The organism is Bradyrhizobium sp. HKCCYLRH2015 (assembly GCF_051168215.1).
In the GTDB taxonomy this organism is placed as follows: Bacteria; Pseudomonadota; Alphaproteobacteria; order Rhizobiales; family Xanthobacteraceae; genus Bradyrhizobium.
Window position 1 is genome coordinate 1 of the sequence record NZ_JBNPUO010000011.1, and the last position, 53,667, is coordinate 53,667.

Genomic DNA, 53,667 nt, shown 5'->3' on the forward strand with positions numbered 1-53,667 from the left:
CTCGAGATCGAGGAGGTCATGAAGGTCGGCTATCGCGACATCCGCTGCGTCGAGTCCGGCGGTCCGGAGCCGGGCGTCGGCTGCGCCGGCCGCGGCGTCATCACCTCGATCAACTTCCTCGAGGAGAACGGCGCCTATGAGGACATCGACTACGTGTCCTACGACGTGCTGGGCGACGTGGTGTGCGGCGGCTTCGCGATGCCGATCCGCGAGAACAAGGCGCAGGAGATCTACATCGTGATGTCCGGCGAGATGATGGCGATGTATGCCGCCAACAACATCTCGAAGGGCATTCTGAAGTATGCGAACTCCGGCGGCGTGCGCCTAGGCGGCCTGGTCTGCAACGAGCGCCAGACCGACAAGGAGCTGGAGCTTGCCGAGGCGCTGGCCAAGAAGCTCGGCACGCAGCTGATCTACTTCGTGCCGCGCGACAACATCGTGCAGCACGCCGAGCTGCGTCGCATGACCGTGCTGGAATACGCGCCGGACTCGGTCCAGGCCGGCCACTACCGCTCGCTGGCTCAGAAGATCCACAACAACGGCGGCAAGGGCATCATCCCGACGCCGATCACGATGGACGAGCTCGAGGACATGCTGATGGAGCACGGCATCATGAAGGCCGTGGACGAGAGCCAAATCGGAAAGACTGCCGCCGATCTCGCCGCAACGGCTTAAGCAGTCTTGGTACCGGCCTTCCTCCCGTCGGAAGGCCGGTACCTCATCGCATGTCCCGTCGACATGGCGGCAGGGGATCGCGCTATGACCATCGCAATCGTGGGCGTCTCGGAATCCGTTGCTGTCGGCCTGCAAAAGTCGCCGCGCAACGGCTCGTTCGAAGAGGACAAGCGGCATCACGGCCGCGAGATTTACCGCCTGCTGACCGGCGTCGATCCCGAGGACGCGCTGATCGACAGCGACATCGGCTTCGACCGTCACGTCATCGCATCGATCCTCTCTGTCGCGGCGATGGAGCACGGCGTATTGGCGGAGCGCGCCGGGCTTTCGACCGTCGAGCTGATCGCGCTGCTGGCGCAGTTGTTTCCGGCAGCCTCGATCGACTCCTCATGGCTGCCGTTCACCGGGGCCGTGGCCGCGCCAGACGACGACGAGATCACGATGGTCCGCGATCTGCTCGCCGCGCAGCGCTCCACGGACGGCGAGGTCGGCCGCTGGCTCGCGGCCATGGTGGCGCGTCGCGCGATGGAGCCCAACCATCTCTGGGAAGACCTGGGCCTGCGCGAGCGGTCCGAGCTGTCGCGGCTGCTGATGCGCCACTTCGCGCCGCTGGCGAGCCGCAACGCCAGAAACATGCGCTGGAAGCGCTTCTTCTACCGCATGCTGTGCGAGGACGATGGCTTCGTGATGTGCACGACGCCGGTCTGTACCCAGTGCAACGACTTCGAAGTTTGTTTTGGCGAGGAGAGCGGCGAGAGCCGGATGGCCGAGCGGCGACGCGAGGTGGCGCTGCAGGAGGCGGCGGGCGCCGCGATGTGAGTTCGAGGACCGTGACGATGTTGTTGGACAGCCAGCTTGGATTCCCGTGCAACTCCGACAGCGGACGTTGTCCCCAGGCGGAGACTTGCGAAGCTGGCGAGATCCTGATGCGTCGATGCGAGGACGCGCTGCGTCGGGCCGGGTTGCGTCCTACCCAGCAGCGTCAGCAACTGAGCCGGATTCTGTTCGGCGGCGGCGACCGCCACATCACCGCCGACGCGCTCTATGCCGCTGCCGTTGCTTCGGGCATGAAGATCTCGCAGGCCACCATCTACAACACCCTCAACCAGTTCGTGGAGCTCGGACTGCTGCGGCAGATCGGCGTGGACGGCTCGAAATCATTCTTCGACACCAATACGACCGTGCATCCGCACTTCTTCTATGAGGACGAAGGCGAGCTCGTCGACGTGCCCGAACAGGTCGCGTTCGAGCAGTTGCCCGAGCCGCTGCCGGGCTACGGCATGGAGCGGATCGACATCGTCATCCACCTGCGCCGCAGGCGCCACGCCTGACGGCAGCCTTGGTCGCCGCGCGGTCCAGGCGCGGCGCTGGCATGTCTCTCCGCGTCGACGTTCGATGTCCGACGCTGTCACGAATCCGACAATCCGGGACGTTGGAAAAACAATCGGATATTCAATTGGTTGGCGTGGTGTCCGGCGGTGGCATGGCCGTTGCTGAGTGAATGGCAGGCCGCAACGGAGCGTCGTGCTTCTGGCGGCCACACACAGGTTGCGACGGAGCGAGTGAATGCCAGACGTCTCCGGACAGCGCGGGTCCAGGAATGCCCGAGATGCCGGCTCTGCCAACGGGAGCGCGGTCTCGGGGAGCCCGATGCCCCGGGTCATCCTCAACGATACCACGCTCCGCGACGGCGAGCAGGCGCCGGGCGTCGCCTTCGCTCTCGGAGAGAAGGTCGCGATCGCCCGTGCGCTGGCGCGAGCCGGCGTTCCCGAGATCGAGGCCGGCACGCCGGCAATGGGGGCCGACGAGATCGCTGCCATCAGGGCGATCGTCGAGGCCAGTCTGCCCGCGACCATCATCGGCTGGTGCCGGATGCGCGAGGCGGATGTCGATGCGGCGATCGCGGCCGGCGTCTCGATGGTGAATGTCTCCATCCCGACATCCGACGTGCAGATCGCCGCCAAGCTCGGCGGCAGCCGCAGTGCCGCGCTGGAACTGCTCAAGCGCGTGGTCGGCTATGCGCGGAGCCGCGGACTGGCCGTTGCCGTCGGCGGTGAGGATTCCTCGCGCGCCGATGTCGGCTTTCTCGCCGAGGTGATCGCGACCGCAAAGTCGGTCGGCGCCCGGCGCTTCCGCGTCGCCGATACGCTGAGCGTGCTCGATCCGGACGCGACGTCAGCTCTGGTCGGCGCCTTGCGCGCGACCACGGACCTGGAGATCGAGTTTCACGGCCATGACGATCTCGGTCTTGCCACCGCCAACACGCTGGCGGCGGTCAAGGCGGGCGCGACCCATGCATCGGTCACCGTGATCGGCCTCGGCGAGCGCGCCGGCAATGCTCCGCTGGAGGAGGTCGCGGTCGCGCTGCGGCAGCTCTACCGGCGCGAGACCGGCATCGTGCTGGCCGAACTCGATCACGTCGCCAATGTCGTGGCGGCCGCTGCGGCGCGCGCCATTCCACTCAACAAGGCCATCGTCGGCGAGCACGTCTTCACCCATGAATCCGGCATTCACGTCGATGGCCTGCTGAAGGATCAGCGCACCTACCAGGCGCTCGATCCGGTGCTGTTCGGCCGCTCCAACCGGATCGTGATCGGGAAGCATTCCGGGCTGTCGGCGATCACCTCGCTGCTGTCGGATCTGCGCCTGCCGGCGAGCGCCGACCAGGCTCGGCACATCCTGGCGCGCGTGCGCAGGCATGCCGTCGTTCACAAGGGGCCGGTGCCGAAAGAGGCCGTTGCGGCCATCTGGCGCGAAGTCTGCGATCACCCGCTGGCGAGCTTTGCCTGATCATGAGCGACATCGTCGATACCCCCATTGCCAAGCCGATCGTCGTCGAGGCGAGCCCGCCCTCGCTGCTCCGCCTGATCCGCGAAGACATTGGCTGTGTCCGCTCGCGCGATCCGGCGGCGCGCAGCGAAATCGAGACCCTGCTGACCTATCCCGGCATTCACGCGCTGATCTGGCACCGCCTGGCGCATCGGCTGTGGATTCGCGGCTGGCGTTTTCCGGCACGCTTGTTGTCGTGGCTCGGACGCTTCCTGTCGAATGTCGACATTCATCCGGGCGCCGAGATCGGCCGCCGCTTCTTCATCGATCATGGGGCCTGCGTCGTGATCGGTGAAACTGCCGAGATCGGCGATGATGTCACGCTCTATCACGGCGTCACCCTGGGCGGCACGTCGTGGTCGCCAGGCAAGCGGCATCCGACGCTGGACAGCGGTGTCGTCGTCGGCGCCGGCGCCAAGATTCTCGGCCCGATCACGATCGGTCCGCGGACCCGCGTCGGTGCCAACTCCGTCGTCATCCAGAGCACGCCGCCCGACGTCACCGTGGTCGGCATCCCTGCCAAGGTGGTGCGGCCTGAATTCACCCATCGGCGGACCGTCGGACGCATCGATCTGGATCATCATCTGATGCCTGATCCGGTCGGTGAGGCCCTTTCCGTGATGCTGGACCGGATCGAGTTTCTCGAAGCGCAGCTCGCTCACATCAGACAGAAGGTGCGCCAGGGACCGCCGCCTCCGGCGCCGACCTCGTTGTGCGAGGTTGATCCGATTTCGAGTCAAGGAGCAAAGCAATGACTGTGGCAACGCCGAACGTTCTGGACGAACTGAAGCAGACCTCTGCTGCCGAGGAATTCTTCAAGCTGCTCGGTGTCGACTACGATCCCAAGATCCTCAATGTCTGCCGGCTGCATATTCTCCGCCGGATGGGGCAGTACCTCGTCAGCGAGGACTTCTCCGGCGTATCCAGCGAGGATGTCGCAGCCCGCTGCAAGTCGTACCTCGAGCAGGCCTATCAGGACTTCCTCGTCTCGACGCCGCTCGATCAGCGGGTGTTCAAGGTGCTCAAGGAGGCGGTGGCGCCGCCGAAGCCGGCTCCCAAGCCATTCGTGTCGCTGACGACGCTCAAGTAACGCATGAACTAACGATCGCTCCCAGAAGCGCCGCCAGCACCACTGGCGGCGCTTCTGCTTTCAGGCGAGCGGTGCGCTCTCAAAGTCCTGTCGCATTCCCGACGCGTGTTGCTTGCGACGTGTCGGACCTCGGCGGCGAGTTCTCAGAAGCAGTTCAGGTTCATGCGCCAAGGTGTTGAATCCGTGCCGATAATCATCGCGGCCGAAACTGGTACGACAATTGCTGTCCTGATCGCAGGCCTACACACCCGGAGTGATCGCATGCATATCGTCGTCTGCATCAAGCAGGTTCCGGACTCCGCGCAGATCCGCGTTCATCCGGTGACCAACACCATCATGCGCCAGGGTGTGCCGACCATCATCAACCCCTACGATCTGTTCGCGCTCGAGGCGGCGCTGCAACTGCGCGACAAGTTCGGCGGCGAGGTGACGGTGCTGACGATGGGGCCGCCGTCCGCCGAAGACTCGCTGCGCCGGGCACTGACCTACGGCGCCGACCGCGCCGTGCTGCTGACCGATCGCTTCTTTGCCGGCGCCGATACGCTGGCGACCACCTATGCGCTGGCGACAGCCATTCGCAAGATCAGCGAGACCTTCGGAGCGCCGGACATCGTGTTCACCGGCAAGCAGACGATCGACGGCGACACCGCGCAGGTCGGCCCGGGCATCGCCAAGCGTCTGGGCCTGCTGCAACTGACCTATGTGGCGAAGATCAACGAGGTCGATCCCGTCGCGCGCACCATCGAAGCCGAGCGTCGCTCCGAGGGCGGCGTTCAGGTGCTGAAGACCAGGCTGCCGTGCCTGGTGACGATGCTGGAGGCGACCAACGAGATCCGCCGCGGCGCCATGGCCGATGCGCTCCGTGCGGCGCGCGCTCAGATCGTGACCTGGAGCGCCAAGGACGCCGGCGTCGAGGACATCTCGAAGTGCGGCCTGAAGGGCTCGCCGACCATCGTGAAGCGGGTCTTCGCGCCGTCGGCCCGGGCGGAGAAGGCGACCATGGTCGACTTCTCGAACCGCGCGCCGGCCGACGCGCTGATCGAGGAATTGTTCAAGCGGCAGCCGAAGCTCGAAGCCGAGCTGACGACGTCAGCACACGGCTTCTGATCCAGACGGCTTTTGACGGACCAAGGGACGACGATCATGAGCGAACCCACCAAAGCACCGCCCGCCGCAGCCGGTCGCGCCGCGACCAAGAAGGAGCTGCCGGAGCATTTCAAGGCCTACAAGCACGTCTGGGTGTTCATCGAGCAGGAGCGGGGCCAGGTTCACCCGGTGTCCTGGGAGCTGATGGGCGCCGGCCGCAAGCTCGCCGACAAGCTGAAGGTCGATCTGGCGGCCGTGGTGATCGGTCCTCCCGGAGAAGCCGTGCGGCACGCTGCCGCGGAGTCGTTCTGCTATGGCGCCGATCTCGCCTACATCGTCGCGGACGGCGTTCTTACCGACTATCGCAACGAAGCCTATACCAAGGCACTGACCGACGTCGTCAACACCTTCAAGCCGGAGATCCTGCTGCTCGGCGCCACCACGCTCGGCCGCGACCTCGCGGGCTCCGTCGCGACGACCCTGCTCACCGGTCTGACCGCCGACTGCACCGAGCTCGACGTCGATGCCGACGGCTCCCTGGCCGCGACGCGGCCGACCTTCGGCGGCTCGCTGCTCTGCACGATCTACACGCTGAACTACCGGCCGCAGATGGCGACCGTCCGCCCACGGGTGATGCCGATGCCGGACCGCGTCGAGAGGCCCGCGAGCCGCGTCATCGAGCACAAGCTCGGTCTCGTCGAGGAGGACATCGTCACCAAGGTGCTGTCCTTCATTCCGGATCGCGATTCCGCCAAGTCCAATCTCGCCTATGCCGACATCGTCGTGGCCGGCGGGCTCGGGCTCGGCTCGCCGGAGAATTTCCAGCTCGTCAAGGGACTCGCGTCGGTGCTCGGCGCCGAATTCGGCTGCTCCCGGCCGCTGGTGCAGAAGGGCTGGGTGTCCTCGGATCGGCAGATCGGCCAGACCGGCAAGACCATCCGGCCCAAGCTGTATATTGCCGCAGGCATTTCCGGCGCGATTCAGCATCGGGTCGGTGTCGAGGGCGCCGATCTGATCGTCGCCATCAACACCGACAAGAACGCGCCGATCTTCGACTTCGCGCATGTCGGCATCGTCACCGACGCGATCCGGCTGCTGCCTGCGCTGACGGAGGCATTCCGTGCGCGTCTGTCGCCGCATTCGCGCGATCGCATCGCAAGCTAGGCACCAGAGAGGGAGCAGGGCAATGATCGAGGAACGTTTCGACGCGATCGTCGTGGGTGCCGGCATGGCCGGCAATGCGGCTGCGCTGACCATGGCTCAGCGCGGCATGAAAGTGCTGCAGCTCGAGCGCGGCGAGTATTCCGGCTCGAAGAACGTGCAGGGCGCGATCCTCTACGCCGACATGCTGGAGAAGCTGATTCCGGACTTCCGCGAGGAAGCGCCGCTCGAACGCCATCTGGTCGAGCAGCGCTTCTGGATGCTCGACGACAAGTCGCATGTCGGCCTGCACTACAAGTCGGACGACTTCAACGAGGAGAAGCCGAACCGCTACACCATCATCCGTGCCCAGTTCGACAAGTGGTTCTCGTCCAAGGTCAAGGAAGCCGGCGCCACCGTGCTGTGCGAGACCACCGTCACCGAGCTGGCGCAGGACGCCTATGGCAAGGTGATCGGCGTCAGGACCGATCGACGCGATGGTGAGATCCATGCCGACGTCGTCGTGCTGGCGGAGGGCGTCAACGGCCTGCTCGGGAGCCGCGCCGGCCTGCGCGAGCGGCCGAAGCCGGAGAACGTCGCGCTCGCGGTCAAGGAGATGCACTTCCTGCCGCGCGAAACGATCGAGGCGCGCTTCAACCTGAAGGGCGACGAGGGCGCCGTCATCGAGGCCGTCGGTACGATCTCACGCGGCATGACCGGCATGGGCTTCATCTACTCCAACAAGGAGTGCATTTCGCTCGGCATCGGCTGCCTCGTCTCCGACTTCCAGAAGACCGGCGAGACGCCCTACGGCCTGCTCGAGCGGTTCAAGCAGCATCCGTCGGTGGCGCCGCTGATCGAGGGCTCGGAAGTCAAGGAGTACTCGGCGCATCTCATTCCCGAAGGCGGCTACAACGCGATCCCGCAGCTCTGCGGCGATGGCTGGGTCGTGGTCGGCGATGCCGCCCAGCTCAACAACGCCGTTCACCGCGAGGGCTCCAATCTCGCGATGACCTCAGGGCGCATCGCGGCCGAGGCGATCTTCCAGGTGAAGTCGCGCCGTGATCCGATGACCAAGGAGAACCTCGCGCTCTACAAGAAGATGCTGGAGGACTCCTTCGTCATCAAGGATCTGAAGAAATACAAGGACATGCCGGCGCTGCTGCACAACCAGTCGCAGAACTTCTTCCTGACCTATCCGCAGCTCGTCTCCAAGGCGATGCAGAACTTCGTGCGCGTCGACGGGACGCCGAAGAAGGAGAAAGAGAGCAGCACCGTGCGCTCCTTCGTGAATGCAAGGTCATGGACCGGCCTGTTCGGCGACGCCTTCAGGTTTGCCCGGGCGTGGCGATGATTGGTGAATAAACGAGACAGCTTAAGCGAGGGAGATCAGACATGAGCACGGACGTCGCAGTCAGGGTCGAAGACAAGCTGTTCTACAATCGCTATCAGGTCGATCCCGGCCGGGCTCATATCAAGGTCCGTCCGCATACGACGCCGACGCCGCAGTTGAAGGCGCTTCTCAAGGCCTGCCCGGCACGCTGCTACGAGCTCAACGACAAGGGCCAGGTCGAGATCACGGTCGACGGCTGCATCGAATGCGGCACCTGCCGGGTCATCGGCGAGGCCAGCGGCGACATCGAGTGGAGCTATCCGCGCGGCGGCTACGGCGTGCTGTTCAAGTTCGGCTGATGCCCGTCGGATCGCGCAGGTCGACGAGGCGCCGCAAACCGGTGCCGGATCATCAATCCTATATCGTTCTTGATATAGGTCATTGAGTTCGGGCCCACGTTCTGCTTACATGCTGGGGCAGCAACGAAGCTGCAATCGATGAGGAACAGCACGTGAAGCTGAGCGCACGAAACGTCTTGCCGGGACGGATCATCTCGGTTGAAAAGGGAGCGACCACCGCCCACGTCAAGGTGGAGCTCGCCCCGGGACTCACGGTCTTCTCGGCAATCACCAACGAGGCGGTGGAGGAGCTCGCGCTTGCCGTCGGCGACAGCGTCTCCGCCGTCATCAAGTCGTCGGATGTGATGATCGGCAAATAGGAACATGGCGCCGAATTGTTGCGCCGATCAGCCGGTCGATGCGTGGCGGGCGCGCAGGCCGAGCCACCAGGTTTCCATCGCCGAACGTGACGGCTGCAGCAGCGTGCCGAAGTCGCCCGCAAAGCTCCGCCAGTCGTCGATGCATTTCTGCGGCACGGCCGTCAGTACCGGAATGCCCGAGGTGATCGCGTCGGCCAGCTCGCCGCGCAACCCGCTTCCCGCAGCCTCCTGCTTGGAGAACTTGTTGATCACGATGAGGTCGGCATGGGCTGCGATCGCGCGGTGAACGGCCATGCCGGCTTCGGCAAGGCCCGCGGTGTCGAGCTTGCAGGCCGTCGATCCGGCGCCGAGGTCCTGGCAGATCGAGATCGTGTCGCCATTGCCGAGATCGATCACGTCCATTCCGCTTTTCTTGCCGACCTCGTCTCTCGTATTGCGCTGAACGATGCCGCCGACCCGGACGCCCCGTCGCAGCAGCTCCTGGGCAAAGGCGTCCAGCAAGGCATCGGCATCGTCGCCCGGTCCATAGAGAATCGCGGCGAGACGGGGCTGATTGAGCTCAACGGGGGCAGGAAGATCGTGCGGGATCATGCGGGGCCTGGCGATCGGAGACGGGCAGCGACCAGGGTTTATATAGAGGATGCAGCCTGTGGAGAAAGAGCAGATGTCGCGCGCGCCGACCATCGCTAAGCACAATGATCTCGAAGCGCTGCTCCGCGACGATGTCCCCTATGGCGACCTGACGACGGAGACGCTCGGGATCGGCGCCGAGCCGGGCCTGATGCACTTCGCTGCGCGCGGCCGCATGGTGCTGGCATTGGCCGAGGATGCGGCGGCGTTGATCGAGCTCACGGGCTGCCATGTCGAACTGTTCGCCGGCAGCGGAACGGTGCTGGAGGAGGGGGCTCCGATCCTCCGTGCAGACGGCGCGGCGGCAGGCCTGTTGCGGAGCTGGAAGGTGGCGCAGACGCTCATCGAGATCTGGTCCGGCGTCGCGACCGGGGCGGCTGCGATCGTCGGCGCGGCGCGGGCGATCAGGCCGGGCATTGCGGTCGCCTGCACGCGTAAGAACGTCCCCGGCACCAAGCCGTTCGCCGTCGCCGCGGTGAAGGCTGGCGGCGCGGTGATGCATCGGCTCGGCCTGTCGGAGACCGTGCTGGTCTTTCCGGAGCACCGGGCGTTTCTCGGCGATGCGTCGCTTGCCGACGTCGCGGAGCGGTTGCGGCGGAGCGCGCCGGAGAAGCGGATCGTGATCGAGGTCACCACGGTCGAGCAGGCGGTCGCCGCCGCCGTGGCCGGCTTCGACGTGATCCAGGCCGAGAAATTTCTGCCTGCCCAGATCGCTACGCTGGCGGAGCGGATCGCCATCAGCGCGGCGCTACAGCGTCGGCCGATCATTGCGGCCGCGGGGGGCGTGAATGCGCAGAACGCCGCCGCCTATGCTGCGGCGGGCGCGGACGTGCTGGTCACCTCGGCGCCCTACCTCGCACGTCCCTGCGACGTGCAGGTGCGGATCAGCCCTACCTCAGCCGCGGCTTGACCGCACGACCTGGCTACTGTGGGTGCCGCGGCGCAGCGCGCTTCTGGCGGTTGGCTCGCCATTCCATGAATTCACGGAACAACCGGGGATCGGCTGAAACGCCGCTCGCCTGCATATCGTTGACCTGTGCATTCGCCCCCAGCATCTGGGGAGGCGGCGTATTGCGATCGAGCCAGTCCTGTGCCGTCTTGAATCTTGTCCAGCCCGCGATCGGCGCCAGCGGCGCCACCTCCTGCCATTTCGGGTGGTATGGCGGCCGTTGCAGCGCCTGCATGTTGCTGAAGAAGGCTTCGACCAGCAGAGACAGCCGGCGGTGACGGTCGCTGCCGGCCGGCCAGTTGAACGACGCCAGCACGGCCTCGGCCGCGATCGTGTTCACCGGCGCCGAGGCGCCGACGAGGTTCGGATAGTCCTCGGCGGACAATTGCGCCGGCAGGTAGTCGTCGTGCAGAGCCTTGTCGTAGTCGACGGGCACCAGGTGCAGATTGGGATCGTTGACCTGGCTCAGCCATTGCACCGGCTTGCCCTCGACCGTGATGATCGCGTCGATGTCGCCCTTGCGCAGCATATCCAGCGCCAGCCGCGGTTCGATATAGAGCAGATGCGGCCTGATCCCGAGGCGCTCGAACACGTTGATCGAGGTGACGAAGGTGCCGCCGTCGGGCAGGTCGACGGCGATGGTCTTGCCGTCAAGCTCGCTCAGGCTGGTGATAGATCTCGGCGCCAGCACGTGCATCTCCTCGTTGAACAGCTTGGTGACATAGACCAGTTGCTCGCGGATGTTGTTGGCGAAGTCCTTGCGCTCGAGAAAGGCCAGGGTGTCCTTGCGGATGATGCCGGCGTCGACGCCGCGCAGCAGCAGGATGTCGGCGACCGATTGCACCGAGCCGCGGCCGATCACGGGAAGGATGCGCAGCTCCGTCCCCTTGTCGAGCGCCGATGCGAGGTCCGCACCCATGTTGGCATAGGTGCTGCCGAACGAGCCGGTCATCAGCGTGACGGTATTGGCATTCAGCTGGTTGGCCAGATCGCGCTTCGCCGTACCGTAACGGAAAATGGTCTTGAAGGAATCGCTGACACTGCCGGGATCGATACCGCTCCGCACCGGACCGAAGCGCTGCCACTTCCCGCCGGTGAACTGCATCATCTGCATCTGCTCCAGCGGCGCGTGATCATGGGGGCTGGTGTTGACGGTGATGCCGGGCGTCAGCATCGGCAATTTGAGGCTCTTCAGGGATGCCGCCTGCTTCATGATGTTGTCGCGCGACAGGTCGTCGCCGCAACTCCGCAACACCGCGACCATCGCGTTTGCCGCGAGGTAGCCGAAGGTCGCAAGACCATTGCTTCTCGGTACGTCCGGCAGATAGCGGTCCATGAAGGCGGACCATTCGCGGTAGGATGGATCGCCCGCCGCCGCGGCCTCCTCGCCCTCGTAGTAGTAGCCCGCGGACAGGATGCCTTCGGCATTCTGCAGGCCGGCCGGCTGCATCACGGCGGAGACCGATTCCGAGACTGTCGAGATGATGTGGTCCGGATGCCAGCCGAGCTCGGCCGCGCGGCGGATCGCCATCACGGCAAATTTGGGTGTGGTCACGTCGAAGAAGATGTCGGCGCCGGAGGCCTTCAGCGTGGCGATCTGCTGATTGACGTTGGCGTCCGTCACCTTGTAGCCGGCTTCCGCGACGATCGGAAGCTTGCCGCCCAGGCCGTCCTTCAATCCCTTGACGTAGTCCCTTCCGAAATCGTCGTCCTGATAGAGAATCGCGATCTTGCCGCGGCTGTGGGTCTCCAGCAGGTACTGGGCATAGACGTGCGCCTCGGCCTGGTAGCTTGGCTGAAAGCCCATGGTCCACGGAAAGTCGTGCGGCTGGTCCCATTGCGAGGAGCCGGATGCCACGAACAATTGCGGGACTTTGTTGGCGTTGAGATAAGGGCGCACCGCCAGGTTGGGGGCCGTGCCCAGGCTCGCAAACATCAGCAGGACGTTGTCCTCCTCGACGAGCTTGCGCGTCATCTCCACCGTCCTCTGCGGCGCATAGCCGTCGTCGTAGGAAATGAAGTTGATGCGCCGGCCGTTGATGCCGCCCTCGGAATTGATCTTGTTGAAGTAGGCCGCGATCGTCTTGCCGATGACACCATAGGCGAGAGCCGGGCCGCTATAGGGCATGGTGTTGCCGATGCGAATCTCGTTGTCGGCGGCGACCGCTCGATGCCCGGCCAGCGCCAATGTTGCGGACAGAGCCAGGACGAGGCATGCAGCTGTTCGAGAGCGGCTGTTCGTTGCATCCCGTGGTTTGCGACGTCGGCTCCATCTAGCGGCCAAGCAGGCGCGAGCTGCAGCATGGATGCCCTGCATCACCAGTCCTCCCATCGATATGTGGTTCTCGAGCGCAGCAGATCGCGGCCGCCCGTCTCGCCGGGAGCGGTCCGGGTCGCGTCTCGAGCGCTCCGAGATTGATGCGTTAGCGTGCAGCCGAGATGCGTCGGCTGGCTTCCGGCGATCCTTGCTCCGCAGCCCTGAGATACCAGGCCCGCGCCTTGGCTGCGTCGGGAACGGCACCGAGCAACCGTGATTTCGTCAGTTCGGCCGGGTCGTAGGTGCGCGCGAGCAGGAGGGAAGCGTCCGCAATGCCGGCGTCGGAAAGCCGCGTCAGAATCAGCCGCGCGCTGGCGACGTCGCCCGCGGCGAGCAGGTCGCGTCCGCGCTTCATCAGCCCGTCGACCTCGTCTCGCGGCAGCGGAACGGTCGGGCGGGGCGAGGCCATCGGCAGCGCAGGGGAGGGAGGGGAGACCGCCGGCGCTGCGGCGGCCGGCGCTGGCGACGTCGGCGTCGAGGGCCATGGCCGCATCGCCAGTTCTGTACTGCTGGGAGCCGCGAGCGCGGCGACCGTCTGCGGGGGATCTTCCTGGGCAACCTTGGCTTCCGCGGGATCGATCTGGGCCAGGCTTTCCAGCACGGCGGTCGGCATGATCGGGCTCTTGCTGCCCGGTGTCGGCCCGCCATTCTCGAAGGAGACCATGTTGACCACCATCATGGCGATGGAGGCCGCGATGCCGACGGCGGCACCGATCTTGATGATGCTGCCCAGCCGGAACGATTTGTCCGGATCCTCCGGCGGCAGCGGCATCACGACGGGATCGAGCTTCGCGCTCCAGGCGCGATGCACCTCCTCATCGTCGAGGTCAAGGGCCGCCGGCCGCGCCGGCAGGGAGCTTGGCCGGGACACCAGATGATGCGGCAGGGGCACGCCGTCGGCAGGCGGATCGAACGTCGTCGGGCCGGCCTCCGTCTGGCGGCGGCGCGGCGCATATCTGCGGAGCTCTTCGCTCGCCCAGGGCGGCGCTGGCTTCGCCGGATCGTTCTGATCTGGAGCACTCATCACTAGCCTCCTGTCTCCGACGAACGGGTCGTGGGAGATAGCTTCAGGACGTCGGGCGCGCGCGGTCCAACCGAAGCGCACATGATGCGACATCGGGGACATTGCATCAACGCTTCCGTCGAGACCGACAGGTCCGGTTTCCTTCCGACATGCACGCCATTGTTTTCGCGCGCCCTGGTCACAATCGATGTTGCTTGGTCCCTAAGCTGATCAATGTTCTTGTCGGGAAGGGTGAGCAGGTAAGGCTATTTGATGGAAATTTCCCGGCGCGCCGCATCGGTGATTGCTCGCGATGCGCGAGACCGGGGGCGAGTTCTGCGCTTTGCAGAAAGATCGGGTGGAGTATCTGGATGCCGCAATCCTCTCGACTTTGCCGCGAGGTCAGGGGCTTAGCGGGCCGAGGAGTTGCAGGCGCGCCAGGAAATTCTGCAACTTAGGCGAGAGGTGGGGAAAAACAAATGCGGCCGGACAATGCCGGCCGCATTCACATATCCGATCGATTTTTACTCCGCCGCCAGCGCGACGGACACACAAGCGGCTTCGATCGCAACGGCAACCGACTGGATGATGGCGGCAAAGCGGACGGCGGTCTGGATCGTGGCCGCGGGCACGCCCGCATCCTGCAGGACCTTCTCATGCGAATCGATGCAGGTGCCGCAGCCGTTGATGGCGGACACCGCGAGCGACCACAGCTCGAAATCGGCCTTGTCGATGCCTGGGTTGGCGATGACGTTCATCCGCAGCCGGGCCGGCATCGTCGCGTACTCCTTGTTCGAGGCAAGGTGCACGAAGCGGTAGTAGACGTTGTTCATGGCCATGATCGCGGCGGCCGATTTCGCCGCCGCCAAAGCGGCGGGCGACAGCTGTGTGGCCGCAACCGATTCGAAGGCCGCAACGACGCTCGGATTGCGAGTCGCAATCGCGCAGGCGACGAACAGGCCATATTTGGCCTGCGGCGACAGCGTCTCGTCGGACGCCATGGATGACAGATTGAGCCTGACATCCTTGGCGAAGTCCGGGATCTGGTCCTTCAACTGCTCGATCGACATGATCAGGCGACCTTCAGGGTCTCGCCGCCGACTTCGCGATTGCACGGGCAGAGCTCGTCGGTCTGCAGCGCGTCGAGCACGCGCAGCGTATCCTTCGGAGCGCGGCCGACATTGAGGTTGGTCGCATAGACGTGCTGGATGGTGTTGTCGGGATCGACGATGAAGGTGTAGCGGTAGGCGACGCCATCCGGCGAACGAACGCCGAGGCCGTCGACCAATGCGCCCTTGGTGTCGGCGAACTGCCAGATCGGCAGTTTGTGCAGATCCTTGTGGTCGCGGCGCCAGGCGAGCTTGCAGAACTCGTTGTCGGTCGAGCCGCCGAGCACCACGGCATCGCGGTCCGCGAAGTCCTTCGCCAGGCGCGCGAACTCGGCAATCTCGGTCGGACAGACGAAAGTGAAATCCTTCGGATAGAAGAAGATGATCTTCCACTTTCCAGGGAAGCTGGTCTCGGTCAGGGTCTCGAAGGCGCTCTCGCCCTTCTCCTCCTGCAGATGAAAGCCGGGTTTCACGCCGACGATTTCAAACGATGGCAGCTTGCTTCCAATTCCGAGCATTTTGCACTCCAAGAAAATTATTGCGCTGCAATAGCGAGGCGCATTGTGCATTGCAAGCGATATGCCATTCGTTTTTAGTATCAGGGGATTGTCGAAAAACCGACACTCGGCGGCGCCATGCTGCAAATGCGAGGACATGGCGGCGGGGAGCTTGCAGATGCCGCCCGCTTGGGCGGTTTCGAACGTCGGCTTCGCGACATGGTGGTCCGACATTGAGCGGCGGCAGCCGGAGGGCACGCATCGTTGTCTCGGCAACAGGAGGTTGACGTCCCGCCTGGTCTGGGCGCCGCGCGACCTCGTATTGACGGTCGAGCCGGCGGCCGACGTGCAATTTCTTTGTGCGGCCCAAGTGGCAAAATTGACATTATCGCCTTTGTTGCGATGCACGTTTGACCACGGCGACTCCTGAAGCGGCAGCAAGGCGACAAGCCGTCGGCAGATCACGGCGCGGCACGGCGCAAGGTGTCGCACAGCGCACAGTGTTGTCAGCTTTTCAGCAAATCGCGTCTGTTATTTCGCCTTGCTGCACGACGACCCGACCATAGTCTCCTCGCAGATTTTCATTGGCCTGGGAGGAGTTCATCACCATGAGCGAAACTGTCTCGGCATCAAATGCAAGCGCGAGCCTGTCGATCGACCGACGACGATTTCTGGCGACCTCAGCCGCGCTCGCGGCAGGATGGGGAGCATCCTCGCTGCTCGGAGCCAGGAGCGCGACGGCGGCGGGCCTGAAGACGGTGCGCTTCAGCGAGGCCGTGCACAATCTCGGCTACATCAATCTCTACGTCGGCATGCACGCCGGGATCTTCAAGAAGAACGGTCTGGACATGCAGGTGAGCGCCGCCGGCGGCGACACCCAGACCTTCGCCGCAGTGCTCGGCGGCTCGGCTGATTTTGCCATCGGCGACGCGACCATGGCACAGATCTCGCGTGAGAACGGCGGTCCTGGCGTGGTGGTCGGGACGGTGGTGCAGAGGGCGCACTATTTCGGCGTCTCCAAGACACTCGAGCCGATCACCGATCCCAAAGCGTTCAAGGGCCTCAAGATCGTGACCTCGCCCGAGCCGAACACCAACTACAGCGTGGCGAAGCGCCTTCTGGAGAAAGCGGGACTGAAGGTCGGCGTCGATGCGACCATCGTCCCCGTCAACCCCGGCACCGAAATCGCCGCGATGCTGGCGGGCCAGGCCGACATCGCGATCGCCTATCAGCCCAGCGTCGCCGCGGCGGAGGCGCAGGGCGCCAAGGTGGTGTTCGACTTCTCGAACTACATCGGTCCGTTCTGCAATACGGGGATCATGGTGCTGCCGACCACGATCCAGAAGGATCCCGAGATGGTGCAGGCGCTGGTGACCTCGTTCGAGGAAGCCTCGCGCAAGACCTACGCCGACCCCGCTTTCTCCAAGGAAGTCGCACGCAAGGAGTTCCCGGACCTGCCCGGCGAGGTCGTCGACAAGGCGATCGACGCCGAGCTGAAATATCTCATTCCGGCGCAGTCGGTGATCACCAAGACGGACCAGTGGGCGAACCTGATGGAAATGCAGGTCTATCTCGGCAACGCCAAGGGCTCGGTGCCGTTCGATCAGATCATCGACAACTCCTTCGCAGAGAAGGCGATCGCCAGCCTCAAATGACCGAGGTGACCGGCATGATGCAGGCCGCGCCGGGCGCCATCGCAGCGCCTGCGCCGCCGCTCGTCGTCGAGCATGTTGCCAAGAGCTACGAGCTTGACGGCGGCCGCGTGGTGCCGGTGATCGGCGATCTCAGCCTGACATTGCGAGAGGGGGAGATCGTCAGCATCGTCGGCCCGTCCGGTTGCGGGAAGACGACGCTCCTGAACACGCTGTGCGGATTGTTGGCGCCGGATGCCGGCCGCATCCGCTGGCACGGCCGCGAGGTCGCCGGCCAACCGCAGAATGTCGGCTACATGTTGCAGAAGGATCTGCTGCTGCCGTGGCGGACCGCGCTCAGCAACACCATGCTGGGACTCGAGATACATGGCGTTCCGGCCGCCGAAGCGGAGGACCGCTGCCGGGCCTTGCTCGACCAGCTCGGGCTGCACGGCTTTGCCGACCACTATCCCGCGACCCTGTCCGGTGGCATGCGCCAGCGGGTGGCGCTCGCGCGCACGCTGGTCAATGAGCCCGACGTGCTGCTGCTCGACGAGCCGTTCGCCGCGCTGGATTTCCAAAGCAAGCTCCTGATCGAGAACGACACGGTGGGCCTGGTCCGGCAGGGGCGCCGTTCGCTGCTGCTGATCACCCACGACATCGAGGAGGCGGTGTCACTCGCCGACCGGGTGATCGTGCTGTCGAAGCGGCCGACGCAGATCAAGGCGGTCTACGACATTGCGCTCGGCAGCGAGCGCCGCGACGTGATCTCGGTGCGGCAGACGCCAGGCTTCAGTGACTACGTCCGCAGCATTTGGGCCGATCTCGACGTGGTGCTGCAATGACCGCCGACATCGACGCGCCGCCGGTCCGCTCGGCACCGACACCGGTCTCCGAGGCACGGGCGGTTCGGGCGCCGACACGTGGGCGGCGATGGCTGCATCTGCGCACCACGCTTGCCGTGCTCGTCACCCAGCTTCTCGTCCTGGCGGCCTTCCTCGCCTTCTGGGAATATGCGACCGGGCAGAACAAGGCTGCCGCCTTCATGTTCGGCTCGCCGTCCGCCATCCTCAAGTTTCTCTCGCAGATGGCCTATGACGGCAGCCTGTGGCGCGACACCTCCGTCACCGGGCTGGAGACGCTGCTCGGCTTCTTCGTCGGCAACTGCATCGGCACATTGATCGGACTGTCGCTGTGGTATTCGCGCTTCGTCTCGCGCGTGGTCGAGCCGTTCGTGATTGCGCTCGGCTCGATTCCGATCATCGCGCTCGCGCCGATCATCATCATCTGGTTCGGCACCGGGCTGATCTCGAAGGTCGCGATGTCGACTTTGTCGGTCGTGATCGTCGCGCTGGTGACCTCGTACAAGGGTGCCACCGGCGTCGATCCCGACCAGATCAATTTGTTCCGCACTCTCGGCGCGTCCAAGTTCCAGATATTCCGCAAGCTGGTGGTGCCGGCGTCGCTGACGGACATCTTCGCGGGGCTGAAGCTCACCGTCGGCTTTGCCCTGATCGGCGCGATCGTCGGCGAGTTCATGTCCTCCTCCGAAGGGCTGGGGCACGCCATCTTCAAGGCCGGGTCGCTCTACATCATTCCGAAGGTGTTCGCCGCGCTGGTTGCGACGATCGCGCTGGCGCTGGTTCTGACTTTTGCGGTCGGCAAGATCGAGCGGCTGCTGATGCCGTGGCGGCGGCAGCCGCGATGATGCAACGACGTTGGAGATAGCAGGAGTGATCATGTTAAAGCGCATCGGCAAGGCCGGCAACATCAAATACGCGCTGTCGGGCGACAATGAGTTCATCGCGACCGTCGATCCCGGTGAGATCTTCGTCGTCGAATGCGCGATCAATGTCAACGACGGAACCATCCGCGCGCTCGGCCAGCAACTGGTCGAGAGCGACGTGACGCTGCCCTACGTCAACGGTGCGACTGGCCCGATCGAGGTGCGCGGCGCGAAGCCTGGCGACATGTTGCGGCTCGACATCATTGACATGGAGCTCGACCGGCTCGGCTTCACCGCGCTGTGGCCGGGCATCGGCATGTTTCCGGACTGGGTCCGGCGCAAGGAGTTCGGCATCCAGACCCGCGTCGTCGCGGTCGAGGACGGCCACGTGCTGTGGAACGAGCATGTGAAGCTTCCGGTCCGGCCGATGATCGGCGTTGCCGGGGTCGCGCCGGTGCATGGCGCGGTGCTGACGGTGGACAACGGGCCGCATGGTGGCAATCTCGACGTTCAGGAGATCACCTCCGGCAACTCGGTGTTCTTCCGCGTCAACAAGGACGGCGCGCATCTCTTCCTCGGCGATTGCCACGCCATCCAGGGCGACGGCGAAGCCAACGGCATGGGCGCGATCGAGATCGCCGCGAACCTCACCGTGAAGGTGTCGTTGGACAAGGCGCCGGCGCGGCTGAACCATCCGCGAATCGAGACGCCGACGCACATCTGCACGCTGGGCTGCGCGCGCCCGCTCGAGGACGCGATGCGGATCGCGTTCGAGGAGATGATCAACTGGCTGGAGGACGATTGGAGGATTCCGGCGCCGGAGGCCTACATGCTGCTCGGCCAGGTCGCCGAGGCGCGCTGCACCCAGGTGGTCAATCCGAAATACACCTACATCTGCAAGGTCAACAAGGCTCTGCTCGCCGGCTATCACGGTTGAAAACCGAAACTGATTGAAAGGAGACGATCATGGATCTGGGATTGGCCGGCCAGAGCGTGCTGGTGACGGGCGGCAGCAAGGGTATTGGCCTTGCGATCGCGGAATTGTTCGCCGAGGAAGGCGCCGGTGTCGCGATCTGTGCGCGCGACGGCGACGCAGTCGGCAAGGTCGTGACGACACTTGCGTCGAAAGGCGTGAAGGCGTGGGGGCAGGGCATCGACGTCGCCGATCCCGTGGCGCTGAAGGGCTGGGTCGACGGCGCGGCAAGGGAGCTGGGCGCGATCGATTGCGTGGTCTGCAACGTCAGTGCGCTCGCCGTGGGCGACTCTCCGGAGACCTGGGAGAAGTCCTTTCGCACCGACATGATGCATACGGTCAACGCGATCGCGGCAGCCATTCCTTACCTGGAGCAGTCGAAGTCGGCCTCGATCGTCATCATCTCCAGCGTGTCGGGCTTTGAAGTCGATTTCGCCGCCGGATCCTATGGTGCGATCAAGGGCGCGCTGATCCATTACGCCAAGGGCCTCGCGCATCAACTGGTCGGCAAGGGCATTCGCGTCAACGCGGTGTCGCCGGGCAACACCTATTTCGAGGGCGGCATCTGGCAGAACATCGAGAATGGATCGCCTGACCTGTTCAAGACCGCAATGGGCTTGAATCCGACGGGGCGCATGGGAACAGCCCAGGAGGTGGCCTACGGCGTCGTGATGCTCGCAAGCCCGCTCGCAAGCCGCATTTCGGGAACCAATCTGATCATCGATGGCGCCCTGACGAAGGCGGTGTAGGTCCGACGAGATTGCCGGTCGCGCTGTTCGACCGGCAGGCGCGGCCGCACCATGCGGCCATGCCGAACCGACGTCCCTAGATGCGCTGGACGGCCGTGAGCGGCCAGTCTCCGATGATGCCGAACCGCTGGCGGGCGTTGGGCTGGCGGAACAACACGATCCGGTCGATCCGGAGCTCTGTCAGCGACAGCGCCGCAAATCTCTGCTGCATCATCGTCAGGATCGGCCGGCGTCGTTCGTCGGACAGCCGGCAGGTCAGCGTCATGTGGAAGCGGAAATCCTCCATGACATAGGGATAGCCCCAGCGATCGAGATGATCGCGCTGTCGTGGTGTCAGCAGGTCCGGCTTGCGCCGTGCACGGTCCTCGGCGGTCATCGGCGCGCGAAACGGCTCGAACGTCCGGACACAATCGGCTGCGAGCTGTTGCATCGCCGGCGAGGGCTCGCCAGGGATCATCGCGACGAAGCCGCTGATCGAGTCCACGATGGGACGAATGATCGGAATGGCGCGCGGCCTTGCCGCGAACTCCGCACAGGCGTCGCGGAGCGAGGCTTCGCTCTGCGCATCGGCCAGTTCGAACGGCGCCTTCAAAGTGGCGTGGAAGCCATATTTGCGCGGGTCCGCGCTCAGCTCGGCCCAGTCGGGAACCGCGCGAACGACTTCTTCCGGAAAGCTCGGCTCGTCGCCGCTCCAGGCGTCGTAACCCAGCAGGCTCGCGCCGAATCCGGCCAAGCCCGTCGTCGCCGCCGGGGCGTAGTAGATCGCGTAGCGGGGCGCATCGACCATGATCTGCTACTCCGCCGCGATGGTGCGCACGGGCACTGCGTTCAGCCGATGGGTCTCGGCCAGATAGACCAGCCGGCCGGACGCGATGACGGCGACGACGCGGGGGCGCAACGGCACGCGGTCATCGACCAGAATGACGTCGGCGCGGCGGCCTTCGGCCAGCGTCCCGCGGTCCGCCAGTCCGGCCGCGCGTGCGGGGCCGCCCGAGATCAGATCCCAGGCGCGTGCCAGCGGCAGAACGCCGTCGGCCGCGAGCCGATACGCCGCCAGCAGCGGCGCTGGATAGTAGTAGTCGGAGGCCAGCACCGAGCAGAGGCCCTTGGCGATCATGTCGCTGGCTCGCGTCCACCCGGTATGGCTGCCGCCCCGAACGACGTTGGGCGCGCCGAAGACGATCGCGTCTCCGCCCTGAGCGGCCTCGCGCGCAGTCTCCTCGTTGACCGGAAATTCCGCGATGGTCACGCCCTGGCTGCGAAACGCCTTGCGCATGGCCGGGCTGTCGTCGTCGTGCGACAGCATGCGGACGCCAGCCTTGCGTGCGATGTCGGCCAGCCGCGCGATCGAGGCTGGAACGGCATCCGCGCGAGAGGCGATGCGCGCGACCAGCCGGTCGAACTCCGCGCCGGGCAGGCCGGTGCGGTCGACCATGCGCTGGCGCTTGTGCGGCGTGTCCAGGCTCGCGACCGTCGAGTCCATGTGATCGTTGAAGGCGAACAGGTCGACGCGCCGATCGGCGAGCCACTGGCCGATTTCCTCCTCGTCGTCGAGATTGAAGGTCTCGTGGCGCAGATGAAAGCGCGTGTCGGCCGCGAGCTGCGGGCGCAGCGCTTCGATCGATTCGAGCAGCCGCCGCGCATTGTCGGCGCTGCGCAGGCCCGGCTCCCATGACCAGGTCGTTGCGTGGAAGACCGTGGTGATGCCATTGCTGACGGCCTGGCGGTCGCTGTCGATCAGCGCGACGTCGGTCGGGAAATCGACCCCGGCCCGCGGCATCATCTGGCGCTCGAACGCATCACCGTGGATGTCGACGATGCCGGGGAGCACGGTGAGCCCCTCCGCATCGAGTTCGAGACCCGACCGGCATCCCGGTGTCCCGATGCCGGCGATGACGTCGCCGGATATGATCAAGGAGGTGTCCGCGAGGTCGGTGTCGACGAGGCAGCGGCCCCGCGAGATTGAGATATCGGTCATGGGGCGGCACTCTGCCGTACCGGGACGAGGGCGTCGAGAGCGGCCTCGTATTTATCCAGGAACGCGGTGATCTCGAGCTTGCGGAAATCGGGCAGCGCCGCGCGCAGCGCCTCGTGCTTCCAATCCCACCACGCCAGATCCAGCAGCCGCTGCTCGACCTCGCGCGGAAACCGGCGCTTGATCGGGCGCGCCGGATTGCCGGCGACGATGGTATAGGCCGGAACGTCCTTGGTGACGATGGCGCCAGCCGCCACGACCGCGCCGGTGCCGATGTTGCGGCCCGGCAGCACGATCGCGCCATGGCCGATCCAGACGTCGTGTCCGATCCGGACATGATGCTCTCGCCGCCAGGCGAAGAACTCGGCATCGTCGGGCTCGCCTGGAAAATAGGCGCTGGCGCGATAGGTGAAATGGGCCTGCGTCGCCCGCTGCATCGGGTGGTTGCCCGGGTTGATCCGGGTCATCGCCGCGATCGAGCAGAACTTGCCGATCGTCGTGTAGGTGATCTGGGAATCGTTGACCACGTAGGAGTAGTCGCCCATCGTCACCTCCTGCAGGATGGTGCGGGCGCCTATCTCGCAATAGGCGCCGAGCGTCACGTCCTGGAGCTTGGCCGAAGGGTCAACGGTAGGTTCAATCGAAAGCAGCTTGCCGGCCATCTCGCGTCCTGTCTCTACGCCTGTGAAGGTGTTGGGTCTCCCCTATGACAGATGCGTGACATCTACATGACTGCCGACCGGCATGTGGACGGATGTGGCGCCGCAGTGTTGCTGTCACATAACTGTAGAATCCAGACGTTAGCGATAGGCCAAAGCGAGGCGTCTGGAGAATTCAATGCTGGTGGTGGATGGCCTGACGTGCCGTTTTGGCATGAAAGCCGCGGTCGACAATGCGTCCTTCTCTGTTGCACCCGGCAGCTTCGTCGGCGTGATCGGGCGTTCCGGCGCGGGCAAGTCGACCCTGCTGCGGTCCATCAATCGCCTGAGTCCTGTGAGCGGCGGCCGCATTTTCTTCAAGGATCTCGATGTGACGGCGCTGCGCGGCCGCGACCTGCGGCAGTGGCGCGCGCGCTCGGCGATGATCTTCCAGCAGTTCAATCTGGTCGGCCGATTGGACGTGCTCACGAACGTCCTGATGGGGCGACTCGCCGAAATCCCGTCGTGGCGCTCTCTGGCGCAGCTCTGGCCGGCGGCGGATGTTGCCATGGCGCTGTCCGCGCTCGAGCAGTTCGACATGGCCTCCCTCGCCGCGCAGCGCGCCGATCAGCTTTCGGGCGGGCAGCAGCAGCGCGTCGCGATCGCGCGCGCGCTGGTCCAGAATCCGGAAATCATCTTGGCCGATGAGCCGATCGCCTCGCTCGATCCGCGCAACACCAAGATCGTCATGGACGCGCTGCTGCGCATCAACAAGCATTTCGGCATCACCGTGATCTGCAATCTGCACTCGCTCGATCTGGCGCGCAGCTATTGCGACCGATTGATCGGAATGGCGAATGGTCGGGTCGTGTTCGACGATCTGCCGGCGGCGCTCACCGGCCAGATCGCGCGCGAGCTGTACGATCTGGAGGCCGACGAGGTGATGCCGCCGGCAATGCCCAAAGCTCCCGAATCCGTTCCGGCTGTCGGCAAAGTTGCCGTCGCCTGATTGCCTGCGTGCTGCGGGCGCATCTGTCGTGTCAATCCTGACATCGTCCCCTGAAACTTGAAGGACGTTCCATGATCAATCGTCGTCTCATTCTGGCCGGTTTGGCCGCTCTGTCGTTCGCTTCGTCCGCCTCGGCCGAGGACTGGCGAACCAAATATCCGGAGATCACCTTTGCCGCGATCCCGGCCGAAAACGGCTCGGGTGTCGTCGAGCGTTACACGCCGTTCGTGAACTATCTTTCCAAGGAGCTCGGCGTCAAGGTGACGCTGCGCGTCGCCAATGACTACGCCGCGGTCATCGAGGGCCAGCGCGCCGGCAACATTCACATCGGCTATTATGGTCCGGCCTCCTTCGCCCGCGCGCGCGTGACGGGCGTAAAGACGGACGCTTTCGTGATCGACGTCAACTCGGACGGCTCGAAGGGCTATTATTCAGTGTTCTACGTGCTCGCCAAGAGCCCGTACCAGAAGCTCGAGGATCTGAAGGGCAAGAATCTCGGCCTGGTGGACCCGAACTCGACCTCTGGCAACAACATGCCGCGCTTCAAGATGAGCCAGATGGGCATCGACCCCGACACCTATTTCTCCCAGGTCATCTTTACGGGCAGCCACGAGAACGCCGTGCTTGCCCTGGCGCAAGGAACCGTCGACGTCGCCGCAAACTGGTGGAACAACGGAGATGACTCCAACCTGACCCGCATGCTCACCAAGAACATGGTGAAGTCGGCCGACGGCACGCCGCTGAAGAAGGAAGATTTCCGCATCATCGGCAAGTCGGACATGATCATCAACTCGCCCTACGCCTATCTCAGCGACCTGCCAACCGACATGAAGGCCGCAATCAAGCAGGCCTTCCTCGACGCGGCGAAGAAGGATCCGGAAGCCTTCGCCAAGCTGTCCGACGGCAAGAACAAGCCGTGGGAGGCGATCTCGACGGAGGACTACAACAAGACTGTCGAGCTGATCAAATTCGTTGACTCTCTCCGCAAGAAGGGCTCGTAAGCGTTGCACCGGGCCGGCGGGGGACCGCGTCATCGAAGCCCCGCCGGCCTATTTGCGCTTTGCACCGACAAACATGTCGTCAGCCGTCGCCATCCTGCCTGAACAGCAGCTCGAACCTTTGCAGCGCGCCTACCGCAAAGCGGTGGCGCGCAAGCGTCTGCGTGCCGTCGTCGTGCTGGTTGCGTCCGGCCTCGTGCTGTTCGTTTCAGCCATCGGTTCGGAGGTCAACCTCCGAACGCTCGTCACCTATCTCGGCAACTTCCTCAGCTATTTCGACCGGCTCTTCACGCTCGACGACGGACACCGCGTGTGGACCAACCTGCCGGAATGGCTCTGGGGCCTGCGCAAATGGACGCGGCTTCTCGGTGAGACGATCCTGATCAGCTATGTCGGAACCATGCTCGGCGCCGTCCTGGCGTTTGCATTGAATTTCCTCGCGGCCGAGAACACCTCTCCTGCATCCTGGCTGCGCTTCGCGGTCCGGCGCCTGCTCGAGTTTGCCCGCACGGTGCCGGGCATCGTGTTCGCTCTGATTTTTGTCATGGCCTTCGGATTGGGGCCAATGGCCGGCGTATTCGCCATCGCGATCCACTCCTGCGGTGCGCTCGGCAAGCTGTTTTCGGAGGTCGTCGAAAACGTCGACATGAAGCCGGTCGAGGGAGTCCGCGCGACCGGTGCCGGCTGGCTGTCCTGCATGCGCTTTGCCGTCCTGCCACAGGTCGTCGCAGGCTACACGAGCTACACGTTGCTGCGGTTCGAGATCAACGTCCGCGAGGCGTCGGTGATGGGCTTCGTCGGTGCGGGTGGCATCGGCCAGGAGCTCGTCGTCGCGATCCGCAAGTTCTACTATTCCGACGTCAGCGCGATCCTCGTTCTGATCATCCTGACGGTGTTTGTCATCGACATTGGCACGGGGCTGCTGCGCAGCCGTCTCTTCGGCAGCGAAGGCCGGGCATGATGCGAAAGCTGGACGAGATCGATACCGCCGCGCTGCGATCGCGATACCCAGGCGTGTTCGAGCGGCCGGCGTCCGCCCGTCTGGCGACGCCGCTGGCGGCCGTTGCCGCGATGGGGATCTTCGTGTTCGGGCTCGTCGATCTCGGCTTCTCGCCGACGAGGTTGTTGGCGGGCATCAGTCAACTCGGTTGGATCACCCTGATGATGCTGCCGCCGGATCCCGGTGCATCGCTTCCGACCTATCTGAAATCGATGGGAGAGACACTGTCGATTGCCATGCTCGGCACGATGCTCGCGGCCGTGCTCGCGCTGCCCGTCAGCCTGCTCGCGGCGCGCAATATCGTCCCGTCCGCAATCTTCCGCTTTCCGGTACGGCGGCTGTTCGACAGCATCCGCGGCGTCGATACGCTGATCTGGGCGCTCGTCTGGATCAACGTCGTTGGACTCGGTCCGTTCGCCGGTGTGCTCGCGATTGCCGTGTCCGACTTCGGCGCGTTGGGCAAGCTGTTCTCGGAGGCGATCGAGGGGGCCGACCGGCGGCAGGTCGAGGGCGTTCGCGCTGCCGGCGGCAGCCCGCTGCATGAGATCCGCTTCGGCCTGCTGCCGCAGGTTCTTCCCGTGATTGCCGGGCAGGTGCTCTACTTCATCGAATCCAACACGCGCTCGGCGACGATCATCGGCATCGTCGGCGCCGGTGGCATCGGGCTGCAACTCGCCGAACAGATCCGCGTGCTGGAATGGCAGAAGGTGTCGTTCCTGATCCTGATGATCCTGGTGGCGGTGGCCGCGATCGACTGGATCTCGGGCAAGCTGCGGTTTGCGATCATCGGCCGCCGCGCCATCGCTTGAACGGCGTGGCATCCGAAGGTTGCGATCGTTTGCCTACGAACGATCAGGGTGCGGCGTCCGCTGTGTGTGCTGCACCCGGTGTCGCAAATCCTTCATGTGCCGCCTTTAGGGGAAGCTCCGGAACTGGCCGTGATGCCAGGAATACGGAGTCTATCCTCATGAAGCTCACCCGCCTCGTTCTCGCGCTGCTCGCCCTGTGCGTCGCCGCATCGTGGCAGCCGGCCAAGGCTGCGGACGTCATCTGCTACAACTGCCCGCCGGAATGGGCCGACTGGGCCTCGATGCTCAAGGCGATCAAGACCGATCTCGGCTACGACATTCCGCACGACAACAAGAACTCCGGCCAGGCGCTGGCGCAGATCCTTGCCGAGAAGAGCAACCCAGTCGGCGACATCGGCTATTTCGGAGTCACCTTCGGAATGAAGGCGAAGACGCAGGACGCGCTCGAGGCCTACAAGCCGGCGAACTGGGATCAGGTCCCCGCCGGCTTGAAGGATGCGGATGGCTACTGGACCACGATCCACTCCGGCACGCTCGGCCTGTTCGTGAACAAGGATGCGCTTGGCGGCAAGCCGGTCCCGGCCTGCTGGAAGGATCTGCTCAAGCCGGACTACAAGGGCATGGTCGGCTATCTCGACCCGAGCTCGGCTGCCGTCGGCTATGTCGGCGCCGTCGCCGTCAATCTCGCGCTCGGCGGTTCGCAAGCGAATTTCGAACCTGCCGTCACGTTCTTCAAGGACCTGCGCAAGAACGATCCGATTGTGCCAAAGCAGACGTCCTACGCGCGTGTCGTCTCGGGCGAGATCCCGATCCTGTTCGACTACGATTTCAACGCCTACCGCGCGAAATATACCGAGAAGGGCAATTTCGAGTTCGTGATTCCCTGCGAAGGCTCGGTGGTCTTCCCCTACGTCGTCGGCCTGGTGAAGAACGCACCCGACAAGGACAAGGCGAAGAAGGTGATCGACTATCTGCTCTCCGACAAGGGCCAGGCGATCTGGACCAATGCCTATCTGCGCCCGGCGCGCCCGATCGAGCTGCCGGACGCGGTGAAGAACAAGTTCCTGCCGGACAGCGACTACGCCCGCGCCAAGAGCGTGAACTGGGGCGATATGGAAGCCGCGCAAAAGGGCTTCGTCGATCGCTATCTGTCCGAAGTCCGCTGAAGGAGCACCGCGCCTCCGCCGGAGAGGATCCGGCGGAGGCGCACTTGATCACATGTCGCACAGTTCATTCGTCCGGCTCTGCCTGCTGCCATTGGCAGCCGTCACCGCGGCCTTCTTCCTGCTTCCGATGGCGAGGCTGCTCGTCACCGGCGCCGAGGGACCGCACGGTCTGGCCGAATATCTCGCGATCATCATCGAGCCGCGCTACCGCACGACACTTCTCAACACGCTGGCGCTGGCGGCGGCCACCACGATCGCGACCCTGGTCATCGCGACGATCGCCGGCCTGTTCCTGCAGCGTCACCGGTTTCCGGGCCGCGCGCTCCTGGTCGCGATCCTGACGTTTCCGCTCGCGTTCCCGGGCGTCGTGGTCGGCTTCATGATCATCCTTTTGGCTGGCCGCCAGGGGCTGATCGGCGAGATCTCGTCCCGGCTCACCGGCGACAAGCTCGTATTCGCCTATTCGATCCACGGGCTGTTCCTCGGCTATCTCTATTTCTCGATTCCGCGGGTGATCCTCACGATCATGGCTGCCGCGCAGAAATTGGATCCGGGGCTGGAGGAGGCCGCGCGCTCGCTCGGCGCCGGCCCCTGGGCCGTGCTGCGCGACGTGATCCTGCCGGCCCTGACGCCGGCGCTGATCGCGTCCGGCGCGATCGCGTTCGCGACGGCGATGGGCGCGTTCGGAACGGCATTCACCTTGGCCACGAACATCGACGTGTTGCCGATGCTGATCTACACGGAGTTCACGCTGGCCGGAAACCTTGCCACCTCGGCGGCGCTCTCGGTCGGGCTTGGCCTGATGACCTGGCTGATGCTGGCACTGGCGCGCTCCTTCGCCGGCAGCTCCGTGGCAGCGGCAGGGTAGGCACGTGCGCGACAGAGCCATCTTCATCCTTCAACTGCTGTTCACATTGCTGGTCGCTGCCTTCCTGGCCGTGCCGGCCGGCCTTTCGATCGTGGCGGGCGTGACCGTCAACTACTTCCGCGGCATTCAGTCCGGCGTGACCTTGCAGTGGGTGGCCCAGGTCTGGGAGCTCTACGCGGGCACGATCATGGCGTCGATCCTGATCGCGCTGGGCACGCTGGCGGTCACGCTCGTGGTCGGTGTTCCCGCGGCCTACGCGCTGTACGTTCGCGGCGGACGGCTGGCGCGGCTGGTCGAGGAGATCATCACCTTGCCGCTCGCGATTCCCGGGCTCGCCATCGCGCTGGCGCTGTTGCTCACCTATGGCGGGGCCGGAAGCTTCCGTCGCTCATGGCTGTTCATCCTCGTCGGCCACGTGATCTTCACGATGCCGTTCATGGTGCGGTCCGTCATGGCGGTGTTCTCGACGATCGACGTGACATCGCTCGACGAGGGCGCCGCATCGGTCGGCGCCGCGCCATGGCGCCGCTTCATCGACGTCATCGTTCCCAACGCCGCGCCCGGCATCCTGGCGGGCAGCCTCATGGTGGTGACACTATCTCTTGGAGAGTTCAACCTGACCTGGATGTTGCATACGCCGTTGACCAAGACACTGCCGGTCGGTCTCGCCGACAGCTACGCATCGATGCGGCTCGAGGTCGCATCCGCCTACACGCTGATCTTCTTCGTCATGATCATCCCGCTGCTGGTGGCCATGCAATGGGTCGGCGAGAGAGGAAGCCTGCGGTGAGCACGATTACCCGGCATGGAGCCGCCCTCAAGGTGGAGAATTGCGGCAAGACCTTTGCCGACGGGACGTGCGCGCTCGCGCGCGCCACGCTCGACATCGCGCAGAGCGAGACGCTGGTGCTGCTGGGGCCGTCCGGTTGCGGCAAGACCACGCTGCTGCGGATCGTGGCCGGGCTCGAAACGCCCGATGCGGGCGGGCGCGTGCTGTTCGACGGCAGGGATCTGACGCGACAGCCGATCGAGAAGCGCAATGTCGGCATGGTGTTCCAGTCCTACGCGCTGTTCCCCAACATGACGGTCGCGAACAATATCGGCTACGGGCTCAAGATCCGCGGCGTGGCCAAGCCGGAGCGCGCCGCGCGCGTCGCCGAGCTGGTCGCGCTGACCAATCTGGGCGGTCTTGAAGACCGGCGCATCGATCAGCTCTCGGGCGGTCAGCGTCAGCGCGTCGCGCTGGCGCGCGCGGTCGCCATCCGCCCGAGCGTGCTGCTGCTCGACGAGCCGCTCACCGCACTCGATGCCGCCTTGCGGGAGCGCCTGCGCGGCGAGCTCAACGGCCTGTTGCGCACGCTCGGCATCACGGCGATCTACGTCACGCATGATCAGGCTGAAGCCATGGAGCTCGGCGACCGCATCGTCGTGATGCGCAAGGGCGCGATCGCCCAGATCGGGACGCCGCAAGAGGTCTATTTTGCGCCGGCCGATCGTTTCGTCGCGGAGTTCGTCGGCGCGGCCAACATCATCGAGGCGCCGCTCGACGGCGGCCAGCTCGTTCTGCCGGGAGGCCGGCAGCCGATCGCCGATCCCGGTCCACGCAACCTGGCGGTGGCGATGGTTCGGCCGGAAACGATCGCGATCGTCGACGCCGCGGCATCGAGTCTGACCGGCGTCGTCGACAGCGTCCGCTTTGCCGGCGACCGGCAGCGGATCGTTGTCCGCGATGCCGCCTCGATCGCACTGACCGTAGACGCGCCGAATACGATCAGGGTCGCTGCGGGCGAGCGGATCGGCCTGCGGATTGCGCCCGAGTCCATTCGTCTGCTGCCGGAGAAGGGTTGATCAGCCGATGACCAAGAGCCCCGTCACCATTGCCCAGATCTCCGACCTGCACATCAAGGCGCCCGGCCGGCTCGCCTACCGCCGCGTCGATACGGCGCGTGCGCTGGCCCGTTGCATCATGGAGCTCAACCGGTTCGCGCCGAAGCTCGATCTGGTGGTGATCTCGGGCGATCTCGCCGATACGCCGTCGCCGGCCGAGTACGATCATCTGAAAGATCTTCTTGCCGGCCTCGAGATTCCATTCGCCGCCGTACCAGGCAATCACGATTCCCGCGAACTGATGCGCGCGGCGTTTCCCGGCGCTGCTCATGAGCAGTCGGCGCCACTGAACCAGCATGTGGAACTGGCCGGTCTCGATCTGCTTCTGCTCGATTCCAGCGTGCCCGGCCATCCGCATGGCGAATTGGACGAGGCGAGTCTACAATGGCTCGATGCCAGGCTGTCCACCTCCAGCGAAAGGCCGGCCCTGCTGTTCCTGCACCACCCGCCATTCGCCACCGGCATCTGGCACATGGACCGGCAGAACCTGCGCAATGCCGACGATCTTGCGGCCGTCCTCACGCGCCATCCGCGGGTGCAACTGATCGGATGCGGTCACGTTCATCGCGCGACGCTGACCCGGTTTGCGGGCATTCCCTGCACGATCTGTCCAGCGCCGAACCATGCCGTCGCGCTCGATCTGGCCGAGCTGCGCCCGCCATCCTTCCGGGTCGAGCCGCCGGCCTTTCACCTTCATGCCTGGTTTCCAGGACCGGGCTTCGGAACGGTCGTCACCCATCAGGTGCCGATCGGCGATTTCGACGGGCCGCATCCGTTCTTCAATCAGGACGGCTCGCTCATCGACTGAGCGCGCACGGGGGAGTAGCGGACGTCTGGTCTAGCTCTCCACCTCGAACGTCACGCGCTCCGCGGCGAAACGCGAGCGCTTGCTGACGAGCGGCGTCCCGTCGGCATCGACATCGGTGCTGTCGACCACCAGCACCGGACGGCCAAGCGCGAGGTCGAGCCGCGCGGCGTCGCTCGCGTCGGCGATCGCCGCCGTGATTCTGGTCGCGCCGCGGCGATAGTCGCGAATGCCGTAATGGGCGAGCAAGGCGGTCATCGAGCGCACCGACGCGAAGATGTGGCCGGCCTCGGGGAAACGCTCGGCCGACAGCCAGGATGTGCTGACGCAGATCGGCGTCTTGTCGGCGAGACGCAGCGCCTCGATCCGCACCAATGGTGCGCCCGTCTTCAATCGCAGCTCGCGCGCGAGCTCGCGCGTCGCGGGCTCTTCGGACGCTGCGATCAGCTGTCCACGCGGCTCGCGCCCGCCGGCCCCCACGATCTCGGAGAACCTGGTGCGCGATCTCAGAGGATATGACAGACGAGGCGCTTCGACATAGGTGCCGCTGCCGCGCTCGGCGCGCACGAGGCCGCGCTCCGCCAAGGTCGCGAGCGCGCGACGCACCGTATGACGGTTGACGCGATAGGTTTCGGCGATTTCGGTCTCGCCGGGCAGGCGCGTTCCGGCCGCGAAGCGGCCGTCGGCGATGTCGCGCTCGATGCCGTCGGCCACCCGCCGCCACAGCGCCACGCCCGAGTCGGCGCCTTGCATGCTCATCCACGGCTCTCCGCTGTCCGGCCTGAAATCACGCCCATGTCATCAAACAGTCATGGCGCTTCGCTACGAAGTTGTCTATTAACATAGACAACTTCGAGACGGCAAGATCGGGATGACGATGGACGGCGAGACCACGATGCAGGACCGGCGCAGGGCGGCGATGCGGGTATTGGCGCATGCCTCGCATGCGGACATCCGCGCCAGGCTGAATGACCTCGCGGTGCCTGAGTATCGCGATCTTCGTCCGGCGGAGAATGGCCTGGTGATGCTGCGGGGACGGATCGGCGGCGACGGTGCGCCGTTCAATGTCGGCGAGGCGACGGTGTCGCGCGCCGCGGTGCGGCTCGAGAGCGGCGAGGTCGGGTTCGGCTATGTGCTGGGACGCGACGCCGGCAAGGCGCGCCTGATCGCGCTGTGTGACGCGATGATCCAGTCATCAAGCCATGTGCGATCGATCGAGACGCAGGTGGTCGCACCGCTGCAGGCGCAGATGCGCGCATCGCGGGCCCACCGCGCGGAGCAGGCTGCGGCCACGCGTGTCGATTTCTATACGATGGTGCGAGGAGAAGGCTGATGGGTGCCGCCGCTTCCGATCTGCAGCCCGGCTTCGCCGACAATGTGCTGTCCGCGCAATCCACCTTCCGGATCGTCATGGAGGCCATGGCGCGTCCGGGAAGTCTGCGACAGGTCGAGGGCAATGTCGGCCGGCCGTCGTCGTTGATGCCTGGTGCCGCCGCGATCGCGTTGACCCTGTTCGATCACGATACGCCGATCTGGCTTGATGCGCCGCTCGCCGGCACGTCCGAGGTCGGCGCCTGGCTCAAGTTTCATACGGGGGCGCCGATCGTCGCCGACGCGGCGCTCGCCTGCTTTGCGGTCGCGGCGGACCCGGAAATGCTTCCCGATCTGACTTCATTCGCGCTCGGCAGTGCCGAATATCCCGATCGCTCGACGACGCTGGTCCTGCAGGTGCCGAGCTTGTCCAGAGGTCCGGCGTTCGAGCTGCGTGGTCCGGGCATCGACGGGACGACATCGTTCCGTGCGACGGTCGCGCCGACTGACCTGTTCGAGCGGCTGTCGATCAATGAGAGGCTGTTTCCGCGTGGTGTCGACGTCGTGCTGGTCGATGGCTCGTCCATCGTCGCCATCCCGCGAACGACCCGGCTCGTTTCCGCAGGAGAGTGAGGCATGTATGTTGCCGTCAAGGGTGGCGAGCGCGCCATCGAGAACGCGCACCGGCTGCTGGCGCATGAGCGCCGGGGTGATCGCGATGTGCCGGAGCTGTCGCTGGCGCAGGTCTCCGAGCAGTTGGGGCTCGCCGTCGATCGCGTGATGAGCGAAGGCTCGCTGTACGATCGCGAGCTCGCGGCGCTGGCGATCAAGCAGGCGCGCGGTGATCTGATCGAGGCGATCTTTCTGGTGCGCGCCTTTCGCGCAACGCTGCCGCGCTTCGGCGCAAGCGAGCCGGTCGATACCGGCGCAATGCGGGTGCAGCGGCGTGTCTCGTCGACCTTCAAGGACATTCCCGGCGGCCAGGTGCTCGGGCCGACCTTCGACTATACGCATCGGCTGCTCGATCCGCAGTTGGCGGCCGGCGTCGAGCCGGAGTTGCCGGCCCGTGCCGAGGCGCCGAATGCGCCGACGCCGCGTGTCACCGATATTCTCGGTCAGGACGGGCTGATCGAGCCGTCGCCGCAAGCCGAGGTTGGCGCGCCGGTCGGCGATCTCACCCGTGATCCCCTGAGCTTTCCCGCCGATCGCGATCTGCGGCTGCAGAATCTCGCACGCGGTGATGAGGGTTTCCTGCTCGCGCTCGGCTACTCGACCCAGCGCGGCTATGGCCGCAACCATCCCTTCGCCGGCGAAATCCGCTTCGGGGACGTCGAGGTCGAGTTCGTGGCCGAGGAGGTCGGCTTCGCGGTGCCGCTCGGATCGGTCGAGCTGACCGAATGCCAGATGGTGAACCAGTTCAAGGGGTCGGCGACCGAGCCGCCGTGCTTCACCCGCGGTTATGGCCTCGCCTTCGGGCAGAGCGAGCGCAAGACGATGTCGATGGCCCTGGTCGACCGTGCCCTGCGCGCGCGCGAGCTCGGCGAGGACATGGTTGCACCGGCGCAGGATGAGGAGTTCGTGATGTCGCACTCCGACAATGTGCAGGCGACCGGGTTCGTCGAGCATCTGAAGCTGCCGCATTATGTCGACTTCCAGTCCGAGCTCGGCCTGCTGCGCAAGCTGCGCCGGGAGTTCGCCGAGGCCAATGCCGCTCCCGAATTGAAGGAAGCTGCGGAATGAACGCACCGACCTACAACTTCGCCTATCTCGACGAGCAGACCAAGCGGATGATCCGCCGCGCCATCCTGAAGGCGATCGCGATTCCCGGCTATCAGGTGCCGTTCGCGAGCCGCGAGATGCCGATGCCCTATGGCTGGGGCACCGGCGGCGTGCAGGTCACCGCTGCCATTCTCGGTCCCTGCGACGTGCTCAAGGTCATCGACCAGGGCTCGGACGATACGACCAATGCGATCTCGATCCGCAAGTTCTTCGCCAAGACCGCGGGTGTCGCCACCACGACCTCGACGGAAGCGGCGAGCGTGATCCAGACCCGGCATCGCATTCCCGAGGCGCCGCTTCACGAGGGGCAGGTGCTGGTCTATCAGGTGCCGATCCCGGAGCCGCTGCGCTTTCTCGAGCCGCGCGAGACCGAGACCCGCCGCATGCATGCGCTCGCCGAATATGGCCTGATGCACGTCAAGCTCTATGAGGACATCGCACGCTTCGGTCACATCGCGACCTCCTACGCCTATCCGGTCAAGGTCAATGCGCGCTACGTGATGGACCCGTCGCCGACGCCGAAGTTCGACAATCCCAAGATGGACAATTGCCCGGCGCTGCAATTGTTCGGCGCGGGACGCGAGAAGCGAATCTATGCCATTCCGCCCTATACGTCGGTCGTCTCGCTGGATTTCGAGGACCATCCGTTCACGCGCTACAAGTTCGACGCGCCCTGCGCGCTGTGCGGCGCGGAGGAGTCCTACCTGGACGAGATCGTGACCGACGACAAGGGCAGCCGCATGTTCGTCTGCTCCGACACCGACTATTGCGAGGGCCGCCAGGCATCCGGACATTGTGGTGAGCAGAGCGCCGCGCCGCACAAGGAGAGCGCCCATGGCTGAGATGATCATGGCTGAGATGATCAGCGCATCCGATCAGCCGCTGCTCGTCGCGGAAGGGCTTGCGAAGAGCTACGGCCGGCTGGCAGCCTGCCGCGATGTCTCCTTCGTGCTCTATCCCGGCGAGGTGCTCGCCATCGTCGGCGAGTCCGGCTCGGGCAAATCGACACTCTTGCAGATGCTGTCGGCGCAAATGGCGCCGACGTTGGGCCGCGTGTCCTACCGCATGCGCGACGGCGTGCTGCGCGATCTCGCCGGGCTTGGCGAGGCGGAGCGCCGCTTTCTGTTCCGAACCGATTGGGGCTATGTCCATCAGGACCCGGCGCAGGGCCTGCGCATGGCGGTCTCCGCCGGCGCCAATGTCGGTGAGCGGCTGATGGCGGTCGGCTGGAACAACTATGGCCGGATCAGGCAGACGGCTTCGTCCTGGCTCGAGCGCGTGGAAATCGATGTCGCCCGCATCGACGATGCGCCGCGGACCTATTCCGGCGGCATGCGGCAGCGGCTGCAGATCGCACGCAATCTGGTGACCGAGCCCAGGCTCGTGTTCATGGATGAGCCGACCGGGGGCCTCGATGTCTCCGTGCAGGCGCGCCTGCTCGACCTGATGCGCAGCCTCGTCAACGAACTCGGCCTCGCCGCCATCGTCGTGACCCACGATCTGGCCGTGGCGCGGTTGCTGTCTCATCGTGTGATGGTCATGAAGGAGGGGCGGGTGATCGAGATCGGCCTCACCGACCAGGTGCTCGACGATCCGCGCGAGCCGTACACACAGCTCCTCGTGTCCTCGATCCTGCCGCCATGATGCAAGAGCCCAATGCGATGACCGTGATGATCGATGTCGAGAATGCAGAGAAGACCTTCACCATGCATCTGCAGGGCGGCATCTCGCTGCCCGTGGTGCGCGGCGTGTCGTTCCAGGTCAAGGCCGGCGAATGCGTCGTGTTGTCGGGACCGTCGGGCGCTGGCAAGTCGTCGATCCTGAAGATGATCTTCGGCAATTACCGCTGCGATGGCGGACGCATCGGCGTCCGGCACGTGGGCGCGATGACCGATCTCGCCGGCGCCGAGCCGCGCCTGGTCCTGAATGCGAGGCGGCAGACCATCGGCTATGTCAGCCAATTCCTGCGCGCGGTGCCGCGGGTCCCTGCACTCGATGTCGTAGCCGAGCCGCTGCTCGCGGCCGGCGTGCCGCGCGAAGACGCCCGGGGGCGGGCAGGCGCGCTGCTGCGGCGGTTGAACATTCCCGAGCGGCTGTGGTCGCTGCCGCCATCGACCTTCTCGGGCGGCGAGCAGCAGCGGGTCAATATCGCCCGCGGCTTCATCTCCGACCTTCCGGTGCTGCTGCTCGACGAGCCGACCGCGTCGCTCGACGCGGCCAACCGTGCGGTCGTGGTCGACCTGATCGCGGCAAAGAAGAGGGATGGAGTGGCCATGCTCGCGATCGTCCATGATGACGAGATCCGCGCGCAGATTGCGGATCGCACGGTCGACGTCACGACATTCGCCGCGGCGGCATAGAGGTAGACATTGCAGATGAGCGCGAACATGTCCGATATCGTGATAGGCAATGCCAGGCTGGTCCTCGCCGACCGCGTCGTCGAGCAGGGCTGGGTGGCGATCGCCGGAGGCCGGATCGCGGAATTGGGCGAAGGGGCTGCGCCGGCCGGCAGCCTGGATGCCGGCGGCGACCTGCTGATGCCCGGACTGGTCGAACTGCATACCGATCACCTCGAAGCGCATTTCGTGCCGCGCCCGAAGGTCTATTGGGACCCCGTCGCTGCGGTCATTTCCTATGACGGGCAGCTTGCGACCGCGGGCATCACGACGGTGCTGGATTCGCTGCGCGTGTGGAGCGAGGAAGGCGCCGAGGGCGTCGACGGTCAAGCCAATGTGCTCGCGGAGGCGATCGCGACGGCGCGCGACGGCGGCCTGCTGCGGTCCGATCACTTCCTGCATCTGCGCTGCGAAGTGCCGATGCCGACCGTGGTCGAGGAGGCGCGGCAACTGGCGGGGCGTCCGGATGTGCGGCTGATGTCGCTGATGGATCATACGCCCGGGCAGCGCCAGTTTCGCGACGAAGGCAAGCTGCGCGACTACTATCGCGGCAAGAGCGGCGGCAAGACCGATGCCGAGCTCGACGTGATGTTCGCGCGCCGCTTCGCCTATCAGCAGGCCTACGCGGCGCCGAACATGCGCGACATCATTGCGCTGGCAAAGACCCATGACGTGCCGCTGGCCAGCCACGATGACACGACGGAGGAGAACGTCGCCGACGCAATCAAGGACGGCATCGCGGTCGCGGAGTTTCCGACCACGATGGAGGCCGCGCGGGGCCTTCACCAGGCGGGCATCAGCATCCTGATGGGCGCGCCGAACGTCGTGCGTGGCGGGTCTCACTCCGGCAATATCGCAGCCGTGGACCTCGCGCGCGAGGGCCTGCTCGACATTCTGTCGTCGGACTATGTGCCGTCGAGTCTGCTGATGGGCGCGCTGCAATTGCCGCAGCGGGTGCCGTCCATTGATCTTGCCGCCGCCGTCCGCACCGTCACCAAGGCGCCTGCGGACGCCGTCGGCCTGCATGATCGCGGCGAGATCGCCGTGGGCAAGCGTGCGGACCTGATCCGCGTTCATGTCGCGGGCCAGTTGTCGGTCGTGCGCAGCGTCTGGCGGGAAGGATTGCGGGTGGCATGAGCGGAATCGAGCCTGCCTCAGCGACGACATCCCAGAAGCTTGGTCCGGGACGCCTGATCCTGGTGGTCGGGCCGAGCGGCGCGGGCAAGGACACCTTGCTCAACGTGGCGCGTCGCGAATGCGCCGGCGATGACCGGATCGTCTTTCCGCGGCGGATCGTCACGCGCGAAGCCTCGGCCTTCGAGGACAATCTCGAGATGAGCGTGTCCGCCTTTCGTCAGGCGCTCAGTGCTGGAGAGTTCGCGCTGCATTGGGAGGCCCATGGTCATGACTACGGCGTGCCGCGCGCGATCAAGGATGACATCCTGGCCGGCCGCACCGTCGTCGTGAACGTCTCGCGAACGATCATTCCCGCCGCGCGCCGGGATTATGCCAACGTCATCGTCGTCGCCATCACCGCGCCCGCGGATGTTCTCGCCGAACGGCTCGGCAAGCGGCACCGTCCGAGTGACGGCGACATCGGCGAGCGTCTCCACCGCGCGGTGACCGAAGACGCCGTAGCGGATGTCACGATCGTCAATGTCGGAGACCCCGAGCCGCACGGTCACAGGCTTGCGGACATCATCAAGCGGCCGATTGACGCAGAGCCGATCGGATCAAACGGAGGCAGCGGCCATGTCGATCATCACCACGATTGAACAGCTCGAGGCGATCTATGGCGAGACGGGGCTGGCCTCGACGGCGAAGGTGGCCGATCGCGTGACGCCGCACTACCGGATCATGATCGAGCAGTCGCCGTTCGTGGCGCTCGCGACATGTGGTCCCGAAGGTCTCGATTGCTCGCCGCGCGGCGATCTCCCCGGATTCATCCGCATCCACGACGACAAGACGCTGATGATGCCGGACCGCCGCGGCAACAATCGCGTGGATTCCTTGCGCAACATCGTGCGCGACCCGCGGATCGCTCTGCTGTTCCTGATTCCGGGATCAGGCAACACGCTACGTGTGAACGGGCATGGTCATCTGTCGACGGCCCCCGATCTGTTGGAGTCGTTCCGGATGGAAGGCAAGCTGCCGCGCTCCGTCCTCATCATGACGGTGGAAGAGATCTACTTCCAATGTGCCCGCGCGATCGTTCGTGCCGATCTCTGGAACCCGGATAGGCGTGTCGATCCGCAGCAACTGCCGACGCCGGGGCAGATTCTCGCGGCGATGACGGCCAACGACATCGACGGCGCGGCGTACGATCGCGAGTGGCCCGAGCGTGCGCGGAAATCCATGTGGTGAGTTCGGCGCGTGGCGCTTCGAAGGGCGGGCCGCGCTCCGAAACATCAGGCTGCGACATCGAGCAGGCGTGAGGATCCCCTGACGAGCACCTTGCGGCCGGCCATCGTGAGTGTCGCCGCGCCATTGTCCATAGAGACGAGACCAAATGCGGTGAGCTCGTCGACAATCATGCCGTTCAGCCTGCGGCGTTCACGCGCGGGAATGCGAAGCGCCTTCAGCGTCTCCCATTGGTCCGGCGTGAGCTCGTGTTCGAATTCCGCGTTCATGCTGCCTCGAATGTTGGCGTCCCGCACCCGTCTTAGAAAGTCCGCGTGACGAAGATGCGACCTTCATGCATCCGTACTGATACGGTCCACGTCATTACGCTCGAACCCGTCCGCGATTAATTCAAATTTGAATGATCGCAAATGTGGTGCTGCATTGCAGCTCGCCGTGTTGGTAGCGGTGAACGATCGTCCGTCGTTAACAAATAATTAAGGCATGGGGGCAGCGCACAATGGTAACGCCGCTGTCACATCGGTGTGTCACACGGCGCCATCGTCCTGCTCGAATCGGCCGGCGCAGGCTTGAAGCGAAAACACGTTGAATGGCTGACCTGATCGACGTTCCGCCGCTGCCGTCGAACCGCAGAATCTGGTGGCGCAGCCTGGGCGGACTGGCCTTGAGCCTGTCGATCGCGGCTGTGGCGGTGTACGTTCTCACACGCGCCGTCAAGAAGCTCGACTTTGCCCATGTCCTGTCGATCGTCGAGGCCACCGACCGTCATCTGATCGCGGCGGCTCTGGCATTCGTCCTCCTCTCCTACGCCAGCCTCACGCTCTACGACCTGTTCGCATTGCGGACGATCGGCCGCCGCGACATTCCCTATCGCGCGGCCGCGCTTGGCAGCTTCACGAGCTATCCGATCGCGCACGGCATCGGCGCGGTCGCGTTGATCTCGCCGCTCGTTCGATACCGGATCTACGCGCCGTACCGGCTCGGGGCGATCGACATCGCCAATATCAGCTTCCTGACCGGGCTGACCTTCTGGCTCGGCAATCTCACCGCCCTCGGCCTGAGCTTGATGATCGATCCGGACGCCTTCGGCTGGGTGGAGTATTGGCCGCCGGCGCTCAACCGGGTCGTTGCGGCCGCGCTGCTCTGCGCCGTCACCGCCTTCGTGGTGTGGAGCTGGCCGGGGCGGCGAAGCAGACGATGGCCGGTGCGGCTGCCGTCCGGGCCTGCCGTGCTGCTGCAGATCGCGGTCGGGCTGTTCGAGCTCAGCACCGCGGCGCTGGCAATGTATGTGCTCATGCCGGCCGAGCTCGGCATCGACCTCGCGCGGCTGATGGCGGTCTTCATCGCCGCGACCTTGCTTGGATTCGCCAGCCATGCCCCGGCCGGCATCGGCCTGTTCGATGCAACGATCCTGCTGGGTCTGGGCGGCGTTGATCAGGAGCGGCTGCTCGCGGCGCTGCTGATCTTCCGTGCGCTCTATCACCTGCTGCCGTTCGTGATCGCCCTCATCGTCTTCGGCAGCGTCGAGCTGTCACGATCCTGCCGGAGGCCGTCGACGGTGTCAGACCGGCGAGTTCAGCTTCAGCCCGATCATGCCGGTGATGATCAGCGTGAGGCAGAACAGCCGCGTCGGATCCGCCGGCTCGCTGTAGAGGACCATGCCGGCGAGGATGCTCCCGGCCGCGCCGATCCCGGTCCATACCGCATAGGCGGTGCCAAACGGCAGTGAGCGCAGCGCAAGCGACATCATCGCGAAGCTGAGCAGGATCGCGGTCACGGTCGCGACGCTGGGCCAGAAGCGTGTCAGGCCGTCGGAATGCTTCAGGCCGAGCGCCCAGATGATCTCGAGCATTCCAGCCGCAAACAGAGCAAGCCAGCCGTTCATGACGGCCGTGCGCCCAGGCGCGCGACAACGCCCGCGGCTCTGAAGCCTGCTTCGCGAAGCCGCGGATCGCTTGCACCGATCAGTCCGGCCATCTGGTCGTCTCCGCGCCGGTCGAACCTGATCTCCATCTGCATGGTTTGCGCGACGCGCTGATGACATTGCGGGCGCCCATGCAGCCATCGGCGCGCGGCTTTCTATCTCTCCTCCATCATCGTGAACACGAAGCCCGTCATCGTCGCGCCGACGGCAAATGACAGCGTCAACACACCGACGAAGATCACGAACGTCACGTGCGGATCGACACTGTGGGCGATCAGGGTCGAGATGCCGAACGCATCCAGTTGGGTCAGCCCGAAGGCGAAGCCGAGCCCCATGGCGATACCCATCAAGGTGTGGCAGGCCAGCTCGATCAGGATGGCCGGATTGACTACTGCGCTGCGTCGCTTGGGCGGCATGGGCTCGGACTCCACGCTATGGCCGATGAACGCTGGAACGGTGATCGTTGTTCCTGTGCCGGCTGGCAAAGCCGATTGCCAAACCCAGCCGACTGCGGCTACGGAAGACCGAGGTTCGGTCGCGGAGAAGCACAGGCTCGAACGGCCCGCAAGGGGCCGGCGCGCGACCGGGCGGCGCGGCGTCGCGCAATCCGAACAGGGAGGATGACAACCGATGACGAACGCCATTCGTTTCCACAAGACCGGCGGTCCCGAGGTTCTCGCCTGGGAGCAGATCGAGGTCGGCAAGCCCGGCCCCGGCGAGGCGCGCATTCGCCACACGGCGGTCGGGCTCAACTTCATCGACATCTACAATCGCTCCGGGCTCTATCCGGTCCAGCTTCCGAGCGGGCTGGGCAGCGAGGGCGCCGGTGTGATCGAGGAACTGGGCGAAGGGGTGACGGACCTGAAGGTGGGTGACCGGGTCGCCTACGGCTCGTCCCCGCTCGGCGCCTATTCCGAGGCGCGGCTGATGCCGGCCGCGCTGCTGTTGAAGCTGCCCGACGAGATCGACGACAAGACCGCCGCCGCGATGATGCTCAAGGGCCTGACCGCCCAGTACCTGATCCGGCAGACCTACCGCGTGAAGGCGGGCGAAACCATCCTGCTGCATGCCGCGGCCGGCGGCGTGGGCCTCATCCTCAGCCAATGGGCCAAGCATCTCGGCGTTCACGTCATCGGCACCGTATCCAGCGACGACAAGGCGCAACTCGCCAAGGCCCACGGCTGCGAGCACACCATCATCTATACGCGGGAGGACTTCGTCGCACGCGTCGGCGAGATCACCGGCGGCAAGAAGGTGCCGGTGGTCTATGATTCCGTCGGCAAGGACACGTTCCTCAAGTCGCTCGATTGCCTCGCGCCGCTCGGCTACGCCGTGCTGTTCGGCCAGTCCTCCGGCACGGTCGATCCGCTCAATCTCGGGCTGCTCGCCCAGAAGGGATCGCTGTTCGTGACCCGGCCGACGCTGTTCACCTACGCCGCCAGGCGCGAGAGCCTGGTCGCGATGGCCAACGAGCTGTTCGACGTGGTCAAATCGGGCGCGGTGAAGATCGAGGTCAACCAGACCTATCCGCTCAAGGAGGCGGCCCGGGCCCACGCCGATCTCGCGGCACGCAAGACGACCGGTTCGACCGTCTTTCTGGTCTGATCTGGCGCAGCCGGATCAAACCTGCTCGTGCTTGCGCAGGTCGTGGAGGTGATCGAACCGGACGGCCTGCAGGTCGGCGTCCCGCCCATCGATCTCGGGCAGGGCGGCTTCGGACATGATGTCGGCGGTGACGTCGGCAACCGATCGGTCGACGATCTCGTGGATGAAGCTGACGTTCGCATATTCGCCCGACGCGATGCGCGCCACGACGTCGCGCCGGGTCATCTCAGGATCGACCACGGCCTCGCGTCCGCGCCGGCCGTAGTCGATCATCACGACGAAATACTGCATGGAGCGCCGGTTCGCCTTCGGCTGACTGTGATGCTCCATTATTTCTTTAAATCAGAATTTTGTCAAGACTGATTCGGTCCACCCTCGCCTCACCGACTCCATCCCAGCCTGCGCGGCCATCACCAAACCGGCATCAGCCGCGGAAATAGTCCAGGCGATGTAGCGTGGCGTCCGGAAGCATGTTCCCGCACGCCATGAAGACCGCGTCATCGCCCGTTACTGCACGTTGAACGTCGCGCCGGGACATTCGGTGGTCACGCTGATCGGGATCGCCTGCGCCGCCGCCGCGGTCGGCTTCGGCTTCGCAACCACCTTCCAGCGGCCGGGCTTGTTCAGCCAATATCTGTGCCTCGATGTCGCAATGCGGCGCTCGGTATAGGTCGTGCCCTTCCAGATCAAGGGGCCCTTCGGCTTCGGTGCCGCGACCTCATGCCATGGTCCGAACTCGCCGAAGTCCATGAACCACAGATGCCATTCGAGCTTCTGATATTCATGGTGGGACGCGACCACCTCGACGATGGGGCGGCCGTTCAGCCACGACACCTCGTCCTCGAGCGGCTTGATCTGCTGGCAACGGGTATGCAACGGCTCCTGAACGCGAAGCAGATCGTCTCGCTGGCTTTGCGTGAGCATCGCCGAGGTGACGGGCAGTCCCACGTTCGGATCATCGGCCGGATATGAGCAGATCGGCACCGTTGGCGGCCCCTGGCCCGTCCAGGGATTGTTGCTGCAGTAGACTCGCCTCGTCACCGACGAAATGCCGGTGGTCGCCGTTTCCTCCGCCTTTCCGGTTTCCCGGTCCCAGACACCGCTGAACGTCGTCTTTTGATTCGGCGGACAGGCCACGGTCTTGTGGGCCGTCCACCAGTGCGAAACCTCGAATTCATAGTACGAGTAGCGCGGCTTCGGATACAGCACGGCTCTGACGCTGGTCAGCGCGTGATGCGCTTCGCACGCCGTTCCATAGGTATCCAGCCAGCACACGAGGTGGAAGTTTTCGTTCGGCCAGCATCCCGCACGCGCCGACGACGTGAAGCCGAGTGCGGCGATCATCAAGCTAAAGGCAAGAAGATATCTCCGCATGGCGTTTCCCATGATGGCGTTTCCCCATGTCCTGCCTGTGCAGCCACAGGTTGATGGTGAGTTTGCTCTGGCGCGGCGTCTGGTCCTTGATCGGGATCAATCCGCTTGCGCGACGTCGTCGACCTCGGCCGGATATCGGCGATGACGCGACGGCGCAGCAGGTCCGACTCGCTGTCGGGCGCGTGTATCGTCGGGGCGGGCCACCGCTTGGAGCCGAGATAGCGCAAGACCAACCTGTCCCACCAGTCGCTCTGCGTCGTATCCAGGATTGCAGCGTTCAGGCGCTTTCGAATTGGGCTGCCTTCCGCGAGAGATGGCGAGGAGCTGCGGGTCGAGGACTGATCCGGGCGCCAGGCGCGGCTGGTGGCAAGGCGTCACGCCCGTCGGGCGAATCAGGGTCGATGCGCCCGCACGATGGTCCGTTTCATGGCCTTCGATCGCCTGCAGACGACGTGTGCGGAAACGCTTGTTTTGGGCGAGGCTTCAACGCATTGCCCCGGTCCGGCCCGCCGGGCCGAAAAATTCTTCTTTCTCTTTTTCAGAATTCGTGATTGTCTAGGCGCATCCCGCCTCGTGGAGAGGGCGTATCGCGGTCGTCACGACACGTGGAGGCGGGGAGTGATGGGCGAGCCGGTTTGCAGCGTGGTCATTCGCGCGGACGAACAACATCGGCTCGCACGGTCAAGTCGCGTGGTCCTGATACTCCGATGCCAGTATCAAGCCTGCGCCGGCGCTGACAGCGCCGCGTGGGTGACGGTGACCAACAAGCCCGGCGCACCGGGGAGAACGCGAAGCAGCCGTGAAAACCATCGCGCAGGGAGGGCCGGATCGTTCCGGCTGGACCTGTGGTACCTGCCGCCTGCATTTTTTGAGCAGGCGGGCCACGGGCCTCAGTCGAGGTCCGGCCTTCCCTGCACCCTCTCGTTTGAAGAGGGTGAGACCACTGTATCACTCGGACGCCTGGGGCGCCGCGAGACCATGGACGCACATCCCCATATGTCGCTCAGAATTGTCGATCACGACGGCGCAACAGGCGCGGTGCCCACCCTCCACTGGAGGGAGGGGATGCAGGGGGAGCGCCTCGGCGTCCCCTGCATCCGGCCTCGAGTCTTACTTGTTTGCCGCGCGGGCGCGCGACTTGGCGGCCGCCTTGGCGCGGATCCGCGAAATCTGGCCGCGCGGCAGGGTGACGAAGATCTCGCCGATCCAGTCCAGCTTGACCCCGACGATCGGCTTGGCGTTGAAGCTCTTCAGATTGACCACGGACGGCGATTTGCCCCGTTCGATCGTCTTCAGGTAACGCTCGCCGGACTTGAGGCGCACCACCGCCTCCTCGCCGTAGAAGCTCGACAGCGGGTGGCGCTGCTCGCGGTAGACCACGATCACATCGCCGTTCTCGTATTTCGGCAGCATCGAATCGCCCGTTACCTCGAAGGCGATGGTCTCCTCGGAGATCGGGAAGGGCAGGGCGACCTCGCCGAGGCCCTCGACGGGCACCTGCTCGTAATCGGGCTCGATCACCGAGCCGGCGCCGACCCGGCCCATGATGGGGACGGAATTGAGCTCGAGATACTCCGTAATGAGCGGAATCTCGGCCGCCTTGATCAGGCGCTGGCCGCCGAGGATCTCGGAGACCGCGCCCGGCCGCACGCCCATGGCGCGGGCCAACCCTCCTTTCGTCTTTCCTGGCTTCTCGAGTGCACGCTCGATCATGGCAACGTCCAACATGGCTTTGACCTCTTTTGCGAATCTCGGAAGACATTATATGTTTCGAATAATCAGAACTCAAGCTTGACTTTTTCTTCGGAATATCGGAAGATTTGGCCGTCGGGTGAGCCGGCGGGTCCGGCGGCCCCGACCCAGAAGGAAGAGGCGAGAATGCAATCCACAGATTGGCCAGACCAGCATTCCAAGATGCTGTGCGAGCTTCATGCCCAGGGGCGGTCCTATGCCGAGATCGCGCGCGCGCTCAATGCGCAGTTCGGAACCGCCTATACCCGGAACGCGACGCTTGGCCGCGGCAAGCGGATCGGGCTGGCCGCGCCGGGCGGGCCGAAAGCCGCGCGATCCACGCCCCGGCCGATGTCCGCGGCGTCCCGAACCGGACGGCGGAGCCCGGACGCGGCGGCCCGGCCGATGCCATCCGCGGCGAAACCCGCGGCGGCCGTCAAGCTGCGTTGCGTCGGCATCAGCCCGCGCCTGCTGTCCCTCGACCAGCTCGGGCGCAACGATTGCCGCTACCCCTATGGCGGCGACCGGGACGACGATCCCATCACTTTTTGCGGTCATCCGCGCCAGCCCGGCTCCTGCTACTGCACGCCGCATTACCATCTCACGCGGCTTCCGCCCGAGGAAACCGCTTTGCGTCCCGCCGGCCGTTTGATCCTGCGGCTGGTCGCGGCCGCGTAGAGCGCGGCAAGCCCGACCCGAACCGACCCCATTCATTTTCCGGAGACGAGACATGGCGCGCCCCCGACGCAGCAAGCCCCATCGCATGTCCAAGACCCACGACCGCAGAGCTCACGACCTGCCGCGAAATGCAGACGTGATTCCCGTAGAGATCGACGACCCGCTGGCGCTTGAGCCCGGCGAAAAGATCGTCGCGTTGCGATCGGTCCGCAGCGACCCGCTCGGCCGGCTGCACGCGCACAAGCAGCTCGATGACGCCCAATACCGGGCCGGACGGGCGTTCCAGAACGATTGGGAGCGGGCCGAGCGAGGCCCGCAGGCGATCGATCCCTCGCGCGAGCACGTTGACGGCGCCCGCGGGCGCGAGCCGGTCACCGAAGGCCAGAGGCGGGCGGTGCTGCGGCTCAACCGCGCCGAACGCGAGCTCGGCGCCGACGGCGCGGCGATTACCCATGACATCCTGGTGCACGGCCTGACCATGGAGCAGGTCGGACACAAGCGGGGGCTCGCCAGCCAGCGCTGGAACGACTATTTCGCCCGCCGCTTCAAGGAGTGCCTGGACCGGCTGGCCGTGGTCTACGGGTTTTCCACCGACAGGGTCCCCAGGACATGCGATGGGGCCGTGCGATCGGGCCATCGGGGCGAGAGCTAACGGCTGGCCCGACCGGCCTCGTTCCGTCGTCGACGGTACGAGCGCCGGTCGGACAATCGTTTCGTTCAGGGATGGGGCGCCACGACATAAGTGGTGCTGTAGGGCTCGACGCGCAGCGAGGCATGCGACAGCAGAGCAATCTTGGCCGAAGGTGCCATCTGCAGCTCGCCGTTCGGGCCGCGATGAACGTTGTACTGCCAGGCTGCGAGGTCGCCTTTCTGCGCCAATGCGCGCGCAACGGCGCTGGCATCGTTCCCGCCGATCGTAGCCAGCTCTTCGCTATTGAGACCGATGACGATCTCATCCTTGACGGTCACCACCTTGAACAGCGAGGTCGCGCTGTCGCCGGCGCTCGCCATCGAAGCGGTGAGCGCCAGCGTGGCGACGGCGCTGAAGAATGGGCGTGTCAGTCTGGAAGGCATGAGGACTCCTGTTGCCGACGGCATGATGGACGGCGTCGGTGTGCAGCCATTGGTTCCCGACGGGCGGCCATCGGTTCGCAGAAATCGATGCGGCGGTGGGCTGAACCAGGAGGCGTGACGTCGCGTCTAAGCACGATTGCGGGATGCGTACGTGCCGCCGGACGGCTGGTTCGTCCTGAGTTGACACAGGTCAAGCTGCACGCCCGGCCATGTTGTATTCGGGAATGAGTGAAGTGAAGGGTGATGCCATGTTCAGCGGGAAATATCGATCTCCTTCGGCCGGTGGAAAAATCGCGATTGCGGCCGTCGCGGCCATCGCCGTGGTGGCAAGCGCGCCGGCGCCGGCCCATGCGCGGGTGGCGGGTCCGGCCAACAAGCCGGCGGTCGCGACGGCGACAGCCGGCGATTTGACCGATCTCAGCGCTCGCCGGCGCTACCGCCGCGTCTACAGGGGCAATCCAGCCGCCGGCTTGGCCATCATGGGTGCAATGATCGGCACCTTCGGCGCAATCGCCGCGCATCAGAACGACGACTATTATTACTATGGGCCCGGCTATTATCCCGGCCCCGGCTATTACGGGCCGCCGCGGGTGTACTACGCACCGCGGCCCTACTATGTTCGCCCGTATTACGGTCACCCGTATTACGGCCCGCGCGGTTACTATTATCCGTACTGAGGTGACGCGGCGCTCCGTCGACGTTGCGGCGTTGGCTCAGAAGCCACCGGCGCTGAAACGGAGGGGCTGCACGACGTCATACGCCGCCTTGCTGATCGGGACCGCGTAGTCGACGGTAAGCGGTCCGAACGGCGATGCCCAGGTCATGCCGACGCCGACCGAGGACCGCAGCACGTTCCTGTTCACCACCTGGACATTCTGGGTCGGGCCGCGATAGCCGAACACGGTCCCGGCGTCGACGAAGGCCGATGCACGCAGGCCGTATTCTTGCGGCAATCCGGGAATGTTGCCCTGCAGCTCCGCCGTGGTCGCCCAGAACAGGCTGCCGCCCACATTGTCCATCGTCGATCCCGGCGTCAGATCACGCGGTCCGAAGCCGCCCGGCGCGAAGCCGCGCACCATGGTAGGACCGCCGAAGAAGCTGTTGAGCAGCGGCGCCTGCTGGCCGCCCCATCCGGTGATATAGCCGCCTTGCGCGCGCACCATGCCGGTCAGGTCGCTGTTGATCGATCGATAATAGCGGACGTCGCCTGTGGTCCGTAAGAAGCGAACGTCGCCTCCGAGGCCGGCGAGATCCTGCGTCAACTGTGAGCGGATGCCGCTGGTCGGCACCTTGTTGTTGTCGAGGGTGCTGTAGGTGACGGTATTGCCGAGCGAGGACACCGTCTGCCGCCCGGCTGCGACCGCTTGGCGAACCGGCAGGGACACCGCCGCTGGCGAGATCCCCGGTGCGAGCACCACCCTCTGGTCATAGAGCGAATAGCGCCACAGCATGGCCGTCTGCTCGCTGACCGGCATGCCGAGGGTAAGGGCGCCGCCATAGGTGTTGCTGCCGAACGATTGGAACGTGCTGACCATGCTCTGTCGCGCGAACAGCTCCATGCCAGGTGTCGTTCGACCGAGGGCGTAGGGCGAGGTGAACGACAGGCTGGCGCCTCGCGCGAACTGGCCGTAGGTGAAAGTGGCCTGCGCAGTGTTGCCGGTGCCGAGCACGTTGCGGTCACCGATCTTGACCTCGGCGAGCAATCCGTCCGTGGACGAATAGCCGCCCGAGACGTTGAAGTCGCCGGTCGCCTGATCGATGGCCTCGACGTCCAGCACCACGCGATCGCTGGCCGAGCCAGGCCGCGTCGAGATCTTGACGGTCTTGAAGTAGTTGAGGTTGCGCAGGCGACGTTCGGCGCGGTCGATCAACGTCCTGTTGTAGGCATCGCCCTCGCTGACGTCGAACTCGCGTCGAATCACGTCATCATGCGTGCGCGTGTTGCCGTGGATCTCGATGCGCTCGACATAGCTGCGCCGTCCCTGCTCGATCTGGAAGATGACGTCGGCCAGCCGATCCTGCGCATGGCGCGTGATCCTGGGCTCGACCTGCGCAAACGGAAGGCCGAGCTTGCCAAGCTCGGCCGTCAGGACCTCGGAGGTCTTGTCGATCTTGCTCTGGTCGAACGTGTCGCCCTGCTGCGCCAGCACCAGCGGACGCAGGCGCTCGCACGTCAGCCCCTGCACGTTACAGGAGATGTCGACCACCGCAAGCCTATAGAGGACGCCTTCCTCGATCGCAAAGGTGAGGTTGTAGCCGCCATTTGCCGCGTCATAGTCGACGCTCACGTTCGTGACCTCGGCATCGGCGTAGCCGTGGTTACGATAGTATTGCCGCAGCAGTTCGCGGTCCTCGTTGACGCGATCGGCGTCGTAGACATTGCCGCCGGTCACGAAGCTCAGCACGTTGGTGGCCGAGGTCTTGATCACCGCGTGCAATTGCCGTGCGCCGTAGGCCCGGTTGCCCGTGAAGCTGATCGCCCTGACCGGCGTCTTCCTGCCTTCGGTGATCGTGAAGACGAGATCGACGCGGTCGTTGCCGCGATCGATGATCTCCGGGACCACGCGGACGTCGTCGCGTCCCACACGATGATACGCCTGGATGATGCGGGCGACGTCGCCCTGGACAGTTGCGCGCTGGAGGCCGGCACGCGGCGTTGATAGCACCGCGCCCGTGAGCTCCGCATCCTTCACCTTCTTGTTACCTTCGAAGGCGACGCGATCGAGCACTTTTGCTTCCGAGACGCGGACCACGGTCCGTCCATCGGCGCGGCTGATCTTCACGTCGTCGAACAGTCCGCTCCCAACCAGCGCCTTCAAGCCGGCGTCGAGCGCGGCGGCGTCGTATCGCCCGTTGACGTCAGCGTGAAAATAGGATCGCACGGTGTCGGCATCGACGCGCCGATTGCCCTGTACTGCAAGGGCTTCGCCCGCTACGGCCGGCGGCGCAGACGTCAGCACCGACAGTGTCGCAACGATCAATGCGACGTGTCGCGATCTGCTGTCTCCGCGGTGACGGCTGTTCCGGGCGGTCAACATGCACGCATCTGCCTGCTCGTCATGCCCAGATGCAAGAGCCGGTGGACGGCCAAATCATGTCGAGGCCGTGGAGACTTGGCGGCCTGCGATCACGCCTGCGAAGGGTGACCGGCAGGGAACCGAGCACGGCCGCAGATTCGACGCAGAGTCGATTCAAACGGCGTGCAGCATCGTCCTCATCCGTACGCGCCAGCAGATGCTGATGCGGCGAACGTTTGTCGGGAGCAGACCATGCGCGCGATCGCCTTGGCCCTCATCGCTTGCACTTTCGTTCAATCAGCTCTTGCTGCTGCGGTCGTCCCGGAGATCGACCCACGCGCGTCGCTCGGTGTCGTCCAGAACTGGATCTACAACTATCGCACCAAACCCGACTACGCCCATGTGCCGGCGGCGGTCCGGGTGCTATTCCATTCACAGACGTTCAAGGAGCCGGAGAACGCGGGCATTTATCTCGGATTCATCGCGGGGGCGATCGGCTCCAATCCCGCCAAGGCCGAACAACTTGTCAACAGCTTCTTTCCCGTGCCTCCCGAGGAGGAGTGGGTGGTCGTGCGAGCCATCGCTTATTCAGGTCTGCCGGACTGGCGCAATCTCATGCGCAGGGTGGCGCCGAAGATGCCGGGCCGCCGCGTGATGATCGACGGCTATCTCAGCGGCGCACAGCCGACCTTGATGGACATCCCATTGGAGGAAACGAAGCCTGGCGTGATGGACAAGCTGCGTGGCGCATTGACGCAGAATCCGTTCAAGAAGGAGGAACGCAAGCTCGACACGCGGCTCAGCTACGCGACCCACCAGGATCTGCTCGACATCCTCTGGGGCTATTACTTCGCAACCGGCTCGCGCGTACCGATCCAGCGTATCGTCCAGATGCTGCCTTGGTCGAAGAGCCGCGACACGGTCGACAAGCTGACGATCGGCAGCATGGCGCGCTATACGCTTGCCAGCTACTCGGTGCGCGATGCCAGCCTGCGCGACTATCTCCGGGAGGAACTGGCGCGGCAGTCGGGACCGGTCAAGGAGCCGCTCAGGGAGGTGGTCGAGGCCGCCGATACGGTGCAGCTCGGCGCCGTCCGCAAGGATGCCGTCGCCGCCGTCGAGGAGCTGAAGACCAAGGGCTCGGATGCCCGGCGCAACATGGATTTCTGGGGACAGCTCGGCGTCGGCGCCCTTGCGCTCGGTTGTGTCTCGGCCGCCGCGCTGGGGCAGGTCGCCGTCGGCATCCCGTGCGTGATCGGCGGTTCGGCCTCCCAGGGCCTGCTCTCGTTTTGGGAGAAGCAGCAATAGGCCCTCGGTGGTGCAGCGGCGGCGTGCGTTGGCGGCCGAGGAAAGGAGAGAGCCGGTCGAGTGGATCGGCGGGGCGTCTGGCACTCAGGGGGCTCTTGATGCCGAAGCGGCCCGGACCGCGCGTCCGATATGCACACTCAAGAGTTGTCTTGCTTTTCGTGCCCTCTACGAAAAGTAGAAAAAGCAGTCAGCGCGCAGTCACTGCTGGCACGCCTATGAAAAAATCAGGACAGGCTGGCTTTCACTGCAGCCGGATAAACCGGCTCGCGGTGAACCTCCGCGCCAGATTCGTCGACGACGACGATGGACAGCCTGCGGTCGGTGATGCGCGGGTCGTGCCGGAGGCGCCGGGCCAAATCCCGGCTGTGCTCGATCGCCCCTGCACTCGTCGCAAATTCCAGGCCGGTCCGGTCTCTGGTCGGAATGCCATCCTTCATATCGAAATAATAAGTGCGCATGGTCTTCCTGCAGCCGCTGTGTCGCGGGAGTGGGCACGGATCCCGGACAGGATCCGCAACCCATTCTTTCCCCAAGCAAACTATAGAAGACCTCTAATGTGGAGGACAAGCTTACCGCTTCCGTAATCCCCCCGCCTCGTTCGGTAAACGACCGTTTCCACTGGTATCGTCAGCCAGAAACTGCCAGAAGGCTCAAATTGTGACGCCGAAATCAACCAACCGGTCAGTTCGGCTTGCTGCAAGAGTTGTTCGCTGGCATACTTTCAACCTCTTCGGGTTCCGCACGGTCGATTTCCAGGCGGGCCATCCTGAGGATCAGGGTCGCAGTCGTCAGACCAAGACTTTCAGCCTCGATTGCTGCAGTATCTACCTTGCGTGCAAGGCCTTCACGTTTGCTAAGGACTGGCATTACTGTTTCCTGCCAAAGGTGCGAGATGAAGAATTCAACATTCATCGCGGAGCTGCACACGAAGCTCGGAGCCCCATCGAGCGAAGCCGTGGAAAGCCTTCGTCTGCTGAAGGCATTCCTGAAGCTGGCTCCGGGCCAGCGCATCGAGGTGATCGAGATGGTTGAGCGGTTGACCGCGGAGTCCCTTTCGGAGACCGATCGCCCTCTGTCCTGAGCTCATCCCTCCCGATTGCATGCAATGGTTGCGGGCGGTCGCGTCGCGATCGCGTAGATTGCATCATCCAGCGCTTCCGATTCGTGCAGCGTCCCGGCCGGCAGCAGAATCTTGTCGCCGGCCGTGCAGATGCGCTCGCCGCCTTCCCAACGAAACGTGAGCCGTCCCCGGATCACGACGAGGATTTCGTCGACCGGGTGGGTATGAAAGGCGTGAACCTTGCCGGCCGCATCGTGCTGCAGCTCGATGCAGCCCTGCGTCGGCAACAGCGCCAGGATGTCGGGATCGATCGCAAAGCTGGTCTTCGTTCCAGCGATGATCTGGGTCATGCGGCCTGCTCCTTGTCTGCGATAGACGATGGCTTGGTCTGCGCCAGCTTGTGGAAGGGACAGGCCGGCGGCGGCTGGTTGTCGTCGTA

General features: G+C 65.0%; 62 protein-coding genes (1 of these 62 only partly in view). 41 read left to right on the plus strand and 21 right to left on the minus strand.

Features of this window, described 5'->3' with window-relative positions; translation table 11 throughout:
* From nifH to ACQR1H_RS26735, 11 genes are all read left to right on the plus strand, one after another.
* Window positions 1-675: nitrogenase reductase (gene nifH / locus ACQR1H_RS26685; protein WP_434908444.1), on the plus strand; the 675-nt coding region annotated here is incomplete at its 5' end.
* Window positions 676-759: 84 nt separating this feature from the next.
* Window positions 760-1,494 carry a nitrogen fixation protein NifQ gene (locus tag ACQR1H_RS26690; RefSeq protein ID WP_434908445.1) on the plus strand — a complete coding sequence of 245 codons (735 nt, stop codon included), beginning with the start codon at window positions 760-762 and terminating at the stop codon, window positions 1,492-1,494.
* Between the two features lie 17 nt (window positions 1,495-1,511).
* A complete protein-coding gene (irr, locus tag ACQR1H_RS26695; protein WP_315803662.1) occupies window positions 1,512-2,006 on the plus strand; it encodes a Fur family transcriptional regulator Irr in 495 nt (164 codons plus the stop codon).
* A gap of 319 nt (window positions 2,007-2,325) precedes the next feature.
* Window positions 2,326-3,465 (plus strand): homocitrate synthase, encoded by a 1,140-nt coding sequence (gene nifV, locus ACQR1H_RS26700; RefSeq protein WP_315803661.1) that lies wholly within the window; start codon window positions 2,326-2,328, stop codon window positions 3,463-3,465.
* A gap of 2 nt (window positions 3,466-3,467) precedes the next feature.
* On the plus strand, window positions 3,468-4,259 hold the full coding sequence (cysE, locus tag ACQR1H_RS26705) for a serine O-acetyltransferase (RefSeq protein ID WP_316179965.1): 792 nt from the start codon (window positions 3,468-3,470) through the stop codon (window positions 4,257-4,259).
* The gene (gene nifW / locus ACQR1H_RS26710; protein WP_434837729.1) at window positions 4,256-4,594 is read left to right on the plus strand and encodes a nitrogenase stabilizing/protective protein NifW; all 339 of its coding nucleotides are present in this window, start codon (window positions 4,256-4,258) and stop codon (window positions 4,592-4,594) included. Before cysE ends, nifW begins: the two co-directional genes overlap by 4 nt.
* A 261-nt stretch (window positions 4,595-4,855) precedes the next feature.
* On the plus strand, window positions 4,856-5,701 hold the full coding sequence (locus ACQR1H_RS26715) for an electron transfer flavoprotein subunit beta/FixA family protein (RefSeq protein WP_315803658.1): 846 nt from the start codon (window positions 4,856-4,858) through the stop codon (window positions 5,699-5,701).
* 36 nt (window positions 5,702-5,737) lie between these two features.
* Window positions 5,738-6,844 carry an electron transfer flavoprotein subunit alpha/FixB family protein gene (locus ACQR1H_RS26720; RefSeq protein ID WP_434886370.1) on the plus strand — a complete coding sequence of 369 codons (1,107 nt, stop codon included), beginning with the start codon at window positions 5,738-5,740 and terminating at the stop codon, window positions 6,842-6,844.
* A gap of 22 nt (window positions 6,845-6,866) precedes the next feature.
* Window positions 6,867-8,174: an FAD-dependent monooxygenase gene (locus ACQR1H_RS26725; RefSeq protein WP_315803656.1), complete on the plus strand. Its 1,308-nt coding sequence runs from the start codon at window positions 6,867-6,869 to the stop codon at window positions 8,172-8,174.
* 41 nt (window positions 8,175-8,215) lie between these two features.
* Window positions 8,216-8,512 (plus strand): ferredoxin family protein, encoded by a 297-nt coding sequence (locus tag ACQR1H_RS26730; RefSeq protein ID WP_172112536.1) that lies wholly within the window; start codon window positions 8,216-8,218, stop codon window positions 8,510-8,512.
* A gap of 152 nt (window positions 8,513-8,664) precedes the next feature.
* A complete protein-coding gene (locus ACQR1H_RS26735; RefSeq protein ID WP_315803799.1) occupies window positions 8,665-8,871 on the plus strand; it encodes a TOBE domain-containing protein in 207 nt (68 codons plus the stop codon).
* A 27-nt stretch (window positions 8,872-8,898) separates the two neighbouring features.
* Here the strand turns inward: ACQR1H_RS26735 and ACQR1H_RS26740 are convergent, their stop codons facing one another.
* Complete coding sequence (locus ACQR1H_RS26740) at window positions 8,899-9,462, minus strand: DUF2478 domain-containing protein (protein WP_316180160.1); 564 nt, start codon at window positions 9,460-9,462, stop codon at window positions 8,899-8,901.
* 73 nt (window positions 9,463-9,535) lie between these two features.
* Here ACQR1H_RS26740 and modD point away from each other — a divergent pair, with 73 nt between their 5' ends.
* Complete coding sequence (gene modD, locus ACQR1H_RS26745) at window positions 9,536-10,411, plus strand: ModD protein (protein ID WP_434872635.1); 876 nt, start codon at window positions 9,536-9,538, stop codon at window positions 10,409-10,411.
* 13 nt (window positions 10,412-10,424) lie between these two features.
* Here modD and ACQR1H_RS26750 read toward each other — a convergent pair whose 3' ends face one another.
* The 4 genes from ACQR1H_RS26750 to ACQR1H_RS26765 all read right to left on the minus strand — a co-directional run bounded on the left by ACQR1H_RS26750 (window position 10,425) and on the right by ACQR1H_RS26765 (window position 15,397).
* The gene (locus ACQR1H_RS26750) at window positions 10,425-12,767 is read right to left on the minus strand and encodes an ABC transporter substrate-binding protein (RefSeq protein ID WP_315803653.1); all 2,343 of its coding nucleotides are present in this window, start codon (window positions 12,765-12,767) and stop codon (window positions 10,425-10,427) included.
* Between the two features lie 106 nt (window positions 12,768-12,873).
* Entirely contained in the window at window positions 12,874-13,791 is a 918-nt protein-coding gene (locus ACQR1H_RS26755) for a sel1 repeat family protein (RefSeq protein ID WP_315803652.1), read from the minus strand.
* A gap of 503 nt (window positions 13,792-14,294) precedes the next feature.
* Window positions 14,295-14,840 (minus strand): carboxymuconolactone decarboxylase family protein, encoded by a 546-nt coding sequence (locus ACQR1H_RS26760; protein ID WP_315803651.1) that lies wholly within the window; start codon window positions 14,838-14,840, stop codon window positions 14,295-14,297.
* Between the two features lie 2 nt (window positions 14,841-14,842).
* Window positions 14,843-15,397, minus strand: a complete 555-nt coding sequence (locus ACQR1H_RS26765; RefSeq protein WP_315713058.1) for a peroxiredoxin — start codon at window positions 15,395-15,397, stop codon at window positions 14,843-14,845.
* Window positions 15,398-15,984: 587 nt separating this feature from the next.
* Between ACQR1H_RS26765 and ACQR1H_RS26770 the strand changes: the two genes are divergently transcribed.
* From ACQR1H_RS26770 to ACQR1H_RS26790, 5 genes are read left to right on the plus strand one after another with little or no spacing between them, the layout of a single operon-like run.
* Complete coding sequence (locus tag ACQR1H_RS26770; protein ID WP_316238964.1) at window positions 15,985-17,031, plus strand: ABC transporter substrate-binding protein; 1,047 nt, start codon at window positions 15,985-15,987, stop codon at window positions 17,029-17,031.
* Window positions 17,032-17,048: 17 nt separating this feature from the next.
* Window positions 17,049-17,852, plus strand: a complete 804-nt coding sequence (locus tag ACQR1H_RS26775; RefSeq protein ID WP_315803798.1) for an ABC transporter ATP-binding protein — start codon at window positions 17,049-17,051, stop codon at window positions 17,850-17,852.
* Window positions 17,849-18,715 (plus strand): ABC transporter permease, encoded by an 867-nt coding sequence (locus tag ACQR1H_RS26780; protein WP_316238963.1) that lies wholly within the window; start codon window positions 17,849-17,851, stop codon window positions 18,713-18,715. The genes ACQR1H_RS26775 and ACQR1H_RS26780 overlap by 4 nt, the downstream gene beginning before the upstream one ends.
* Window positions 18,716-18,746: 31 nt before the next feature.
* Window positions 18,747-19,670: an acetamidase/formamidase family protein gene (locus ACQR1H_RS26785; protein WP_434908446.1), complete on the plus strand. Its 924-nt coding sequence runs from the start codon at window positions 18,747-18,749 to the stop codon at window positions 19,668-19,670.
* A gap of 29 nt (window positions 19,671-19,699) precedes the next feature.
* Window positions 19,700-20,455: an SDR family NAD(P)-dependent oxidoreductase gene (locus ACQR1H_RS26790; RefSeq protein WP_434872634.1), complete on the plus strand. Its 756-nt coding sequence runs from the start codon at window positions 19,700-19,702 to the stop codon at window positions 20,453-20,455.
* A gap of 76 nt (window positions 20,456-20,531) precedes the next feature.
* On the opposite strand, the gene ACQR1H_RS26795 is transcribed toward ACQR1H_RS26790, so the two are convergent.
* The 3 genes from ACQR1H_RS26795 to ACQR1H_RS26805 are packed head-to-tail and all read right to left on the minus strand — an operon-like array spanning window position 20,532 to window position 23,092.
* The gene (locus tag ACQR1H_RS26795; RefSeq protein WP_434886374.1) at window positions 20,532-21,242 is read right to left on the minus strand and encodes a DUF1045 domain-containing protein; all 711 of its coding nucleotides are present in this window, start codon (window positions 21,240-21,242) and stop codon (window positions 20,532-20,534) included.
* 6 nt (window positions 21,243-21,248) lie between these two features.
* Window positions 21,249-22,433 carry an alpha-D-ribose 1-methylphosphonate 5-triphosphate diphosphatase gene (locus ACQR1H_RS26800; protein ID WP_434880225.1) on the minus strand — a complete coding sequence of 395 codons (1,185 nt, stop codon included), beginning with the start codon at window positions 22,431-22,433 and terminating at the stop codon, window positions 21,249-21,251.
* Window positions 22,430-23,092: a DapH/DapD/GlmU-related protein gene (locus ACQR1H_RS26805; RefSeq protein WP_434908447.1), complete on the minus strand. Its 663-nt coding sequence runs from the start codon at window positions 23,090-23,092 to the stop codon at window positions 22,430-22,432. The genes ACQR1H_RS26800 and ACQR1H_RS26805 overlap by 4 nt, the downstream gene beginning before the upstream one ends.
* Before the next feature lie 175 nt (window positions 23,093-23,267).
* Here ACQR1H_RS26805 and phnC point away from each other — a divergent pair, with 175 nt between their 5' ends.
* The 9 genes from phnC (at window position 23,268) to ACQR1H_RS26850 (ending at window position 31,613) form a co-directional block, all read left to right on the plus strand.
* On the plus strand, window positions 23,268-24,077 hold the full coding sequence (gene phnC / locus ACQR1H_RS26810; protein WP_434837740.1) for a phosphonate ABC transporter ATP-binding protein: 810 nt from the start codon (window positions 23,268-23,270) through the stop codon (window positions 24,075-24,077).
* Window positions 24,078-24,148: 71 nt separating this feature from the next.
* The gene (gene phnD, locus ACQR1H_RS26815) at window positions 24,149-25,078 is read left to right on the plus strand and encodes a phosphonate ABC transporter substrate-binding protein (protein WP_315803642.1); all 930 of its coding nucleotides are present in this window, start codon (window positions 24,149-24,151) and stop codon (window positions 25,076-25,078) included.
* Between the two features lie 73 nt (window positions 25,079-25,151).
* A complete protein-coding gene (phnE, locus tag ACQR1H_RS26820) occupies window positions 25,152-26,036 on the plus strand; it encodes a phosphonate ABC transporter, permease protein PhnE (protein ID WP_316216980.1) in 885 nt (294 codons plus the stop codon).
* Entirely contained in the window at window positions 26,036-26,884 is an 849-nt protein-coding gene (gene phnE, locus ACQR1H_RS26825; protein ID WP_316180162.1) for a phosphonate ABC transporter, permease protein PhnE, read from the plus strand. Before phnE (ACQR1H_RS26820) ends, phnE (ACQR1H_RS26825) begins: the two co-directional genes overlap by 1 nt.
* 158 nt (window positions 26,885-27,042) lie before the next feature.
* Window positions 27,043-28,050, plus strand: coding sequence for an ABC transporter substrate-binding protein (locus ACQR1H_RS26830; RefSeq protein WP_315803640.1), 1,008 nt, complete (start codon window positions 27,043-27,045; stop codon window positions 28,048-28,050).
* Between the two features lie 52 nt (window positions 28,051-28,102).
* Complete coding sequence (locus tag ACQR1H_RS26835) at window positions 28,103-28,918, plus strand: ABC transporter permease (protein ID WP_434908448.1); 816 nt, start codon at window positions 28,103-28,105, stop codon at window positions 28,916-28,918.
* Window positions 28,919-28,922: 4 nt separating this feature from the next.
* Window positions 28,923-29,708: an ABC transporter permease gene (locus ACQR1H_RS26840; protein ID WP_316179992.1), complete on the plus strand. Its 786-nt coding sequence runs from the start codon at window positions 28,923-28,925 to the stop codon at window positions 29,706-29,708.
* Window positions 29,678-30,766 (plus strand): ABC transporter ATP-binding protein, encoded by a 1,089-nt coding sequence (locus tag ACQR1H_RS26845; RefSeq protein WP_434908449.1) that lies wholly within the window; start codon window positions 29,678-29,680, stop codon window positions 30,764-30,766. Before ACQR1H_RS26840 ends, ACQR1H_RS26845 begins: the two co-directional genes overlap by 31 nt.
* A 7-nt stretch (window positions 30,767-30,773) precedes the next feature.
* Window positions 30,774-31,613 (plus strand): phosphodiesterase, encoded by an 840-nt coding sequence (locus ACQR1H_RS26850; protein ID WP_434908450.1) that lies wholly within the window; start codon window positions 30,774-30,776, stop codon window positions 31,611-31,613.
* A gap of 30 nt (window positions 31,614-31,643) precedes the next feature.
* Here the strand turns inward: ACQR1H_RS26850 and phnF are convergent, their stop codons facing one another.
* Window positions 31,644-32,369, minus strand: a complete 726-nt coding sequence (gene phnF, locus ACQR1H_RS26855; protein ID WP_316179998.1) for a phosphonate metabolism transcriptional regulator PhnF — start codon at window positions 32,367-32,369, stop codon at window positions 31,644-31,646.
* A gap of 118 nt (window positions 32,370-32,487) precedes the next feature.
* Here phnF and phnG point away from each other — a divergent pair, with 118 nt between their 5' ends.
* The 9 genes from phnG to ACQR1H_RS26900 are packed head-to-tail and all read left to right on the plus strand — an operon-like array spanning window position 32,488 to window position 39,460.
* Window positions 32,488-32,943: a phosphonate C-P lyase system protein PhnG gene (gene phnG, locus ACQR1H_RS26860; protein ID WP_315803796.1), complete on the plus strand. Its 456-nt coding sequence runs from the start codon at window positions 32,488-32,490 to the stop codon at window positions 32,941-32,943.
* Complete coding sequence (gene phnH, locus ACQR1H_RS26865) at window positions 32,943-33,554, plus strand: phosphonate C-P lyase system protein PhnH (protein WP_434908451.1); 612 nt, start codon at window positions 32,943-32,945, stop codon at window positions 33,552-33,554. Before phnG ends, phnH begins: the two co-directional genes overlap by 1 nt.
* Window positions 33,555-33,557: 3 nt before the next feature.
* A complete protein-coding gene (locus ACQR1H_RS26870) occupies window positions 33,558-34,661 on the plus strand; it encodes a carbon-phosphorus lyase complex subunit PhnI (RefSeq protein ID WP_316180001.1) in 1,104 nt (367 codons plus the stop codon).
* Window positions 34,658-35,542 (plus strand): alpha-D-ribose 1-methylphosphonate 5-phosphate C-P-lyase PhnJ, encoded by an 885-nt coding sequence (locus ACQR1H_RS26875; RefSeq protein WP_434908452.1) that lies wholly within the window; start codon window positions 34,658-34,660, stop codon window positions 35,540-35,542. Before ACQR1H_RS26870 ends, ACQR1H_RS26875 begins: the two co-directional genes overlap by 4 nt.
* 7 nt (window positions 35,543-35,549) lie before the next feature.
* Window positions 35,550-36,344 (plus strand): phosphonate C-P lyase system protein PhnK, encoded by a 795-nt coding sequence (gene phnK, locus ACQR1H_RS26880; RefSeq protein ID WP_434908525.1) that lies wholly within the window; start codon window positions 35,550-35,552, stop codon window positions 36,342-36,344.
* A 17-nt stretch (window positions 36,345-36,361) separates the two neighbouring features.
* Window positions 36,362-37,060: a phosphonate C-P lyase system protein PhnL gene (gene phnL, locus ACQR1H_RS26885; RefSeq protein WP_316180005.1), complete on the plus strand. Its 699-nt coding sequence runs from the start codon at window positions 36,362-36,364 to the stop codon at window positions 37,058-37,060.
* 15 nt (window positions 37,061-37,075) lie between these two features.
* Window positions 37,076-38,233: an alpha-D-ribose 1-methylphosphonate 5-triphosphate diphosphatase gene (locus ACQR1H_RS26890; protein ID WP_316180007.1), complete on the plus strand. Its 1,158-nt coding sequence runs from the start codon at window positions 37,076-37,078 to the stop codon at window positions 38,231-38,233.
* Window positions 38,230-38,871 carry a phosphonate metabolism protein/1,5-bisphosphokinase (PRPP-forming) PhnN gene (gene phnN / locus ACQR1H_RS26895; RefSeq protein ID WP_434837748.1) on the plus strand — a complete coding sequence of 214 codons (642 nt, stop codon included), beginning with the start codon at window positions 38,230-38,232 and terminating at the stop codon, window positions 38,869-38,871. Before ACQR1H_RS26890 ends, phnN begins: the two co-directional genes overlap by 4 nt.
* Window positions 38,849-39,460, plus strand: coding sequence for a pyridoxamine 5'-phosphate oxidase family protein (locus ACQR1H_RS26900; protein WP_315803794.1), 612 nt, complete (start codon window positions 38,849-38,851; stop codon window positions 39,458-39,460). The genes phnN and ACQR1H_RS26900 overlap by 23 nt, the downstream gene beginning before the upstream one ends.
* A 44-nt stretch (window positions 39,461-39,504) precedes the next feature.
* Here ACQR1H_RS26900 and ACQR1H_RS26905 read toward each other — a convergent pair whose 3' ends face one another.
* From ACQR1H_RS26905 to ACQR1H_RS26915, 3 genes are all read right to left on the minus strand, one after another.
* Window positions 39,505-39,726, minus strand: coding sequence for a hypothetical protein (locus tag ACQR1H_RS26905; protein WP_316180012.1), 222 nt, complete (start codon window positions 39,724-39,726; stop codon window positions 39,505-39,507).
* A gap of 1,292 nt (window positions 39,727-41,018) precedes the next feature.
* Window positions 41,019-41,342, minus strand: a complete 324-nt coding sequence (locus ACQR1H_RS26910; RefSeq protein ID WP_316180013.1) for a DMT family transporter — start codon at window positions 41,340-41,342, stop codon at window positions 41,019-41,021.
* A gap of 194 nt (window positions 41,343-41,536) precedes the next feature.
* Window positions 41,537-42,025 (minus strand): hypothetical protein, encoded by a 489-nt coding sequence (locus tag ACQR1H_RS26915; protein WP_434908453.1) that lies wholly within the window; start codon window positions 42,023-42,025, stop codon window positions 41,537-41,539.
* Between ACQR1H_RS26915 and ACQR1H_RS26920 the strand changes: the two genes are divergently transcribed.
* Entirely contained in the window at window positions 42,012-42,986 is a 975-nt protein-coding gene (locus ACQR1H_RS26920) for a quinone oxidoreductase family protein (protein ID WP_315803625.1), read from the plus strand. The two genes, ACQR1H_RS26915 and ACQR1H_RS26920, sit on opposite strands and share 14 nt — an antisense overlap.
* A 15-nt stretch (window positions 42,987-43,001) precedes the next feature.
* On the opposite strand, the gene ACQR1H_RS26925 is transcribed toward ACQR1H_RS26920, so the two are convergent.
* From ACQR1H_RS26925 to ACQR1H_RS26935, 3 genes are all read right to left on the minus strand, one after another.
* A complete protein-coding gene (locus ACQR1H_RS26925) occupies window positions 43,002-43,277 on the minus strand; it encodes a hypothetical protein (RefSeq protein ID WP_316180015.1) in 276 nt (91 codons plus the stop codon).
* Window positions 43,278-43,493: 216 nt separating this feature from the next.
* Window positions 43,494-44,360, minus strand: a complete 867-nt coding sequence (locus tag ACQR1H_RS26930; RefSeq protein WP_434908454.1) for a hypothetical protein — start codon at window positions 44,358-44,360, stop codon at window positions 43,494-43,496.
* 1,110 nt (window positions 44,361-45,470) lie between these two features.
* Window positions 45,471-46,088, minus strand: coding sequence for a LexA family transcriptional regulator (locus ACQR1H_RS26935; RefSeq protein WP_315713004.1), 618 nt, complete (start codon window positions 46,086-46,088; stop codon window positions 45,471-45,473).
* A gap of 150 nt (window positions 46,089-46,238) precedes the next feature.
* On the opposite strand from ACQR1H_RS26935, the gene ACQR1H_RS26940 reads away from it, so the two are divergent.
* The gene (locus tag ACQR1H_RS26940; protein ID WP_434908455.1) at window positions 46,239-46,769 is read left to right on the plus strand and encodes a GcrA family cell cycle regulator; all 531 of its coding nucleotides are present in this window, start codon (window positions 46,239-46,241) and stop codon (window positions 46,767-46,769) included.
* A 52-nt stretch (window positions 46,770-46,821) separates the two neighbouring features.
* Complete coding sequence (locus ACQR1H_RS26945) at window positions 46,822-47,421, plus strand: DUF6456 domain-containing protein (protein ID WP_316216966.1); 600 nt, start codon at window positions 46,822-46,824, stop codon at window positions 47,419-47,421.
* Window positions 47,422-47,486: 65 nt separating this feature from the next.
* Here the strand turns inward: ACQR1H_RS26945 and ACQR1H_RS26950 are convergent, their stop codons facing one another.
* Entirely contained in the window at window positions 47,487-47,843 is a 357-nt protein-coding gene (locus tag ACQR1H_RS26950; protein WP_316180018.1) for a hypothetical protein, read from the minus strand.
* A 248-nt stretch (window positions 47,844-48,091) separates the two neighbouring features.
* Between ACQR1H_RS26950 and ACQR1H_RS26955 the strand changes: the two genes are divergently transcribed.
* Complete coding sequence (locus ACQR1H_RS26955; protein WP_315803619.1) at window positions 48,092-48,520, plus strand: hypothetical protein; 429 nt, start codon at window positions 48,092-48,094, stop codon at window positions 48,518-48,520.
* A gap of 36 nt (window positions 48,521-48,556) precedes the next feature.
* On the opposite strand, the gene bamA is transcribed toward ACQR1H_RS26955, so the two are convergent.
* Entirely contained in the window at window positions 48,557-50,878 is a 2,322-nt protein-coding gene (gene bamA / locus ACQR1H_RS26960; protein ID WP_434908526.1) for an outer membrane protein assembly factor BamA, read from the minus strand.
* 234 nt (window positions 50,879-51,112) lie between these two features.
* Here bamA and ACQR1H_RS26965 point away from each other — a divergent pair, with 234 nt between their 5' ends.
* Window positions 51,113-52,168, plus strand: coding sequence for a hypothetical protein (locus tag ACQR1H_RS26965; protein ID WP_315803617.1), 1,056 nt, complete (start codon window positions 51,113-51,115; stop codon window positions 52,166-52,168).
* A gap of 224 nt (window positions 52,169-52,392) precedes the next feature.
* Here ACQR1H_RS26965 and ACQR1H_RS26970 read toward each other — a convergent pair whose 3' ends face one another.
* Window positions 52,393-52,626, minus strand: a complete 234-nt coding sequence (locus ACQR1H_RS26970; RefSeq protein WP_315712992.1) for a DUF6894 family protein — start codon at window positions 52,624-52,626, stop codon at window positions 52,393-52,395.
* A gap of 223 nt (window positions 52,627-52,849) precedes the next feature.
* Window positions 52,850-53,080: a hypothetical protein gene (locus tag ACQR1H_RS26975; protein WP_315803616.1), complete on the minus strand. Its 231-nt coding sequence runs from the start codon at window positions 53,078-53,080 to the stop codon at window positions 52,850-52,852.
* Here ACQR1H_RS26975 and ACQR1H_RS26980 point away from each other — a divergent pair.
* Window positions 53,061-53,249: a hypothetical protein gene (locus tag ACQR1H_RS26980; protein ID WP_315712988.1), complete on the plus strand. Its 189-nt coding sequence runs from the start codon at window positions 53,061-53,063 to the stop codon at window positions 53,247-53,249. The two genes, ACQR1H_RS26975 and ACQR1H_RS26980, sit on opposite strands and share 20 nt — an antisense overlap.
* Window positions 53,250-53,251: 2 nt before the next feature.
* Here ACQR1H_RS26980 and ACQR1H_RS26985 read toward each other — a convergent pair whose 3' ends face one another.
* Window positions 53,252-53,578: a cupin domain-containing protein gene (locus ACQR1H_RS26985; protein ID WP_315803615.1), complete on the minus strand. Its 327-nt coding sequence runs from the start codon at window positions 53,576-53,578 to the stop codon at window positions 53,252-53,254.
* Window positions 53,575-53,667, minus strand: the 3' portion of a protein-coding gene (locus tag ACQR1H_RS26990; RefSeq protein ID WP_315803614.1) for a YqcI/YcgG family protein. Its footprint extends 570 nt past the window's final position; the window shows 93 of its 663 coding nt (coding positions 571-663); the start codon falls outside the window, past its right edge — the gene reads right to left on this strand; it ends in the stop codon at window positions 53,575-53,577. Before ACQR1H_RS26990 ends, ACQR1H_RS26985 begins: the two co-directional genes overlap by 4 nt.

Bases quoted from the DNA above. Each gene is read 5' to 3' on its own strand.
- ACQR1H_RS26690 (WP_434908445.1), top strand. From the start codon at position 760: ATGACCATCGCAATCGTGGGCGTCTCGGAATCCGTTGCTGTCGGCCTG.
- irr (WP_315803662.1), top strand. From the start codon at position 1,512: ATGTTGTTGGACAGCCAGCTTGGATTCCCGTGCAACTCCGACAGCGGA.
- nifV (WP_315803661.1), top strand. From the start codon at position 2,326: ATGCCCCGGGTCATCCTCAACGATACCACGCTCCGCGACGGCGAGCAG.
- cysE (WP_316179965.1), top strand. From the start codon at position 3,468: ATGAGCGACATCGTCGATACCCCCATTGCCAAGCCGATCGTCGTCGAG.
- nifW (WP_434837729.1), top strand. From the start codon at position 4,256: ATGACTGTGGCAACGCCGAACGTTCTGGACGAACTGAAGCAGACCTCT.
- ACQR1H_RS26715 (WP_315803658.1), top strand. From the start codon at position 4,856: ATGCATATCGTCGTCTGCATCAAGCAGGTTCCGGACTCCGCGCAGATC.
- ACQR1H_RS26720 (WP_434886370.1), top strand. From the start codon at position 5,738: ATGAGCGAACCCACCAAAGCACCGCCCGCCGCAGCCGGTCGCGCCGCG.
- ACQR1H_RS26725 (WP_315803656.1), top strand. From the start codon at position 6,867: ATGATCGAGGAACGTTTCGACGCGATCGTCGTGGGTGCCGGCATGGCC.
- ACQR1H_RS26730 (WP_172112536.1), top strand. From the start codon at position 8,216: ATGAGCACGGACGTCGCAGTCAGGGTCGAAGACAAGCTGTTCTACAAT.
- ACQR1H_RS26740 (WP_316180160.1), bottom strand. From the start codon at position 9,462: ATGATCCCGCACGATCTTCCTGCCCCCGTTGAGCTCAATCAGCCCCGT.
- modD (WP_434872635.1), top strand. From the start codon at position 9,536: ATGTCGCGCGCGCCGACCATCGCTAAGCACAATGATCTCGAAGCGCTG.
- ACQR1H_RS26750 (WP_315803653.1), bottom strand. From the start codon at position 12,767: ATGCAGGGCATCCATGCTGCAGCTCGCGCCTGCTTGGCCGCTAGATGG.
- ACQR1H_RS26755 (WP_315803652.1), bottom strand. From the start codon at position 13,791: ATGAGTGCTCCAGATCAGAACGATCCGGCGAAGCCAGCGCCGCCCTGG.
- ACQR1H_RS26760 (WP_315803651.1), bottom strand. From the start codon at position 14,840: ATGTCGATCGAGCAGTTGAAGGACCAGATCCCGGACTTCGCCAAGGAT.
- ACQR1H_RS26765 (WP_315713058.1), bottom strand. From the start codon at position 15,397: ATGCTCGGAATTGGAAGCAAGCTGCCATCGTTTGAAATCGTCGGCGTG.
- ACQR1H_RS26770 (WP_316238964.1), top strand. From the start codon at position 15,985: ATGAGCGAAACTGTCTCGGCATCAAATGCAAGCGCGAGCCTGTCGATC.
- ACQR1H_RS26775 (WP_315803798.1), top strand. From the start codon at position 17,049: ATGCAGGCCGCGCCGGGCGCCATCGCAGCGCCTGCGCCGCCGCTCGTC.
- ACQR1H_RS26780 (WP_316238963.1), top strand. From the start codon at position 17,849: ATGACCGCCGACATCGACGCGCCGCCGGTCCGCTCGGCACCGACACCG.
- ACQR1H_RS26785 (WP_434908446.1), top strand. From the start codon at position 18,747: ATGTTAAAGCGCATCGGCAAGGCCGGCAACATCAAATACGCGCTGTCG.
- ACQR1H_RS26790 (WP_434872634.1), top strand. From the start codon at position 19,700: ATGGATCTGGGATTGGCCGGCCAGAGCGTGCTGGTGACGGGCGGCAGC.
- ACQR1H_RS26795 (WP_434886374.1), bottom strand. From the start codon at position 21,242: ATGGTCGATGCGCCCCGCTACGCGATCTACTACGCCCCGGCGGCGACG.
- ACQR1H_RS26800 (WP_434880225.1), bottom strand. From the start codon at position 22,433: ATGACCGATATCTCAATCTCGCGGGGCCGCTGCCTCGTCGACACCGAC.
- ACQR1H_RS26805 (WP_434908447.1), bottom strand. From the start codon at position 23,092: ATGGCCGGCAAGCTGCTTTCGATTGAACCTACCGTTGACCCTTCGGCC.
- phnC (WP_434837740.1), top strand. From the start codon at position 23,268: ATGCTGGTGGTGGATGGCCTGACGTGCCGTTTTGGCATGAAAGCCGCG.
- phnD (WP_315803642.1), top strand. From the start codon at position 24,149: ATGATCAATCGTCGTCTCATTCTGGCCGGTTTGGCCGCTCTGTCGTTC.
- phnE (WP_316216980.1), top strand. From the start codon at position 25,152: ATGTCGTCAGCCGTCGCCATCCTGCCTGAACAGCAGCTCGAACCTTTG.
- phnE (WP_316180162.1), top strand. From the start codon at position 26,036: ATGCGAAAGCTGGACGAGATCGATACCGCCGCGCTGCGATCGCGATAC.
- ACQR1H_RS26830 (WP_315803640.1), top strand. From the start codon at position 27,043: ATGAAGCTCACCCGCCTCGTTCTCGCGCTGCTCGCCCTGTGCGTCGCC.
- ACQR1H_RS26835 (WP_434908448.1), top strand. From the start codon at position 28,103: ATGTCGCACAGTTCATTCGTCCGGCTCTGCCTGCTGCCATTGGCAGCC.
- ACQR1H_RS26845 (WP_434908449.1), top strand. From the start codon at position 29,678: ATGGGTCGGCGAGAGAGGAAGCCTGCGGTGAGCACGATTACCCGGCAT.
- ACQR1H_RS26850 (WP_434908450.1), top strand. From the start codon at position 30,774: ATGACCAAGAGCCCCGTCACCATTGCCCAGATCTCCGACCTGCACATC.
- phnF (WP_316179998.1), bottom strand. From the start codon at position 32,369: ATGAGCATGCAAGGCGCCGACTCGGGCGTGGCGCTGTGGCGGCGGGTG.
- phnG (WP_315803796.1), top strand. From the start codon at position 32,488: ATGGACGGCGAGACCACGATGCAGGACCGGCGCAGGGCGGCGATGCGG.
- phnH (WP_434908451.1), top strand. From the start codon at position 32,943: ATGGGTGCCGCCGCTTCCGATCTGCAGCCCGGCTTCGCCGACAATGTG.
- ACQR1H_RS26870 (WP_316180001.1), top strand. From the start codon at position 33,558: ATGTATGTTGCCGTCAAGGGTGGCGAGCGCGCCATCGAGAACGCGCAC.
- ACQR1H_RS26875 (WP_434908452.1), top strand. From the start codon at position 34,658: ATGAACGCACCGACCTACAACTTCGCCTATCTCGACGAGCAGACCAAG.
- phnK (WP_434908525.1), top strand. From the start codon at position 35,550: ATGGCTGAGATGATCAGCGCATCCGATCAGCCGCTGCTCGTCGCGGAA.
- phnL (WP_316180005.1), top strand. From the start codon at position 36,362: ATGACCGTGATGATCGATGTCGAGAATGCAGAGAAGACCTTCACCATG.
- ACQR1H_RS26890 (WP_316180007.1), top strand. From the start codon at position 37,076: ATGAGCGCGAACATGTCCGATATCGTGATAGGCAATGCCAGGCTGGTC.
- phnN (WP_434837748.1), top strand. From the start codon at position 38,230: ATGAGCGGAATCGAGCCTGCCTCAGCGACGACATCCCAGAAGCTTGGT.
- ACQR1H_RS26900 (WP_315803794.1), top strand. From the start codon at position 38,849: ATGTCGATCATCACCACGATTGAACAGCTCGAGGCGATCTATGGCGAG.
- ACQR1H_RS26905 (WP_316180012.1), bottom strand. From the start codon at position 39,726: ATGAACGCGGAATTCGAACACGAGCTCACGCCGGACCAATGGGAGACG.
- ACQR1H_RS26910 (WP_316180013.1), bottom strand. From the start codon at position 41,342: ATGAACGGCTGGCTTGCTCTGTTTGCGGCTGGAATGCTCGAGATCATC.
- ACQR1H_RS26920 (WP_315803625.1), top strand. From the start codon at position 42,012: ATGACGAACGCCATTCGTTTCCACAAGACCGGCGGTCCCGAGGTTCTC.
- ACQR1H_RS26915 (WP_434908453.1), bottom strand. From the start codon at position 42,025: ATGGCGTTCGTCATCGGTTGTCATCCTCCCTGTTCGGATTGCGCGACG.
- ACQR1H_RS26925 (WP_316180015.1), bottom strand. From the start codon at position 43,277: ATGCAGTATTTCGTCGTGATGATCGACTACGGCCGGCGCGGACGCGAG.
- ACQR1H_RS26930 (WP_434908454.1), bottom strand. From the start codon at position 44,360: ATGCGGAGATATCTTCTTGCCTTTAGCTTGATGATCGCCGCACTCGGC.
- ACQR1H_RS26935 (WP_315713004.1), bottom strand. From the start codon at position 46,088: ATGTTGGACGTTGCCATGATCGAGCGTGCACTCGAGAAGCCAGGAAAG.
- ACQR1H_RS26940 (WP_434908455.1), top strand. From the start codon at position 46,239: ATGCAATCCACAGATTGGCCAGACCAGCATTCCAAGATGCTGTGCGAG.
- ACQR1H_RS26945 (WP_316216966.1), top strand. From the start codon at position 46,822: ATGGCGCGCCCCCGACGCAGCAAGCCCCATCGCATGTCCAAGACCCAC.
- ACQR1H_RS26950 (WP_316180018.1), bottom strand. From the start codon at position 47,843: ATGCCTTCCAGACTGACACGCCCATTCTTCAGCGCCGTCGCCACGCTG.
- ACQR1H_RS26955 (WP_315803619.1), top strand. From the start codon at position 48,092: ATGTTCAGCGGGAAATATCGATCTCCTTCGGCCGGTGGAAAAATCGCG.
- ACQR1H_RS26965 (WP_315803617.1), top strand. From the start codon at position 51,113: ATGCGCGCGATCGCCTTGGCCCTCATCGCTTGCACTTTCGTTCAATCA.
- ACQR1H_RS26970 (WP_315712992.1), bottom strand. From the start codon at position 52,626: ATGCGCACTTATTATTTCGATATGAAGGATGGCATTCCGACCAGAGAC.
- ACQR1H_RS26980 (WP_315712988.1), top strand. From the start codon at position 53,061: ATGAAGAATTCAACATTCATCGCGGAGCTGCACACGAAGCTCGGAGCC.
- ACQR1H_RS26975 (WP_315803616.1), bottom strand. From the start codon at position 53,080: ATGAATGTTGAATTCTTCATCTCGCACCTTTGGCAGGAAACAGTAATG.
- ACQR1H_RS26985 (WP_315803615.1), bottom strand. From the start codon at position 53,578: ATGACCCAGATCATCGCTGGAACGAAGACCAGCTTTGCGATCGATCCC.